The 57,130-nt window shown below is 64.0% G+C and carries 54 protein-coding genes and 1 riboswitch (2 of these 55 only partly in view); of the genes, 35 read left to right on the top strand and 19 right to left on the bottom strand.

Going from position 1 to position 57,130, the window contains the following annotated elements:
* Positions 1–638: the 5' portion of an aldo/keto reductase gene (locus tag QCE73_RS00805; RefSeq protein WP_309879425.1), read on the bottom strand. It extends 313 nt beyond the left edge of the window; only the first 638 of its 951 coding nucleotides appear in the window; the start codon lies at positions 636–638; its stop codon lies off the left edge, out of view.
* A 244-nt stretch (positions 639–882) separates the two neighbouring features.
* Between QCE73_RS00805 and QCE73_RS00800 the strand changes: the two genes are divergently transcribed.
* From QCE73_RS00800 to QCE73_RS00790, 3 genes are all read left to right on the top strand, one after another.
* Positions 883–2,391, top strand: a complete 1,509-nt coding sequence (locus QCE73_RS00800) for a flagellin (protein ID WP_309879424.1) — start codon at positions 883–885, stop codon at positions 2,389–2,391.
* A gap of 188 nt (positions 2,392–2,579) precedes the next feature.
* Entirely contained in the window at positions 2,580–4,106 is a 1,527-nt protein-coding gene (gene fliD, locus QCE73_RS00795; protein ID WP_309879423.1) for a flagellar filament capping protein FliD, read from the top strand.
* A 17-nt stretch (positions 4,107–4,123) separates the two neighbouring features.
* Positions 4,124–4,423: a flagellar protein FliT gene (locus QCE73_RS00790; RefSeq protein ID WP_309879422.1), complete on the top strand. Its 300-nt coding sequence runs from the start codon at positions 4,124–4,126 to the stop codon at positions 4,421–4,423.
* 111 nt (positions 4,424–4,534) lie between these two features.
* Here the strand turns inward: QCE73_RS00790 and QCE73_RS00785 are convergent, their stop codons facing one another.
* On the bottom strand, positions 4,535–5,545 hold the full coding sequence (locus QCE73_RS00785) for a sodium:calcium antiporter (RefSeq protein WP_309879421.1): 1,011 nt from the start codon (positions 5,543–5,545) through the stop codon (positions 4,535–4,537).
* An 88-nt stretch (positions 5,546–5,633) separates the two neighbouring features.
* Positions 5,634–5,809, bottom strand: a riboswitch (yybP-ykoY riboswitch).
* Positions 5,810–5,994: 185 nt separating this feature from the next.
* Between QCE73_RS00785 and QCE73_RS00780 the strand changes: the two genes are divergently transcribed.
* On the top strand, positions 5,995–7,590 hold the full coding sequence (locus QCE73_RS00780; RefSeq protein WP_309879420.1) for an ABC transporter substrate-binding protein: 1,596 nt from the start codon (positions 5,995–5,997) through the stop codon (positions 7,588–7,590).
* Between the two features lie 6 nt (positions 7,591–7,596).
* On the opposite strand, the gene QCE73_RS00775 is transcribed toward QCE73_RS00780, so the two are convergent.
* On the bottom strand, positions 7,597–8,670 hold the full coding sequence (locus tag QCE73_RS00775; protein ID WP_309879419.1) for an MBL fold metallo-hydrolase: 1,074 nt from the start codon (positions 8,668–8,670) through the stop codon (positions 7,597–7,599).
* 105 nt (positions 8,671–8,775) lie between these two features.
* On the opposite strand from QCE73_RS00775, the gene QCE73_RS00770 reads away from it, so the two are divergent.
* From QCE73_RS00770 to QCE73_RS00755, 4 genes are read left to right on the top strand one after another with little or no spacing between them, the layout of a single operon-like run.
* The gene (locus QCE73_RS00770) at positions 8,776–9,198 is read left to right on the top strand and encodes a MerR family DNA-binding transcriptional regulator (RefSeq protein WP_035497437.1); all 423 of its coding nucleotides are present in this window, start codon (positions 8,776–8,778) and stop codon (positions 9,196–9,198) included.
* Between the two features lie 32 nt (positions 9,199–9,230).
* Positions 9,231–11,033, top strand: a complete 1,803-nt coding sequence (gene aceK / locus QCE73_RS00765) for a bifunctional isocitrate dehydrogenase kinase/phosphatase (RefSeq protein WP_309879418.1) — start codon at positions 9,231–9,233, stop codon at positions 11,031–11,033.
* 29 nt (positions 11,034–11,062) lie between these two features.
* A complete protein-coding gene (gene can / locus QCE73_RS00760) occupies positions 11,063–11,845 on the top strand; it encodes a carbonate dehydratase (protein WP_035497434.1) in 783 nt (260 codons plus the stop codon).
* The gene (locus tag QCE73_RS00755; RefSeq protein WP_309879417.1) at positions 11,838–13,031 is read left to right on the top strand and encodes an acetyl-CoA C-acetyltransferase; all 1,194 of its coding nucleotides are present in this window, start codon (positions 11,838–11,840) and stop codon (positions 13,029–13,031) included. Before can ends, QCE73_RS00755 begins: the two co-directional genes overlap by 8 nt.
* A 47-nt stretch (positions 13,032–13,078) precedes the next feature.
* Here QCE73_RS00755 and QCE73_RS00750 read toward each other — a convergent pair whose 3' ends face one another.
* From QCE73_RS00750 to ubiM, 3 genes are all read right to left on the bottom strand, one after another.
* Positions 13,079–13,495 (bottom strand): type II toxin-antitoxin system VapC family toxin, encoded by a 417-nt coding sequence (locus QCE73_RS00750; RefSeq protein ID WP_238209536.1) that lies wholly within the window; start codon positions 13,493–13,495, stop codon positions 13,079–13,081.
* Complete coding sequence (locus QCE73_RS00745; protein ID WP_309879416.1) at positions 13,482–13,724, bottom strand: hypothetical protein; 243 nt, start codon at positions 13,722–13,724, stop codon at positions 13,482–13,484. Before QCE73_RS00745 ends, QCE73_RS00750 begins: the two co-directional genes overlap by 14 nt.
* Before the next feature lie 103 nt (positions 13,725–13,827).
* A complete protein-coding gene (gene ubiM, locus QCE73_RS00740) occupies positions 13,828–15,030 on the bottom strand; it encodes a 5-demethoxyubiquinol-8 5-hydroxylase UbiM (protein WP_309879415.1) in 1,203 nt (400 codons plus the stop codon).
* A 118-nt stretch (positions 15,031–15,148) separates the two neighbouring features.
* Here ubiM and QCE73_RS00735 point away from each other — a divergent pair, with 118 nt between their 5' ends.
* The 13 genes from QCE73_RS00735 (at position 15,149) to QCE73_RS00675 (ending at position 26,895) form a co-directional block, all read left to right on the top strand.
* On the top strand, positions 15,149–15,826 hold the full coding sequence (locus QCE73_RS00735) for an SDR family oxidoreductase (protein ID WP_035497917.1): 678 nt from the start codon (positions 15,149–15,151) through the stop codon (positions 15,824–15,826).
* Positions 15,827–15,839: 13 nt separating this feature from the next.
* Positions 15,840–16,448, top strand: coding sequence for a glutathione S-transferase family protein (locus QCE73_RS00730; protein ID WP_309879414.1), 609 nt, complete (start codon positions 15,840–15,842; stop codon positions 16,446–16,448).
* Positions 16,445–16,864: a YchJ family protein gene (locus QCE73_RS00725; protein ID WP_309879413.1), complete on the top strand. Its 420-nt coding sequence runs from the start codon at positions 16,445–16,447 to the stop codon at positions 16,862–16,864. The genes QCE73_RS00730 and QCE73_RS00725 overlap by 4 nt, the downstream gene beginning before the upstream one ends.
* A 325-nt stretch (positions 16,865–17,189) precedes the next feature.
* Entirely contained in the window at positions 17,190–18,446 is a 1,257-nt protein-coding gene (locus QCE73_RS00720) for a dienelactone hydrolase family protein (protein ID WP_035497424.1), read from the top strand.
* A gap of 297 nt (positions 18,447–18,743) precedes the next feature.
* Entirely contained in the window at positions 18,744–20,051 is a 1,308-nt protein-coding gene (locus QCE73_RS00715) for an adenosylmethionine--8-amino-7-oxononanoate transaminase (RefSeq protein ID WP_309879412.1), read from the top strand.
* A complete protein-coding gene (gene bioF / locus QCE73_RS00710) occupies positions 20,048–21,238 on the top strand; it encodes an 8-amino-7-oxononanoate synthase (protein ID WP_309879411.1) in 1,191 nt (396 codons plus the stop codon). Before QCE73_RS00715 ends, bioF begins: the two co-directional genes overlap by 4 nt.
* Positions 21,235–21,936: a dethiobiotin synthase gene (gene bioD / locus QCE73_RS00705; RefSeq protein ID WP_309879410.1), complete on the top strand. Its 702-nt coding sequence runs from the start codon at positions 21,235–21,237 to the stop codon at positions 21,934–21,936. The genes bioF and bioD overlap by 4 nt, the downstream gene beginning before the upstream one ends.
* Before the next feature lie 4 nt (positions 21,937–21,940).
* On the top strand, positions 21,941–22,990 hold the full coding sequence (bioB, locus tag QCE73_RS00700) for a biotin synthase BioB (RefSeq protein ID WP_035497419.1): 1,050 nt from the start codon (positions 21,941–21,943) through the stop codon (positions 22,988–22,990).
* The gene (locus QCE73_RS00695) at positions 22,987–23,928 is read left to right on the top strand and encodes a glyoxylate/hydroxypyruvate reductase A (RefSeq protein WP_309879409.1); all 942 of its coding nucleotides are present in this window, start codon (positions 22,987–22,989) and stop codon (positions 23,926–23,928) included. The genes bioB and QCE73_RS00695 overlap by 4 nt, the downstream gene beginning before the upstream one ends.
* A 32-nt stretch (positions 23,929–23,960) precedes the next feature.
* A complete protein-coding gene (locus tag QCE73_RS00690; RefSeq protein ID WP_309879408.1) occupies positions 23,961–24,884 on the top strand; it encodes a hydroxymethylglutaryl-CoA lyase in 924 nt (307 codons plus the stop codon).
* A 12-nt stretch (positions 24,885–24,896) separates the two neighbouring features.
* Positions 24,897–25,394: a YbaK/EbsC family protein gene (locus tag QCE73_RS00685; RefSeq protein ID WP_035497415.1), complete on the top strand. Its 498-nt coding sequence runs from the start codon at positions 24,897–24,899 to the stop codon at positions 25,392–25,394.
* A gap of 35 nt (positions 25,395–25,429) precedes the next feature.
* Complete coding sequence (locus QCE73_RS00680) at positions 25,430–25,987, top strand: DUF1289 domain-containing protein (protein ID WP_309881872.1); 558 nt, start codon at positions 25,430–25,432, stop codon at positions 25,985–25,987.
* Positions 25,984–26,895 carry an MBL fold metallo-hydrolase gene (locus QCE73_RS00675; RefSeq protein WP_309879407.1) on the top strand — a complete coding sequence of 304 codons (912 nt, stop codon included), beginning with the start codon at positions 25,984–25,986 and terminating at the stop codon, positions 26,893–26,895. The genes QCE73_RS00680 and QCE73_RS00675 overlap by 4 nt, the downstream gene beginning before the upstream one ends.
* A gap of 178 nt (positions 26,896–27,073) precedes the next feature.
* On the opposite strand, the gene QCE73_RS00670 is transcribed toward QCE73_RS00675, so the two are convergent.
* On the bottom strand, positions 27,074–27,964 hold the full coding sequence (locus QCE73_RS00670; RefSeq protein WP_309879406.1) for an alpha/beta hydrolase: 891 nt from the start codon (positions 27,962–27,964) through the stop codon (positions 27,074–27,076).
* 245 nt (positions 27,965–28,209) lie between these two features.
* Between QCE73_RS00670 and QCE73_RS00665 the strand changes: the two genes are divergently transcribed.
* Positions 28,210–29,172, top strand: coding sequence for a nitronate monooxygenase family protein (locus QCE73_RS00665; RefSeq protein ID WP_309879405.1), 963 nt, complete (start codon positions 28,210–28,212; stop codon positions 29,170–29,172).
* 70 nt (positions 29,173–29,242) lie between these two features.
* On the opposite strand, the gene QCE73_RS00660 is transcribed toward QCE73_RS00665, so the two are convergent.
* The 3 genes from QCE73_RS00660 to QCE73_RS00650 form a co-directional block, all read right to left on the bottom strand.
* Positions 29,243–30,355, bottom strand: a complete 1,113-nt coding sequence (locus QCE73_RS00660) for a porin (RefSeq protein ID WP_035497409.1) — start codon at positions 30,353–30,355, stop codon at positions 29,243–29,245.
* A gap of 496 nt (positions 30,356–30,851) precedes the next feature.
* The gene (locus QCE73_RS00655; protein ID WP_035497408.1) at positions 30,852–31,220 is read right to left on the bottom strand and encodes a hypothetical protein; all 369 of its coding nucleotides are present in this window, start codon (positions 31,218–31,220) and stop codon (positions 30,852–30,854) included.
* Between the two features lie 218 nt (positions 31,221–31,438).
* On the bottom strand, positions 31,439–31,717 hold the full coding sequence (locus tag QCE73_RS00650; protein ID WP_309879404.1) for a hypothetical protein: 279 nt from the start codon (positions 31,715–31,717) through the stop codon (positions 31,439–31,441).
* A 15-nt stretch (positions 31,718–31,732) separates the two neighbouring features.
* On the opposite strand from QCE73_RS00650, the gene QCE73_RS00645 reads away from it, so the two are divergent.
* From QCE73_RS00645 to QCE73_RS00605, 9 genes are all read left to right on the top strand, one after another.
* Positions 31,733–32,752, top strand: coding sequence for a bile acid:sodium symporter family protein (locus QCE73_RS00645; RefSeq protein WP_035497407.1), 1,020 nt, complete (start codon positions 31,733–31,735; stop codon positions 32,750–32,752).
* A gap of 348 nt (positions 32,753–33,100) precedes the next feature.
* Positions 33,101–34,138 (top strand): acyl-CoA dehydrogenase, encoded by a 1,038-nt coding sequence (locus QCE73_RS00640; protein WP_309879403.1) that lies wholly within the window; start codon positions 33,101–33,103, stop codon positions 34,136–34,138.
* Entirely contained in the window at positions 34,126–34,917 is a 792-nt protein-coding gene (locus tag QCE73_RS00635; RefSeq protein ID WP_309879402.1) for a PIG-L family deacetylase, read from the top strand. Before QCE73_RS00640 ends, QCE73_RS00635 begins: the two co-directional genes overlap by 13 nt.
* Positions 34,914–35,528 carry an SAM-dependent methyltransferase gene (locus tag QCE73_RS00630; RefSeq protein WP_309879401.1) on the top strand — a complete coding sequence of 205 codons (615 nt, stop codon included), beginning with the start codon at positions 34,914–34,916 and terminating at the stop codon, positions 35,526–35,528. The genes QCE73_RS00635 and QCE73_RS00630 overlap by 4 nt, the downstream gene beginning before the upstream one ends.
* 205 nt (positions 35,529–35,733) lie before the next feature.
* The gene (locus QCE73_RS00625) at positions 35,734–36,753 is read left to right on the top strand and encodes a LacI family DNA-binding transcriptional regulator (protein ID WP_035497401.1); all 1,020 of its coding nucleotides are present in this window, start codon (positions 35,734–35,736) and stop codon (positions 36,751–36,753) included.
* Positions 36,750–38,003 carry an AGE family epimerase/isomerase gene (locus QCE73_RS00620; RefSeq protein WP_309879400.1) on the top strand — a complete coding sequence of 418 codons (1,254 nt, stop codon included), beginning with the start codon at positions 36,750–36,752 and terminating at the stop codon, positions 38,001–38,003. Before QCE73_RS00625 ends, QCE73_RS00620 begins: the two co-directional genes overlap by 4 nt.
* A 5-nt stretch (positions 38,004–38,008) precedes the next feature.
* Positions 38,009–38,920 (top strand): carbohydrate kinase, encoded by a 912-nt coding sequence (locus QCE73_RS00615; protein WP_187608767.1) that lies wholly within the window; start codon positions 38,009–38,011, stop codon positions 38,918–38,920.
* Positions 38,921–38,994: 74 nt separating this feature from the next.
* Positions 38,995–39,216 (top strand): hypothetical protein, encoded by a 222-nt coding sequence (locus tag QCE73_RS00610; RefSeq protein WP_035497397.1) that lies wholly within the window; start codon positions 38,995–38,997, stop codon positions 39,214–39,216.
* A gap of 66 nt (positions 39,217–39,282) precedes the next feature.
* Positions 39,283–39,528 carry a hypothetical protein gene (locus QCE73_RS00605; protein ID WP_035497396.1) on the top strand — a complete coding sequence of 82 codons (246 nt, stop codon included), beginning with the start codon at positions 39,283–39,285 and terminating at the stop codon, positions 39,526–39,528.
* Here the strand turns inward: QCE73_RS00605 and QCE73_RS00600 are convergent.
* Positions 39,525–40,175 (bottom strand): glutathione S-transferase family protein, encoded by a 651-nt coding sequence (locus tag QCE73_RS00600; protein WP_035497395.1) that lies wholly within the window; start codon positions 40,173–40,175, stop codon positions 39,525–39,527. The two genes, QCE73_RS00605 and QCE73_RS00600, sit on opposite strands and share 4 nt — an antisense overlap.
* A gap of 248 nt (positions 40,176–40,423) precedes the next feature.
* On the opposite strand from QCE73_RS00600, the gene QCE73_RS00595 reads away from it, so the two are divergent.
* Positions 40,424–43,990, top strand: coding sequence for an indolepyruvate ferredoxin oxidoreductase family protein (locus QCE73_RS00595; protein ID WP_309879399.1), 3,567 nt, complete (start codon positions 40,424–40,426; stop codon positions 43,988–43,990).
* Here the strand turns inward: QCE73_RS00595 and QCE73_RS00590 are convergent, their stop codons facing one another.
* On the bottom strand, positions 43,991–45,310 hold the full coding sequence (locus QCE73_RS00590; RefSeq protein WP_035497390.1) for an EAL domain-containing protein: 1,320 nt from the start codon (positions 45,308–45,310) through the stop codon (positions 43,991–43,993).
* A gap of 385 nt (positions 45,311–45,695) precedes the next feature.
* Here QCE73_RS00590 and QCE73_RS00585 point away from each other — a divergent pair, with 385 nt between their 5' ends.
* On the top strand, positions 45,696–47,345 hold the full coding sequence (locus QCE73_RS00585; protein WP_309879398.1) for a Na+/H+ antiporter: 1,650 nt from the start codon (positions 45,696–45,698) through the stop codon (positions 47,343–47,345).
* A 63-nt stretch (positions 47,346–47,408) separates the two neighbouring features.
* Here QCE73_RS00585 and QCE73_RS00580 read toward each other — a convergent pair whose 3' ends face one another.
* From QCE73_RS00580 to QCE73_RS00555, 6 genes are all read right to left on the bottom strand, one after another.
* The gene (locus QCE73_RS00580) at positions 47,409–49,205 is read right to left on the bottom strand and encodes a YadA-like family protein (RefSeq protein WP_309879397.1); all 1,797 of its coding nucleotides are present in this window, start codon (positions 49,203–49,205) and stop codon (positions 47,409–47,411) included.
* A 209-nt stretch (positions 49,206–49,414) separates the two neighbouring features.
* Positions 49,415–50,716, bottom strand: a complete 1,302-nt coding sequence (locus QCE73_RS00575) for a solute carrier family 23 protein (protein ID WP_238209499.1) — start codon at positions 50,714–50,716, stop codon at positions 49,415–49,417.
* A gap of 161 nt (positions 50,717–50,877) precedes the next feature.
* Complete coding sequence (locus tag QCE73_RS00570) at positions 50,878–52,437, bottom strand: methyl-accepting chemotaxis protein (RefSeq protein WP_309879396.1); 1,560 nt, start codon at positions 52,435–52,437, stop codon at positions 50,878–50,880.
* Positions 52,438–52,907: 470 nt separating this feature from the next.
* Positions 52,908–53,450 carry a response regulator transcription factor gene (locus QCE73_RS00565; RefSeq protein WP_035497380.1) on the bottom strand — a complete coding sequence of 181 codons (543 nt, stop codon included), beginning with the start codon at positions 53,448–53,450 and terminating at the stop codon, positions 52,908–52,910.
* A 43-nt stretch (positions 53,451–53,493) separates the two neighbouring features.
* On the bottom strand, positions 53,494–54,786 hold the full coding sequence (locus tag QCE73_RS00560; RefSeq protein WP_035497377.1) for an ATP-binding protein: 1,293 nt from the start codon (positions 54,784–54,786) through the stop codon (positions 53,494–53,496).
* Between the two features lie 110 nt (positions 54,787–54,896).
* Positions 54,897–55,118: a cysteine-rich CWC family protein gene (locus QCE73_RS00555; RefSeq protein WP_309879394.1), complete on the bottom strand. Its 222-nt coding sequence runs from the start codon at positions 55,116–55,118 to the stop codon at positions 54,897–54,899.
* Positions 55,119–55,262: 144 nt separating this feature from the next.
* Between QCE73_RS00555 and argB the strand changes: the two genes are divergently transcribed.
* Both argB and QCE73_RS00545 read left to right on the top strand, forming a co-directional pair.
* Positions 55,263–56,162, top strand: a complete 900-nt coding sequence (argB, locus tag QCE73_RS00550) for an acetylglutamate kinase (RefSeq protein WP_035497373.1) — start codon at positions 55,263–55,265, stop codon at positions 56,160–56,162.
* A gap of 63 nt (positions 56,163–56,225) precedes the next feature.
* On the top strand, positions 56,226–56,978 hold the full coding sequence (locus tag QCE73_RS00545; RefSeq protein WP_035497915.1) for a pyrimidine 5'-nucleotidase: 753 nt from the start codon (positions 56,226–56,228) through the stop codon (positions 56,976–56,978).
* Here the strand turns inward: QCE73_RS00545 and QCE73_RS00540 are convergent.
* Positions 56,964–57,130, bottom strand: partial view of a type II toxin-antitoxin system RelE/ParE family toxin gene (locus QCE73_RS00540; protein WP_309879393.1) — the 3' portion only. Its footprint extends 154 nt past the window's final position; the window shows 167 of its 321 coding nt (coding positions 155–321); its start codon lies off the right edge, out of view; the stop codon is at positions 56,964–56,966. The two genes, QCE73_RS00545 and QCE73_RS00540, sit on opposite strands and share 15 nt — an antisense overlap.

The raw sequence follows: 57,130 nt of genomic DNA, 5'->3' as shown, positions 1-57,130 counted from the left end.
GCGAGCCCGTAGTACGGCACGACCGCGATCTTGCGCTGTTGCGCCACCGGCTCCAGACCGGTTTCGTAGCCTTCGCGATCGTAGAGGTTGTATTCCGGCTGAAGGATCTGATAAGCCGGCAGGCCCGACTCCTTCGCCATCGCAAGCGCCGCGTCGAGCCGCTCGCCCGTGTAGTTCGACGCGCCGATCACCCTCACCTTCCCCGCCTTGATGAGCTTCTGATACGCGTCGAGCGTCTGATCGAGCGGCGTGTTCTCGTCGTCGTAATGGGAGAAGTAGACGTCGATGTAATCGGTCTTGAGACGCCGCAGCGAATCGTCGACGGCCGCCGCGATGTTCGCCGCCGTCAGCCCGGCGCGCGTGCCGAGCTTGCCGACTTTCGTCGCGAGCACGACCCGATGGCGCTTGCCGCTTTCCCTGAACCACTTGCCGATGATCGTCTCCGATTCGCCGCCCTGATGCCCCTCGACCCAGGCGGAATAGACGTCCGCGGTATCGATGAAATTCAGGCCGTGGTCGACGAACGCGTCGAGGATCGAGAACGATGTGCGCTCGTCGGCAGTCCAGCCGAATACGTTGCCGCCGAAGACGAGCGGCGCAATTTTCAGGTCCGATGTGCCGATGCTGCGTGTCTGCATGTGTGCTCCGAATGCGCGAAAAGAACGGATCGAAAAGCATACGCGCGAAACCTGCGCCTTGCTGGGCGAGCGTTCGCAGGCTTACGAGCGCATTCGTTACACAAATCGTTTGCGCAGGGCTTAAGTTTTTTTCGAGGGGCCCGATAACCACAAGTAGGCGGCCGGCTATCACCGAGCGCAGGACCGCCAGGCAACACTCGGTGCCAAAGCCAAAGCCAGACCAAGTCTCCCAGGAGAGCAAAAAATGATCGGTATCAATAGCAATATCAACTCGCTGGTTGCCCAGCAGAACCTGAACAACACGCAAAGCGCGCTGTCGTCGGCCATCACCCGCCTGTCGTCGGGCAAGCGCATCAACAGCGCTGCTGACGATGCCGCCGGTCAAGCGATTGCTTCGCGCATGACCTCGCAGATCAACGGCCTGAACCAAGGCGTTTCGAACGCGAACGACGGCGTGTCGATGACCCAGACGGCATCGAGCGGCCTGAACCAGATCACGGACAACCTTCAGCGTATCCGTCAGTTGGCCGTGCAGGCTTCGAGCGGCTCGCTCTCGTCGACCGACCAGGCAGCACTGCAGAAGGAAGTGACGCAACGTATCGCTGAAGTGAACCGTATCGCTTCGCAAACCACGTACAACGGCACCAACGTGCTCGACGGTTCGGCTGGCCAGGTCAGCTTCCAGGTCGGCGCGAACGTCGGTCAGACGATCAGCATCGACCTGAGCAAGGGCGTCTCGGCTGCTCAGCTCGGCGGCGGCGTGCCGCAAAAGGGCACGACGATCTCGACGATCAGCGGCATCAGCCTCGACAGCGCTGGCGCAGCCGCTTCGGCAGGCACGACCCCGGCGATCACGTCGATCAACGTGCTGGCTGACGGCAACGGCGGCTTCACGTTCACCGACCAGAACAACCAGGCGCTGTCGTCGAGCGTGACGACGTCGCTGTTCGGTTCGAGCACGGCCGGTTCGACGACGAATCCGAAGCCGCTGACGCTGTCGGGCTCGAACGCGTTCGCGAAGACGGTTCAAGCGACGGCTCAGGGCACTGCCGCAACGGCTCTCGGCACGATCAGCTCGACGAACGGCGCGACCGGCACCGGCACGTATGCGACGGCGAACCAGAACCTCGGCACGATCTCCGGCGTCGCGCTGAATGCAGACGGTACGGCAGCAACCGGCGCATCCGCCGCGATCACGTCGATCAACGTTCTCGCTGACGGTAGCGGCGGCTTCAAGTTCACCGACCAGAGCGGCAACGCGCTCTCGAGCGGCGCAGCTTCGCTGTTCACGGTCACGCCGGGCACGGCTGGCGCCGGCTCGACGCTCGCCTTCACCGCGGCCGGCGCTCTCGGCGCCACCGCTCCGACCGGCTTCGGCACGGCCAACGAACTGGCCAGCCGCGCAGCGATCGCAACGGCGAACGCGACCAACAACCCGGTTGCCGTGTCGAGCATCGACCTGACGACGGCGAACGGCGCAAACGTCGCGATCGAATCGATCGACAACGCGCTGAACGCGGTGAACAGCATCCAGGCAGGTCTGGGCGCTGCACAGAACCGCTTCTCGTCGATCGCAGCAACGCAGACGCAACAATCGACCAACCTGTCGTCGGCTCAGTCGCAGATCACCGACGCGAACTTCGCGCAGGAAACCGCGAACCTCTCGAAGGCTCAAGTGCTGCAACAAGCTGGTATCTCGGTGCTGGCTCAAGCGAACTCGATGCCCCAGCAGGTTCTGAAGCTCCTCGGCTAAGCATCATCGCCGACGCTGTAACCGGCGCGCGTCATCAGTACAATGCGCGCCGGATGTAACAAAACATCGCAGCAAAGAAGCACAAGCAGTCAGCGCACCGGGAGCTCGTCTCCCTGTGCGCATTTCCGGGAGATGACGCCTCCCGCCCAATTTCCAACGATCGCGAAGCGAAAACGACCGGAGTACACATGACCACCGTAGCCACGTCAACGGGTTCCACTGTCGATCCGACGAGCGCCGTCCAGCAGGCCGCGCAGTCGATCATCAGCGGTTCCACGAACTCGACGATGGACGTGAACTCGCTCGTCACCGCGATCGTCAACGCGAAGGTCGCGGGACAGACCGACGCGCTCAACAACAAGAAAACGGCCGACAACACGCAGCTCACCGCGATCGGCACGCTCAAGTCCGTGCTCTCGCTGCTACAGAGCTCGATCACGAATCTGGCCAACGGCAAGACGCTCGGCTCGTTCACCGCCACCGCCGACGGCAAGGGCCTCACGGGCAGCGCCGACACCACCGCGGTCGCGGGCAGCTACGCGGTGAAGGTGACGAATGTCGCGTCGGCGCAATCGCTCACGTCCGGCGTGTTCTCGTCGACCGACAAGCTCGGCACCGGCTCGATCACGCTGAAGGTCGGCGACAAGACGAGCACCATCAAGCTCGACGACACCAACAACACGCTCTCGGGCATCGTGTCGGCGATCAATTCGGCGTCCGACAATCCCGGCGTTTCGGCGACCATCGTCAACGGTTCGGACGGCGCGCACCTCGTGCTGCGCTCCACGTCGACGGGACTCGCCAACGCCATCAACGTCACCGTCAACGCGGATGACAGCAGCTCGGCGATCAACAAGCTCGCGGTCAAATCGTCCACCACGACGACCGACCCCGATCCGAACGATTCGACGAAGACCATTACCGTTGCCGAGCACACGACGATCGACGGCGCGAACGGCTGGGCGCAGTCGAGCTCGGGCGTGGACTCGCATCTGACCGTCGCGGGCACGCCGGTCACGAGCGCGAGCAATACGATCAAGGAAGCGGTCACGGGCGTCTCGATGACGATCACGGCGGACTCGGTCGGCACGACGCAGACGCTCACGATCGGCCAGGACGTCAGCGGCCAGAAGACGGCCATCGACTCGTTCGTGACGGCTTACAACAACTTCATCAGCACGGCGGCATCCCTCACCTCGTTTGATTCGACGGCCAGCTCGCAAGGCGCGCTGCTCGGCGACTCGATGATGAACACGATCAAGAACACGCTCGCGAGCACGATCAGCAAGGGCATCGGCGCGGGAACGGGCAAGGTGAACCTCGCGTCGATCGGCATCACGTTGCAGCCTGACGGATCGCTCAGCACGGACGAAGACGCGCTCACCGCCGCGCTGACGAACAATTCGGGCACCGTCGCTTCGCTCTTCAATTCGACCGACGGCGTCGCGGCGCAACTGAACACGAGCCTCACGGCGTTTCTGCAAACGGGCGGCATCATCGACACGCGCACGAGCGCGCTCAACGACGACCTGACGAGCATCGCGGATCAGCAGACGCAGCTCACCTCGTACACGCAGCAGTTGACGACCTCGTATAACGCCCAGTTCACGGCGCTCAACTCGCTGATGTCGTCGATGGCCACGCAATCGAGCTATCTGACCGCGCTCTTCGGCGGCACCAACAGCGCGGGCGCGCTGGCTACGAACTCGAAGTAACGGGAAGGCACCGGACCATGAACCAGAACGAATTGATCCAGAACGCCTGGGCGTTGACCGAAGCGATCGACGAAGCCGTCGGCAAGGACGACTGGGCGCATGCCGCCGAGCTCGCGCAAGCGCGCGCGCCGCTCGTGATGGCGCTGCAGGCCGAGCAGCCTGCGGAGGCGCTCATCGTCATTCGCAAGATTCAGGCAAGCATCGATGCAGTTGCCGCGCGTGCCCACACGGCGCAAACGGCGCTTTCGGAGACTTATCGCCGTTCGATGGACGGAGCGAAGGCCGCGAGCCGGTATCAACAGGCAGCGCGGTTCTAAAGTTTTCTTTTTCCGCGCCGATAACACTTCTAAGAACAACAAGAACAACGCGCCGATGTCCGGCGCGCTGCTTCGCTCTTGATGCCCGCTTCGGCGGGCATTTCTTATTTCTCAGCGCCCGAGCGTCAACGCGAGATACGCCGCGTACAGCACGCCATTTCCGAGCAGCGCCCACAGCACGACGCCGTTATCCTTCGCGTTGAACCGCAGCCACGCCGCCGCCGCGAGCGTGATCAGCACGCCGGTCAGCACCTCGACCCGCGGCTCCCACGGCGTCAGCATGATGCCGATTCCCGGCAGCAACGTCCCTTGAAACACCATCGCCCCGGTGATGTTGCCGAACGCGAGCGTGTCCTTCCCTCTGCGCGCCCACATGATGCTGTTCACCTTCTCGGGCAATTCCGTGGCGATCGGAATGATGATGAGCGACAGCAGCAGCGCCGAAATCCCCAGCGCATGCGACACGCCCTCGACGCCGTGAATGAACCCCTTCGCGCCGCCGACGAGCAACACGATGCCCACGAGAAACTGCAGCATGATCGTGCCGAGCGACGTCTTCAAACCGAGACGCGACGCGAACAGGGCCTCGGGCGCCTCCGTCCCATGCCCGCCCTCGACGAGCTTCGCCGAAGCCCTGAACGTCGAAATCACATAGACGACGTAAACGCCGACCAGGCCAGCCGCAAACAGCGCACGCACCTGCCACGCATGATGCGGCACGAACATCGCGGCGCACGCGATCAGGAACGCGCACAGGAAGAAGTTGAGATCGCGCGTGAAGCCGCTGCGCTCCGGCATGATCCGTCCACGCAAGCCGCGCGACTTGAGAATCGCGACCGTCATCAGGCAAGTGGAAAGCGTCGCGAGCATGAGCGGCGCGCCGAGAATCGCGCCGACGCCGATCTCTTCGTTGACCGCACGGCTCGATGTACCGCCGAGCAATGCGATGATAGGCACCGTCGTCTCCGGCAACGCCGTGCCGACCGCCGCGAACAGCGATCCGGTCACGCCTTCGGAAATGCCGAGCCGTTCGCCGAGATGTTCGAGCGCATTCGTGAAAAGCTCCGAGGCGACCAGAATGATCGCGAGCATCAACGCGAGTTCGAGGAAGAGCATCGTCATGCGGCACCTCGCATCGAAACATGCGACAGGCGCGCAAGCGTGCGCGAGAGACAGGGATGTTGTAGTTGCGGGGACACGATGATTCCACGGCCGGACGTCAAGCGAACCACGATGCGCCACGCGCCGTCCGACCAAGAACGACATAGCGCATCGATGGTCTCGCCAAACCGTTCCGGTCGAACGCGCCACGGCAGCAGGGCCGAGGATGTTGACGCGTTCTCCTTCGCTCACGAAGGAAGGCTACTCCCCAAAGACGGCGCAAGTTTAGCCTGCTGTGCCCGGTTTGGGCAAGCCGCGCATGTGCGGCGGAGAAATGTCATGAATATGCGTATGCCGATCGAATCGTTGTCGGCGCACGATGCATTCGCTAATCTAGCCGCGCCGGGCGCGTCGCTTGCTGCGTGCGCGCCATGCTCATCCACGAACAAAAATGAAGATCGGGAGATCTCATGCGCCTGAAATTTTTTGCCGCAGCCGCCGCAGTGGCATGCTTCGCCACGCCGACGCTTGCGCTGTCCAAGCCGCTTACCGTCTGCACCGAATCGAGCCCGGATGGCTTCGACGTCGTGCAATTCAATTCGCTCGTGACGACCAATGCGTCGGCGGATGTCATCTTCAATACGCTCGTCTCCTACGACGAAGCCGCGAAGAAGGTCGCGCCCTCGCTCGCGGAAAAGTGGGACGTGAGCAGCGACGGCCTGACCTACACCTTCCATCTGCGTCCGAACGTTCAGTTTCAGACGACCGACTACTTCAAGCCCACGCGTCCGCTCACCGCCGACGACGTCGTCTTCACGTTCGAGCGCATGCTGTCGGACAGCAATCCCTGGCACAAGGTCGCGGGCGCGAGCGGCTTTCCGCACGCGCAGTCGATGGGCCTCGTGAAGCTCATCAAGGCCGTATCGAAGGTCGATGACCACACCGTGAAATTCGAGCTCAACGAGCCGAACGCGACCTTCGTGCCGATTCTCACGATGGGATTCGCCTCGATCTACTCGTCCGAGTACGCCGACAAGCTGCTGAAGGCGAACCAGCAAAACGATCTGAACAGCAAGCCCATCGGCACCGGGCCGTTCGTGCTGAAAAGCTATACGAAGGATTCGGTGATCCGCTACGACGTCAATCCGGCGTACTGGGGCCCGAAGCCGAAGATCGACCGTTTGATCTACGCGATCACGCCGGATGCGTCCGTGCGCGCGCAGAAGATCAAGGCGGGCGAATGCCAGATCGCGCTGTCGCCGAAGCCGCAGGATGTGCTCGACGCGAAGAAGGACAAATCGCTGAAAGTGAGCGAGGCGCCCGCGTTCATGACGGCGTTCGTCGCGCTCAATACGCAGAAGAAGCCGCTCGATAATCCGAAGGTGCGTCAGGCGATCAACATGGCTTTCGATCGCACGACGTATATGAAGACCGTGTTCGACAACACGGCCACGCCCGCGGTGAATCCGTATCCGCCGAATACGTGGAGCTACGACAAGAACGTCACGGCGTACAAGTATTCATCCGCCGATGCGAAGAAGCTGCTCGCCGACGCCGGCTTCCCGAACGGTTTCGACACGACGATCTGGGTCCGCCCGAACGGCAGCGTGCTGAATCCGAATCCGAAAGCCGGCGCCGAACTGCTGCAGGCGGACCTCGCGAAGATCGGCGTGAAGGCGCAGGTGAAGGTGATCGAGTGGGGCGAACTGATCAAGGAAGCGAAACAAGGTCAGCACGACATGCTGTTCATGGGCTGGGCCGGCGATAACGGCGACCCGGACAACTACATGTCGCCGCTCTTCAGTTGCAACGCGGTGAAGTCGGGCATCAACTTCGCGCGCTATTGCGACAGCCAGCTCGACAAACTCATCGCCGACGGCAAATCGACAGCCGATGTCGCGCAGCGCACGAAGGCGTATGTCGATGCGCAGAAGATCATCCACGATCAGGCGCTGTGGATTCCGCTCGTGTATCCGACGGCCGCCGCGCTCACGCGTGCGAATGTCAGCGGCTATAACGTGAGTCCGTTCGGGCGCGTGAACTTCGGCGGCGTTTCGGTGCAGTGAATAATGTCAGGCCGGCGTGAAGCGGATCACGCCATCGTCGCCGGTCTGACGCTTCAACGTTCCATCGAGCCAGAGCAGGTTCAGATGCGCGAGCGCTTCGCCGAGCGCGAATGTCATCTGATGAATGTCGAGCTTGCGCCTGAACATGATCGGCACGATATCGGCGGCGCTGCACGGTTTCGCGGCGCACGCCTCGCGCACCTCCGCCAGCCGCGCGCGATGATGCTCGCGCAATTGCCCGATGCGCGTCTGCACACCGCGAAACGGCTTGCCGTGCGACGGCAGCGCGAACGTATCGGCGGGCATCGTTTCATAGCGGCCGAGCGATTCCAGATACAACGCGAGCGGATTGCCTTCCGGCTCGACCGCGAACACGGACACGTTCGTCGAGATGCGCGGCAACACCATGTCGCCGGAAATGAGCAGCTTGTCGGCCGCGCAGATGAGCGCGCTGTGCTCCGGCGAATGGCCGTAGCCCGACACCACTTCCCAATTGCGCGTGCCGATATGAATGACATCGCCGTTGCGGATGCGCCGGTATTCGGCGGGAATCGACGGCACGAGCGTCGGGTAATAGCTGTCGCGCTTGCGCAGGGCATCGAGCGAGGCTTCGTCGGTCAGACCGTGCGCCGCGAAATGCGCCGCCGCGCGCTCGCCGCCTGCGTTGGAACCATCGCCCGCGGCCATCACGCGGCCCATCGCGTATTCGCCCAGCGAGATCCACAGGCGCACGTTCCAGCGTTTTTTGTCGCCGCCGTTGCAGATCCAGTCGGCGAGGCCCAGATGGTCCGGATGGCAATGCGTGACGATCACGCGCAGCACCGGCAGGCCATCGAGCACGGAATCGAACACGCGCTCCCAGTTGGCTCGGATCGTGTCGCTCGAAATGCCGCAATCGACGACGGTCCAGCCCTTCACGCCGTCGATTTCGTCGCGCAGCAGCCAGAGATTGATGTGATCGAGCGCGAACGGCAACGGCATGCGCAACCAGAACACGCCCGGCGCCACTTCCTTGACGCCGCCCGATTCGGGCAGTGTGTCGGCGAAAACATAATCGAGCTGGTGTTCGAGGGCGTTCATTCGGTCCGTGCCTCCGGGTTTGCGCCGCGTTGCAATTTGGCGAAGTTGACGATAACGTAAACATCCATTCTAACGTTGCGCGCGCAATTGCGCTGCCGGCCCGCGATGACTCAGCCGACGCACTACACCATCACCGAACTGGCGCGTGAATTCGACATCACGCCCCGCGCGATCCGCTTCTACGAAGATCAGGGCCTGCTCGCCCCGAAGCGCGAAGGCTCGAACGGCCTGCGCCGCGTGTATTCGCCGCGCGACCGCACGCGCCTCAAGCTCACGCTGCGCGGCAAGCGGCTCGGCTTCACGCTGTCGGAAATCCGCACGCTGCTCGATCTCTACGACTCGCCCACCGGCTCGACCACGCAACTGCAAGCTTTCGTCGATACGATCGCGGCGCATCGCGAAGTGCTCGAACGTCAGCTCGAAGACCTGAACACGACACTCACCGAACTCGCCGCTTATGAGGAGCAAGGCCGCGCGCTGATCGCTGCGGGAACGGAAAAGCGCACACGCAAGCCCAAAGCAGCATGATGTGACTGTCACACGCGAAGCGAAGGGTCGACATGAATCATTTCCCCAAGCTGCTCTCGTCGCAAATCGGCTTCGATGTCGCGCAGACGATACTCGAAGGCTTCGAGCATCATTACCGCGTGTTCCGCGAAGCCGCGATCGACGCGAAGAGTCTCTTCGAGCGCGGCGAATGGCTCGCGTTGCAGCAACTGGCGCGAAACCGCATCGCGTCGTATGACGATCGCGTCGCGGAATGCGTGACGTCGCTCGAAGACGAATACGACGCCGAGAACATCGACGACGACGTGTGGCAGCAGATCAAGCTGCATTACATCGGCTTGCTGACGACGCACCGGCAGCCCGAATGCGCTGAGACGTTCTTCAATTCCGTGTGCTGCAAGATTCTGCATCGTTCGTATTTCAACAACGATTTCATCTTCGTGCGCCCGGCCATCTCGACCGAATACATCGAGAACGACGAACCCGCCGCGAAGCCCACGTATCGCGCGTATTACCCGCAGAACGACGGCCTCGCCGCGACGCTCGAACGCATCGTCACGAACTTTCAGCTAGAGCCGCCGTTCGAGGACTTGCCGCGCGACGTGCAGTGCGTGATGGACGCGATGCGCGATGCCTTCGGCGATCTCACGCCCGCGCCGAATTTTCAGATTCATGTGCTGTCATCGCTGTTCTTCCGGAACAAGGCGGCGTATATCGTCGGGCGCGTCATCAACGGCGATGCGCTGCTGCCCTTCGCCATCGCGATCCGGCACACGTCGCCCGGCCTGCTTGCGCTCGATACCGTGCTGCTGTCGCGCGAGCAGGTGCTCATCATCTTCAGCTTCTCGCACTCGTATTTTTTGGTCGATATGGAGGTGCCGTCGGCGTTCGTGCAGTTCCTGAGCACGATCATGCCGCGCAAGCCGAAGGCCGAAATCTATACGTCGGTCGGCCTGCAGAAGCAGGGCAAGAACGATTTCTATCGCGACTTGCTGCATCACCTGTCGCATTCGAGCGATAAGTTCATCGTCGCGCCCGGCATCAAGGGGCTCGTGATGATCGTCTTCACGCTGCCGTCGTTTCCTTACGTGTTCAAGCTCATCAAGGACGCGTTTCCGCCGCCGAAGGAAACCACGCGACAGAAGATTCAGGACAAGTATCAGCTCGTGAAGCGTCACGATCGCCTGGGCCGCATGGCCGATACGCTCGAATATTCAAGCGTCGCGCTGCCCGTCTCGCGCCTCGACGACGCGCTCATCCGCGAACTGGAGAAGGAAGCGCCGTCGATGATCGAGTACGAAGGCGACAATCTCGTCATCAGACACGTGTATATCGAGCGCCGCATGGTGCCGCTGAATCTCTTCCTGAAAGACGGCAGCGATGACGAAATCGATCACGGCATCAAGGAATACGGCGATGCGATCAAGCAGTTGATCCAGGCCAACATCTTCCCCGGCGACATGCTGTACAAGAATTTCGGCGTGACGCGGCACGGTCGCGTGGTGTTCTACGATTACGACGAAATCGAGTATCTGACCGATTGCAACGTGCGCCGCGTGCCGCCGCCGCGCAACGAGGAAGACGAGCTGTCGGGCGAGCCGTGGTATACCGTCGGGCCGCACGATATCTTTCCCGAAACGTACGGCACATTTCTGCTCGGCGATCCGCGCGTGCGCGAGGCCTTCATGCGCCATCACGCGGATTTTTTCGATCCCGCGCTCTGGCAGCGCTACAAGGAACAACTGCAGCGCGGCGAGCTCGCCGATTTCTTTCCCTATGACCGGGACGTCCGATTCAGCATCCGGTATCCGGAGCGCTTCGAGAAGTCCGGTCGACAGGACGCGCGCGCCGCCTGACGCGCGCCGTCCCGCTTTGACTATCGACTATGAACCACACTCCCGACAACAACGAATCCCCGACTCCGCTGGCCCATCTGTTCGCGAACAATCAGGAATGGGTTGAGCGCAAGCTCGCCGAGGACGCCGATTTCTTCAAGCGTCTCGCGCATCAGCAGACGCCGGAGTATCTGTGGATCGGCTGCGCGGACTCGCGCGTGCCCGCCAACGAAATCATCGGCCTGCCGCCGGGTGAAGTGTTCGTGCACAGAAACATCGCGAACGTGGTCGTGCACTCGGACCTCAACTGTCTGTCGGTCATCCAGTTCGCTGTCGATCTGCTGAAGGTGAAGCACATCATGGTCGTCGGCCATTACGGCTGCTCGGGCGTGGGCGCGGCGCTCGTCGGGCGGCGCGTCGGTCTCGCGGACAACTGGCTGCGCCATGTCGAAGACGTGCGCGAGAAGCACGCCGCGCTGCTCGACGAATGGCCGATGGGCGATGCGCGGCATCGTCGTCTCGTCGAGTTGAACACGATCGAGCAGACCATCAACGTGTGCCGCACGACCGTCGTCAACGATGCGTGGGCGCGCGGGCAGGAACTCACCGTGCATGGCTGGACCTACGGCGTGCACGATGGCCGTTTGCGCAACATGGGCATGATGATCAGCGCATCGGACGAAATCGATCCGGTGTATCGCGCCGGCATTGCAGAAATGAGCCGCGGCGGCGCGCATTCCACGGAGAACGATGTACTCGCGTCCGATGCGGCGCGTCTGGGCGATATTCCCGCCGTTATTCAAGGCGTCATCAAGGAGTTGAAACATGAGTGAGACACAAACCGATCCCGTCGTTATCGTCTCGGCGGCGCGCACGCCGATGGCCGCGTTTCAGGGCGACTTCGCTTCGCTGACCGCGCCGCAACTCGGCGCCGCGGCAGTCAGGGCCGCGGTCGAGCGCGCGGGGGTGAAACCCGAGCAGATCGACGAAGCGATCATGGGTTGCGTGCTGCCCGCCGGACAAGGCCAGGCGCCTGCGCGTCAGGCTGCGCTCGGCGGCGGGCTGCCGCTGTCGACCGGCTGCACGACGATCAACAAGATGTGCGGCTCCGGCATGCGCGCCGCGATGTTTGCGCATGACATGCTGCTGGCCGGATCGGTCGACGTGATCGTCGCGGGCGGCATGGAAAGCATGACGAATGCGCCGTATCTCCTGCCGAAGGCGCGCGGCGGCATGCGCATGGGCCACGGTCAGGTGCTGGATCACATGTTCCTCGACGGCCTCGAAGACGCCTACGAAAAGGGCCGCCTGATGGGCACGTTCGCGGAGCAATGCGCCTCATCGTATGCGTTCTCGCGCGAGTCGCAGGATGCGTTCGCGGTCGAATCGCTGCGGCGCGCGAAACGGGCGAACGAAGACGGCTCGTTCAAGTGGGAGATCGCGGCGGTCACCGTGCAAGGCAGGAAAGGCGATACCGTGATCGACCGCGACGAGCAGCCGTTCAAGGCGAACATCGAGAAAATTCCGTCGCTCAAGCCCGCGTTCGCCAGGGACGGCACGGTGACGGCGGCCAATTCGTCATCCATTTCGGACGGCGCGGCGGCGCTCGTGATGATGCGCGAATCGACCGCCAAGCGGCTTGGCGTGAAGCCGATTGCGCGCGTCGTCGGGCACAGCACGTTCGCGCAGGGACCTGCGTTGTTCACGACTGCGCCCGTCGGTGCGATCAGGAAGCTCTTCGAGAAGAACGGCTGGCGCGCGAGCGATGTCGATCTGTATGAGATCAACGAAGCGTTTGCCGTCGTGACGATGGCCGCGATGCGCGAACACGATCTGCCTCACGACAAGGTCAATGTGAATGGCGGTGCATGTGCGCTCGGGCATCCGATCGGCGCTTCGGGTGCGCGCATTTTGGTGACCTTGCTCGGCGCATTGAAGACGCGCGGGTTGAAGCGTGGCGTCGCGAGTTTGTGTATCGGCGGCGGCGAAGCGACGGCGATGGGGTTGGAACTGGTTTGAGTCGTGCGGGCCGGTCCGGGTGCTGTGCGCCGGGGCCGGCGTGGTTGCTAGTCGAAGGGATTCAGCATTTTCACTCCCACGCGCTCGAAGTCCCTGACATTGCGCGTGACTACCGTCAAACCGTGAGCCAGGGCCGTTGCTGCGATGAGCCTGTCTACTGCAGGCTCCGGGTGCCGGGCTCGGAGACGCCCCCACAAATCTCCGATGTTCCTGTCCACTGGCACGATCTTCCCTTCATATCTGCGCAGAACACGTTTCAGCCACGCCTCCACGTTTGCCGCCTGCCGGGCGTCACCTTTGAGACGAAGTGAATCGACGCCACGTCGAAGTTCGCCGACGGTGACCACGGACAGAAACACCCCTTCGTTTCTTCGTTCAGCGCCGTCGAAGAACGCGCGAACACCTTCGTTCGCGCGCTCTTCTCTCCTGGTTTCGCTGATGACGTTGGTATCAGCCAGAAACATCGGAGTCTCCGTTGCTGGCGTGACGATCAAAAATGGAGTCGTCGCAGTCGATCTTCGGAAAACTCAGGAGGGCTCTGATGAAGCCTGCGTTATCGTCATCGTCCGGCTCGCCCATCTGCCTTCGCACCTCCGCCTCGATCTTCCGCCGTCGGGCGGCATCCGCCTGTATCTCCCGAAGCTCTTCCTCGTCGATATTCGACGGTAAAGTTCCCTGAATGATTTTGAACATGGTCTGCTCCTCGTCTGAGCGTTGCGAGTAGCGTGACTTTACTCCCATTTAATAAGCATCCCTAGTCATCCAAACGATATAGGAATTTACTGCAACGACCCCTTCACCGCCCCGCCAACGACATCGCCACTGCGCGCTTGAACGGCGTCAATCTTTCGCCGATGCGCAACATCGCATCACGCGCGATCCGCGCAGGCAACGAGTCGCGCGTATAGATCTCGGTGATCAATCGCGTGAGCAGATAACGCGGCCGCGTCTCCCGCCGATGCTCTTGCTCGTATCGCGCAAGCAGCGCATCGCCGGCGATATCGCGCCCCGCCGCACGCGCATCGCGAATGCTGCGCGAAAGCAACTCGATGCCAGCCAGCCCGAAATTGAACCCGTGCGCCGTGACCGGATGCATGCCGACCGCCGCATCGCCGACCGTCGCGAAACGCTTCGCCACGAATCGCTTCGGATACACCGACACCAGCGGATAGACATGCCGCGTCGTGCGCAAGGTCATCGACCCGAGCCTGCGCTCGAAGCGGCGTTCGATCTCGCGATTGAACGCATCGGGATCCAGCGCGCTCAATCGCTCGGTGTCGCGCGCGTCGAGCGTCACCACGACCGACGACCGATGCGCGCCCGTCTGCGGATCGGGATTCATCGGCAGCAGTGCGAGCGTCTGCCGATGACCGAACCATTCCCACGCCGCGTGATCGTGCGGCGCGTCGTGCGTCATGCAGCAGACCAGCATCGACTTGCCGAAGTCGTGCATGTCGGCGGCAATGCCAGCCATGCGCCGCGTGGCGGAGAAGCGGCTGTCCGCCGCGACGACGAGCTGCGCCGCGATCGTCTCGCCGCTTTCGAGCCGCACGCGCGCACCGCAGGCATCGGTATCGAGATCGATCACGCGCTCGGACGCGATGATCCGGATATCCGCGCCCGCCGCCCGGCGACGCTCGAACGCGTCGAACGCCGCGCGCCGGATCAGATGATTCGACACGAGCCAGCCCAGCTCGGCATGTCCCGAGAGCGCATGACCGATCTTCATCGAGAACGGCGACGACCCGTTGAAGATGCGCGCATCCACGAGCTGCGATTTCGCGTGCGCATCGATGCGCTCCCACACGCCGAGCGTCTTCAGAAACGCGACGGACTTTTGCGTCAGCGCGATCTCGCGGCCGTCGAACGCGGGCTCGCGCAGCGCGTCGTGAGTCTGCTGCTCGACGAGCACGATCGACACACCCGCCCCGCTCAACGCATTCGCCAGACACAAACCCGCCGGCCCCGCGCCGACGATCACGATATCGGTATGCACCATCTTTCCGGTCTTACTTTTCTGAAAGCGCACAACGATAGCCGAACGGCTGACGAACGAGCAGCGACAGCGGGTCGCGCGCTATAGTCGCAAGGTCGTCCACACAAGGAACATGTCGGTCATGAAAACGGTATTGATCGTCGGCGCGTCGCGCGGCCTCGGCCACGAATTCGCGCGCGAATATTGTCGCGATGGCTGGCGCGTGCTCGCCACGGCCCGCGACAAATCCTCGCTCTCCGCGCTCGACGCGATGGGCGCGCAAACCTTCCCGCTCGACGTCACGCAGCCCGAGCAGATCGCCGCGCTCGCGTGGCAACTCGACGAGGAAAAGCTCGATGTGGCGATCGTCGTGTCGGGCGTGTACGGTCCGCGCACGGAAGGCGTCGAAACCATCGGCGCAGACGATTTCGATCAGGTGATGCACACCAACGTGCGCGGCCCGATGCAACTGATTCCCGTGCTGCTGCCGCTCACCGATGCCGCGAACGGCGTGTTCGCGGTCGTGTCGAGCAAGATGGGCAGCATCGGCGAGACGAGCGGCACGACCGGCTGGCTGTATCGCGCAAGCAAGGCCGCGCTCAATTCCGCGTTGAAGGTGGCGTCGCTGGAATCGCGTCATTCGGCGTGCATCGCGCTGCATCCGGGTTGGGTGCGTACCGAAATGGGCGGACCATCGGCGGCGATCGACGTCGCGCACAGCGTGTCGGGCATGCGCGCGGTGATCGCGGAAGCGGGCGCGATGCGCGACGCGTTCAACGGAACCTTCGTGCAGTACGACGGCACGAAGCTCGAATGGTGAAACCGGAGGGAATGTGACTTATCAGGTACACGGCGTTTCCGCATCGGGCAACTGCTACAAGGTTCGCCTCATCCTCGAACAACTCGGCCTGCCTTACGTGTGGCATGAAGTCGACATGATGCACGGCGCGACCCGCACGGAAGAATTCAAGCGGCTCAATCCGAACGGAAAGGTGCCGGTGCTCGTCATCGACGAAAACACGACGCTCTCCGAATCCGGCGCGATCCTCTGCTATCTCGCCGATGGCACGCCGCTCATGCCGACCGATCGCCTCGAACGCGCGCAGGCGCTGCAATGGATGTTCTTCGAGCAGTACAGCCATGAGCCGTTCGTCGCCGTGGCGCGCTTCATCCTGCAGTTTCAGAAGAATCCCGGCGATGCCCGCCTGCCCGAAAAAATCGCCGGTTCCTATCGCGCGCTCGACGTGATGGAGCAGCATCTCGCCACGCACACGTTTTTCGCGGGCGAGCGTTACAGCGTCGCCGATATCGCGCTCTATGCTTACACGCACGTCGCCGATCAAGCGAACGTCGACCTGTCGCGCTATCCGGCGATCCGCGCGTGGCTCGAACGCGTGCGCAGCCAGCCGCTGCACGTCGAGATGCCGGGCGTCGATCAATGAAGCCGGTGGAATGTCCCTGCGGCGGCGCCGCGCCCGACCAGCGTCCGAATGCGCGCGCGCCGCGCTACAAAACGTGTTGCGGGCGTTTCATCGACGGCGGCGAAAAGCCCGCCAACGCGATGGAACTGATGCGTTCGCGCTACACCGCGTACGTGCTCGGCGACACGGTCTATCTTCGTGCGACGTGGGCCGAATCGACCTGCCCGCCCGATCTCGACGCGTCCGACAACGACACGCGCTGGCTCGGCCTGCAGATCAAACGTCACACGCCGATCGACGCCGATCACGAGGAAGTCGAGTTTGTTGCGCGCTACAAGTTTGGCGGGCGCGCGCATCGGCTGCACGAGGCCAGCCGCTTCACGCGCAACAGCGACGGAAACTGGATTTACGTCGATGGTCAGATAAAAGAAAAGTAAATATGTCTTTAAGAAATATGAGGTGGTGCACGGTATTAATTTCCTAAGAATTTCCTTTCAGATTAAACAGTTACGGGGTAGCACTTATTGTGCAGTGCAATTTTGAACGGTTAATCTCTGTTCACGTCAGGGCGCAGTCATCTTCGTGCCCGGGCGCTCGCAGCGAAGCCCCGTTTTGAAGCCAATTGTCATGCCTTTTCCTGGCATGACTCCCGGAACCCGCAGTCGATACTGCTCATCACGAGCAGCGCGGTAGGTTTGTGACTTCAAAAAGCGTTGGGCACGCCGTATCAACGTTTATCGGAAGCGCAGTCGGAGTTCACGGATGGCGATCAGAACCTGGTTGGTCGGATGCAGCATGGTGTGCGCGCTCGCGACGTCACTCGTCACGTCCGCCGTGCGCGCCGAACCGATCGGCGGCGTCCGTCAATCCGAAGGTCTCCAGGCGCCCGCATTCGGCCAGCCGCTGTCCCGCATTCCCGATTCGCTCGACGCCGGCCTGCCCGCCGTGTCGAATGGTCTGAACGAAGCCGTCATCGAAATTCCCGAAGCCGACATCGCGCTCGAAACCACCGTGTTCAAGCCGGACGGCGCCGGCCCGTTCCCGATGATCGTCTTCAATCACGGCAAGCTGCCCGGCGACTCGCACGCGCAGCCGCGCAATCGTCCGGTCGCGCTCGCGCGTGAATTCGTGCGCCACGGCTATGTCGTCGTCGTGCCGAATCGCCGCGGCTTCGCGGGCTCGGGCGGCGAATACGCCGGCCACGGCTGCGACGTCGAGGCGAACGGCTTCGCACAGGCGCAGGACGTCGCGGCGACGGTCGCGTACATGAGCGAGCAGTCGTATATCGACAAGACGCATATCGTCGTCGCGGGCACCTCGCATGGCGGCCTGACGACCATCGCCTACGGCGCGCGCGAAGCCGTCGCGGCGCCCGGCGTGCGCGGCCTCATCAACTTCTCGGGCGGCCTGCGCCAGGACGAATGCACGGGCTGGCAGAAGAATCTCGTCAGCGCGTTCGGCGATTACGGCCAGAACGTGCGCCTGCCGTCGCTGTGGCTCTACGGCGACAACGATTCGGTCTGGCAAGGCGATCTTTCCGTGCAGATGTTCACCGCCTTCACGTCGCACGGCGCGCGCGCGAACATGGTCGATTTCGGCACCTACAAGAACGACGCGCATCGTCTCGTCGGCGATCGCGACGGCGTGCAGATCTGGTGGCCGCGCGTGAAGGCCTTCCTCGCGCAGATCGGCATGCCGACCGCCGTGCAGTATCAGGTTTCCGAGCCGGACATGCCGAAAGCGACCAACTTCGCGGATCTCGATTCGGTTCAGGCCGTGCCGTACGTCGATGAAACCGGCCGCGCCGGATATCGCAACTTTCTCTCGCAGTATTCGAGCCGCGCGTTCGCCGTGTCGGATTCCGGCGCGTGGTCGTGGGCCGAAGGCGGCGACGATCCGATGGCCGTCGCCATCGCGAGCTGCCAGAAGCAGAGCGCCGATCCGTGCAGGCTCTATGCGGTGAACAATCGCGTCGTCTGGAACGATCAGGCGGCTGAAACGCAGACCGCGTCGCGCTGAACCCGCCCTTACCGCTTTATTCGAACGCCGGCCTTCGCGCCGGCGTTCGCTTTTGTCGAATCTGCATCTTCCGCGCCAAACCGTCGACAACGCTTCGAAATGAACGAAGTTGCGCGCGATAGCGCGTTTTCGCATTTCCGTTGGGCGCGCGCGCATGGGCAAAAAACCTTCCGATTACGGAAGGTTGGCCATCTTTTAGCGATAATTGAATCGCGCAGTTTTCCCAGCAACGCAAGCGTCCAGACGCTTGCCCGACGTATCCGGTCCGCACCGCGCGCGCGGGCCTGGGAGCCGTTTTTGAACACAGAAGCCAATCAGGACTGGGTTGCACGCTCGCTTTCCGCCGTGTGGCATCCGTGCACCCAGATGAAACATCACGAGCGCGTGCCGCTCGTGCCGATCGCGCGCGGCAAGGGCGCGTGGCTCTACGATCCGCAGGGCAACCGCTATCTCGATGCGATCAGCTCGTGGTGGGTGAACCTCTTCGGCCACGCTAACGACGACATCAACCAGGCGCTGAAGGATCAGCTCGACACGCTCGAACACGCGATGCTCGCCGGCTGCACGCACGCGCCCGCCGTGGAACTGGCCGAGCGTCTTTCCGCGCTCACCGGCCGCACGCTCGGACATGCGTTCTTCGCCTCCGATGGCGCGTCGGCGGTCGAGATCGCGCTGAAGATGAGTTTTCACTTCTGGCGCAATCGCGGGCAGAGCGAGAAGCGCGAGTTCGCGTGCCTCGCGAACAGCTATCACGGCGAAACAATCGGCGCGCTCGGCGTCACCGACGTCGCCATTTTCAAGGACGCTTACGATCCGCTGATTCGTCATGCGCACGTGGTCGCGTCGCCGGCTGCGGTCGGCGTCGATGAAGCCATCGCTGCGATGCGCGCGCTTTTTGCGCAACGTGCGTCGACACTCGCGGCCGTCATCGTCGAGCCGCTCGTGCAGTGCGCGGCCGGCATGGCGATGTACGACGCGTCGTATCTCACGCAATTGCGCGCGTTGTGCGACGAATTCGGCGTGCATCTGATCGCCGATGAAATCGCCGTCGGCTGCGGCCGCACCGGCACTTTTTTCGCGTGCGAGCAGGCGGGCATCTGGCCGGATTTCATCTGCCTGTCGAAGGGCATCAGCGGCGGCTATCTGCCGCTTTCGATCGTCCTCACGCGCGACGACATCTACGCCGCCTTCTACGACGACGACATCACCCGCGCCTTTCTGCATTCGCATTCGTACACGGGCAACCCGCTCGCGTGCCGCGCCGCGCTGGCGACGCTCGACCTGTTCGAGCGCGCGAACGTGCTGGCGGAAAACCGGCGCAAGTCCGCGTTGCTGCACGAAGCGTTGCAGCCGCTGCTCGAACATGAGCGCGTGCGCAATCTGCGCCAGCGCGGCACGATCTTCGCGTTCGATGTCGATATCGACGACAAGACGTTCTCGCGCCGCTTCTTCACGAACGCCTTGCAGCGCGAACTGCTGATGCGCCCCATCGGCACGACGGTCTACATGATGCCGCCGTACATCCTCTCCGACGACGAACTTCTGCTCCTCGCGCAACGCACGCGCGACACGCTCGACGCGACGCTTGCCGGAGACGCCGCATGACGAACACATCGAAGGCGCTGTTTGAAACGCTGAAGCAAGGTCTCGCCGATATCGACGCGCGCGGCCTGCGACGCCGCCGCAAGACGATCGACAGCGCGTGCTCCGCGCACATGACCGTCGATGGCCGCGAGATCATCGGCTTCGCGAGCAACGATTATCTCGGCCTCGCCGCGCACGAAGCGATCCGCGCGGCGCTCGCGGAAGGCGCGTCGCTATACGGCGCGGGCAGCGGCGGATCGCATCTGCTCGGCGGCCATTCGCGCGCGCACGCGCAACTCGAAGACGATCTCGCCGCGTTCTCGGGCGGTTTCGTCGACAACCCGCGCGCGCTCTATTTCAGCACCGGCTACATGGCGAACCTCGCGGTGGTGACCGCGCTGGCCGGGCGCGGCACGATCGTGTTCTCCGATGCGCTGAACCACGCATCGCTGATCGACGGCGTGCGTCTGTCGCGCGCGCAGACGCAGATTTATCCGCACGCCGACATGGAAGCGCTCGACGCGATGCTCGACGCCTCGCGCGACGAAGCGGCGACGAAGCTCATCGTCACCGACACCGTGTTCAGCATGGACGGCGATATCGCGCCGCTCACGCGTCTCGTCGAGCTCGCGGAAAAGTACGGCGCGTGGCTCGTCGTGGACGATGCGCACGGCTTCGGCGTGCTCGGTCCGCAAGGGCGCGGCGCACTCGCCGCTTACGCGCTGCGCTCGCCGCATCTCGTCTATGTCGGCACGCTCGGCAAGGCGGCGGGCGTCGCGGGCGCGTTCGTCGCGGCGGATGAAACCGTCGTCGAATGGCTCGTGCAGCGCGCGCGTCCGTATATCTTCACGACGGCGTCGCCGCCGGCTGTCGCGCATGCGGTGTCGGCGAGCTTGAAGATCATCGGCGGCGACGAGGGCGATCGAAGACGCGCGCATCTCGCATCGCTCATCGAAACTACGCGCGCGATGCTCAAACGCACGCGCTGGATGCCGGTCGATTCACACACCGCCGTGCAGCCGCTCGTGATCGGCGGCAACGACGAAACGCTTGAAATCGCCGCCGCGCTCGACAAGCACGGCCTCTGGGTGCCCGCGATTCGTCCGCCGACCGTTCCGCAAGGCACGTCGCGCCTGCGCATTTCGCTTTCCGCCGCGCACAGCGAGGACGATCTCGCGCGCCTCGATCACGCTTTGAACACGCTATGACTGCTTTATCGCTATTCGTCGCCGGAACCGATACGGAAATCGGCAAAACCTTCGTCTCCGCCGCGCTGCTGCACGGCTTCGCGCGCGCGGGCCTGCGCGCCGCCGCGATGAAACCGATCGCGTCGGGCGCCATCGAGCGCGACGGCGTGCTGCACAACGAAGACGCCGATCAGCTCGACGCCGCCGCGAACGTCGCGCTGCCGAACGACATCCGCACGCCGTTCATGATGCGCGAGCCGATCGCGCCGCACATCGCCGCCGCGCGGGAAGGCATCGCGCTGGATATCGGGCGCATCGTCGACGCGCATCGCCATGCGATGACGAAAGCGGATATCGTCGTGGTGGAAGGCGTCGGCGGCTTTCGCGTGCCGCTTACCGACACGCACGACACCGCCGATCTCGCGATCGCGCTGAATCTGCCGGTGGTGCTCGTCGTCGGCATGCGGCTCGGCTGCATCAGTCACGCGCTTTTGACCGTGGAAGCCGTCGCGTCGCGCGGATTGAAGCTTGCGGGCTGGGTCGCGAATCGCGTCGACCCGAACATGCTGTATCCGGACGAAAATATCGCAACGCTCAGGCAACGGATCGACGCGCCGCTCGTCGGCGTGATTCCGCATCTCGCGCCGAACGACGCACGGCGCGCCGCCGATTCGCTCGACATCGGCCTTCTGACAGACCAGCTTCATCGAAAGGATTGACCTCATGACACAGCAAACCGCCGCAGAGACCACTTCCACGACCACCACGACCACGCCGCAACCGATGCAGCGCTGGCGCGTCGCCGATGTCGTCGCGCTGTACGACCTGCCGTTCAACGATCTGCTCTATCGCGCGCAGACCGTGCATCGCGAAAATTTCGATCCGAACGCGGTGCAGCTTTCCACGCTGCTCTCGATCAAGACGGGCGGCTGCGAGGAAGATTGCGCGTACTGTCCGCAGTCGGTGCATCACGACACCGGCCTCAAGGCCGAAAAGCTGATGGACGTCGACGAAGTCCTGAAGGCCGCCGAAACCGCGAAGTCCAACGGCGCGACGCGCTTCTGCATGGGCGCGGCGTGGCGCAATCCGAAGGATCGTCATCTTGAGCCGATCAAGGACATGATCCGTGGCGTCAAGGCGATGGGCCTCGAAACCTGCGTAACGCTCGGCATGCTGGAAGCGCATCAGGCGCAAGGACTGCGCGACGCCGGTCTCGATTACTACAACCACAATCTCGACACGTCGCCTGAGTTCTACGGCCAGATCATCTCGACGCGCACGTATCAGGATCGTCTCGACACGCTCGAACACGTGCGCGATGCGGGCATCAACGTGTGCTGCGGCGGGATCGTCGGCATGGGCGAATCGCGGCGCGAGCGCGCCGGGCTGATCTCGCAGCTCGCGAATATGGAGCCGTATCCGGAATCGGTGCCGATCAACAATCTCGTGCAGGTCGCAGGCACGCCGCTCACCGGCGTCGAAGCGCTCGATCCGTTCGAGTTCGTCCGCACGATCGCGGTCGCGCGCATCACGATGCCCAAAGCGATGGTGCGTCTGTCCGCCGGACGCGAGCAGATGGACGAAGCGTTGCAGGCGCTGTGCTTCGCCGCCGGCGCGAATTCGATCTTCTACGGCGACCAGCTTCTGACGACGAGCAACCCGCAAGCAGAAGCGGACCGCAAGCTGATCGAGCGTCTCGGGATGCGCGCGGAGTCGGCGCAGAACGTCGGCGTCGAAAGCGCGGAGCGCTCGTGCGGACACGGCCACGCATGAAAATCATCTTCTACGAAAAAGGCGCGGATCTCGACGCCTGGCTCGGCGGCCTTCGACGCGAGTTGCCCGATGCCGACCTGCGCGTGTGGGAACCGGGCGACACCGCGCCCGCCGATTACGCAATCGTCTGGCGCGCGCCGCGCGAACTCTTCGCGAACCGTCCCGACCTGCAGGCCGTGTTCAATCTCGGCGCGGGCGTCGACGCGATTCTCGATGTCGAACGCAACGAGCCCGGCACGCTGCCGCCGAACGCAAAGCTCGTGCGTCTGGAAGATACCGGCATGGCGCAGCAGATGGTCGAATATGCGACCTACTGCGTGCTGCGCTATCTGCGCCGTTTCGACGAATACGACGCCCTGCAACGCGAAGGCCGCTGGGAAAAACTGCCGCAACATGCGCGCGAGTCGTTCACGGTCGGCGTGCTCGGGCTCGGCGTGCTGGGCGCTGAAGTCGCGAAGGGACTGCTGAAACTCGGCGTGCCGGTGCGCGGCTACAGCCGGTCGCCGAAGACGATCGAAGGCGTGCAGGTCCACGCGGGCCCGGAACAATTCGACACGTTTCTCGACGGCGTGAAGGTGCTCATCAACCTGTTGCCGCATACGCCGGACACCGAAGGCATTCTGAACGCGCGCACGTTCGGCAGGCTCGCGCGCGGCGCGTATCTCGTGAACGTCGCGCGTGGGCCGCATCTCGTCGATGCCGATCTGCTCGCCGCGCTCGACCGCGGCCAGCTCGCCGCCGCGACGCTCGATGTCTTCCACACGGAACCGCTGCCGCAGAATCATCCGTTCTGGACGCATCCGCGCGTGTCGGTCACGCCGCACATTTCGGCGGAAACGCTGCGCGACGAAAGCATCGTGCAGATCGCCGGCAAGATCAAAGCGCTCGCGCGCGGCGAGCCGATCAGCGGCATCGTCGATTTCAAGCGCGGATACTGAACGCATCGCATCGCAAATAAAGGGAGACAGCCATGATTCCGTCCAAAGTGAAAATCGTCGAAGTCGGGCCGCGCGACGGCCTGCAGAACGAGAAGGAGTTCGTGCCGACCGAAACCAAGATCGAACTCGTGAACCGGCTCGCGCGGGCGGGCATCGTGAATGTGGAATCGACGTCGTTCGTGTCGCCGAAATGGGTGCCGCAGATGGCCGACGCCGCCGCCGTGATGGCCGGCATCGAGCGCCGTCCGGGCACGATCTACTCGGTGCTGACGCCGAACATGCGCGGCTTCGAAGGCGCGCTCGAATCGAAGGCCGACGAGATCGTGATCTTCGGCGCGGCGAGCGAGGCGTTCTCGCAGAAGAACATCAACTGCAGCATCGCGGAGAGCATCGCGCGTTTCGAGCCGGTCGCGAAAGCCGCGAAGGACGCCGGCGTGCGCCTGCGCGGCAGCATCTCGTGCACGCTCGGCTGCCCGTATCAGGGCGAAGTGAGCATCGAGTCGGTCGTGGATGTCGTGGAGCGCATGAAGGCGCTCGGCTGCGATGAGATCGACATCGCGGATACCATCGGCGTCGGCACGCCCAAACGCACCCGCGAAGTGCTCGCGGCCGCGCAGAAGGTGTTTCCGCGCGAGCGCCTTTCCGGGCACTTTCACGACACGTACGGCCAGGCCATCGGCAATATCTATGCGGCGCTGCTCGAAGGCATCGAGATCTTCCACGCATCGGTCGCGGGGCTCGGCGGCTGTCCGTATGCGAAGGGCGCGACGGGCAATGTCGCGACGGAAGACGTCGTCTATCTGATGAACGGGCTCGGCATCGAGACGGGCGTCGATCTCGATCAGCTCGTCGATATCGGCGATTTCATTTCGCGCGCAATCGGCAAGCCGAGTTCGTCGCGCGCGGGCAAGGCAATCTTCACGAAGAAACGCGACGGCGCGGCTGCCTGCGTCTGAAAAGGGAACACGATGACAGACCACTTACCCGACTCCGCGCGCCGCGTCGCGCTTTTGCTGAAAGAACGCGGCCATCCGCACGATGTCGTGATGCTGCCCGAAACCGGAAAGACCTCGGCCGAAGCCGCCGCGGGTCTCGGCTGCTCGGTCGCGCAGATCGCCAAGTCGATCCTCTTTCGGCGCCGCGAGGACGATGCGCCCGTGCTCGTGATCGCGAGCGGCGCGAATCGCGTCGACGAGGCGAAGGTCGCGGCGCGCGTCGGCGCACTGGCGCGCGCGGATGCGAAGTTCGTGCGCGAAAAGACCGGCTATGCGATCGGCGGCGTGTGCCCGATCGGCCATGCGGTCGAGCCGGTTACGCTGATCGACGAAGACCTGCTCGCGCTCGACAGTCTCTGGGCCGCGGCCGGGCATCCGCACGCGGTGTTCAATTTGTCGCCGCAGGAGCTGATCGAACTGACGGGCGCGCCGGTCGTCGATGTCGCCTTGCGTGAGACGGCCGAGTCATGACCGGCATGGCGTCGCCGTGCGTCGATGTCTGCCGCATGAACCCGGAGACCGGCTTTTGCGACGGCTGCCTGCGCACCATCGAAGAGATAGCCGCGTGGGCCTCCTGCGACGATGACGAAAAACGCGCGGTGCTGGCGCGCGTCGAAAGCCGCCGCCAGGGCGCGCGCGTCGTGACGATCGGCGAATCGTTCGAAGCGACACTCGCATTGCCGCCCGATTCGATCAAACACTTCGCGACGCTCGTCAACGATCTCAATCCGCTGCATCACGACGACGCCTACGCGCGCGCGAGCCGCTTCGGTTCGCTGATCGCATCCGGCACGCAGCCGAGCGCGCATTTGATGGCGATGCTCGCCGCGCATTTCTCGCGCGACGCGCAGCCGCTCGGCCTCGAGTTCGGCATCAAGCTGACGCGCGCGGTGAAGGCGAACGACGTGCTCACGATGTTCTGGCGCGTCACCGAAGCGAAGTGGAAAGCGAGCCTCGGCGGCGATCTCGTGAAGCTCGAAGGCGGCGCGTGCAATCAGCATGGCGAGACGGTGATGAAGGCGACGGCGACCATCGTCGTGATGCCGAAGGAGCCGCGCGCGTGAGGGCGCTTCCGGAATCCATGACGGTGTTCGAGCGCGGCTGGCTCTCGTCGAACAATGTGCTGTTCACGAGCGGCGAAGCCACGGCGATCGTCGATACGGGCTATGCCTCGCACGCGCCGCAAACGCTCGCGCTCGTGAAGCAGAAGCTCGGCGCGCGCACGCTCGATCTGATCGTCAATACGCATCTGCATTCGGATCATTGCGGCGGCAACGCGCTGCTTCAGGAAAACTATGCGTGCGACACGCTGATTCCCGCGAGCGAGGCGCACGCCGTGCGCGCGTGGGACGAAGACGCGCTGACGTTCCGCGCAACCGGCCAGCGCTGCGAGCGCTTCGGCTTCACGGGCACGATCGAAAACAGCGCGACGCTCGCGCTCGGCGGCTTCGACTGGCACGTGCTCGGCGCGCCGGGACACGATCCGCATTCGCTGATGCTACATTGCCCGGAGAAGCGCGTGCTCATCAGCGCCGACGCGTTGTGGGAAAACGGCTTCGGCGTGATCTTTCCCGAGCTCGAAGGCGACAGCGGTTTCGCGGAAGAGCGCGCGGTGCTCGAACTGATCTCGACGCTCGACGTCGATATCGTGATTCCCGGCCACGGCGCGCCTTTCACCGATGTCGCGCGCGCGCTCGATACTGCGTCGTCGCGGCTCGATTACCTGCAAGCCGATCCCGCGCGCAACGCGAAGAACGCGCTCAAGGTGCTGATCGTCTTCAAGCTGATGGAAGTGCGCGCGATGTCCTTCGATGCCGTGCTCACGATGACGGAGCAAGCCCGCGCGATGCGTGCCGCCGCAGACGCGCTCGCGCCGGCGAACGAGCGTCGGAGGCTCATCGAGACGATCATCGGGGAACTGGCGCGCGGCGGTTCGGTGAATGTGAACGGCGCGATGGTGTCGGCGGCCTGAATCAAAGCGGACGCGCAAAAGAAAGCCGCTTGTCAGCTACGGCAAGCGGCAGAATCATATGGACGTGATCAACGTCCAACGTATCGTAACGCGACGCTATTGCACGTGCATCGGTGCTTTCCCTACAAAACTTTAACGATCACCTGAATCGGCGTAAGACCCAATGCCGGCGCGGGTTTCAGGGTGCATCGGCCTGGAAGAAGGCAAGCATTTCCGCGAGCAGCATGTCGGGCTGTTCCTCGGGAATGTAGTGCCCGCACGGCAGCGCGCGGCCGCTCACGTCGCGTGCGACGCGCCGCCATTCGACGAGCGCATCGAAGCATCGTTCGATCACGCCTTCTTGTCCCCACAACACGCGCAGCGGACACGCGACCTTCAATCCGCGTTCGAGATCGGCGCGATCGTGATCCAGATCGATGCTCGCCGATGCGCGATAGTCCTCGCACATCGCGAAGATCGCGCCGGGCGATGCGAGCGCATCGCGATACGCCTGCAAGGCATGCGGCGCGAACGGCGCAAGTCCCGCATGGCGATTTCCCATCACGCGATCGATATACGCGTTCGGATTGCCGCCGATCAGCAACTCGGGCAGCGGCGACGGCTGAATCAGGAAGAACCAGTGGAAGTACGCGGTCGCGAAAGCGCGGTCGGTGGCTTCGTACATCGCGAGCGTCGGCGCGATATCGAGCAGCATCAGACGATCGACGGCATCGGGAAAGTCCATCGCCATGCGATGCGCGACACGCGCGCCGCGATCGTGCGCGCAGACGAGAAAGCGCTCGAAGCCGAAGTGACGCATCACCGCGACCTGATCGGCGGCCATCGCGCGCTTCGAGTAGGGCGTGTGACGCGCGTCGCTCTTCGGTTTCCCCGACGCACCGTAGCCGCGCAAATCCGTCGCGATCACGGTGAAGTGCTTGGCGAGATCGTCGGCGCACTTGTGCCAGATCTCGTGCGTTTGCGGATGACCGTGCATGAGGAGCAGCGGCGGCCCGTCACCGCCTTTCATTCCAACGATTTCGACGCCCCCCGCATCGACGCGAAACGGTTCGTAGTCTCCGAAAGACATGATGTTTTCTTGTTCGTGGCGTTGCGGATCATTGTAGGCGCGGGGGCGCGGTTGCTGAGGTGCCGGAGGGCCCGCAAACACGGAAACCGAAGAGTTCCTCGGGAAATGACGAATATGTCGCGAACGTTGTCACGCTTATAATCGAACGATCGTTCGCTGATCCGGTGCGCACGCTTCCCCGAAAACGAGCGCCAGTTCGTAGAATGCTTTCAATGCTGCCCGGATTCACTCAGGAGATTCGCGCCATGGCCCTGCCCGCCGTCTTGCAGCACCTCACGTTGCCCGTTGTCGGTTCACCGATGTTCATCGTCAGTTATCCGGAACTCGTGCTTGCGCAATGCAAGGCGGGGATCGTCGGCTCGTTTCCGGCGCTGAACGCCCGCCCCGCCGAATTGCTCGACGAGTGGCTCACGCAGATTCAGGCCTCGCTCGCGGAGCACAAGGCGGCGAATCCCGATGCGGTCATCGGACCGATCGCGGTCAATCAGATCGTTCATCAGTCGAATGCGCGGCTGGAGCAGGACGTGCGCGTGTGCGTCGAGCACAAGGTGCCGATTTTCATCACGAGCCTGCGCGCGCCGGTCAGGGAAATGATCGATGCGGTGCACTCGTATGGCGGCATCGTGCTGCACGACGTGATCAATCTGCGACACGCGCAGAAAGCGCTCGAAGCGGGCGTGGACGGCCTCATTCTCGTCGCGGCCGGCGCGGGCGGCCACGCGGGCACGACCTCGCCGTTCGCGCTCGTCGGCGAAGTGCGTCGCATGTTCGACGGTCCGATCGTGCTCTCGGGCGCGATCGCGAACGGCGGCTCGATTCTCGCTGCGCAGGCGATGGGCGCGGACCTCGCCTACATGGGCACGCGCTTCATCGCGACGAAGGAGGCGCACGCGCTGGAAGAGTACAAGCGCGCGATCGTCGATGCGAAAGCCGCCGACATCATCTATACGAATCTCTTCACGGGCGTGCACGGCAATTACATCCGCGAGAGCATCGTCAATGCGGGGCTCGACCCGGACGCGCTGCCCGAGTCCAACAAGGACGCGATGAATTTCGCCGAAGGCACGAGCAAGGCGAAGGCATGGAAGGAAATCTGGGGCGCGGGGCAAGGTGTCGGCCTGATGGAGGACGTGCCGAGCGTCGCGGAGCTGGTCCAGCGCCTGAAACGCGAGTACGACGACGCGAAGACGCGCCTCGCGATCGGCTGATTGTTTTCCGCCAGCCGCAAAAAAACACCGCGCATGAAGCGCGGTGTTTTCGTTTTGGCGTACGCGCTGCTTAGAACTTCGCGCGGATGCCGACGCCGAACGTATCGCCCGACGACAGGCTCGTGTACTTGTCGTTCAGGTACGCCGCGTAGACGTCGGTGCGCTTCGACAGCGGGTAGTCGTAGCCGAGCGCCCAGCTCTTGTGCGTCTGGTCGAGGCCGCCGTTGCTGCGCGAGTACGCGTACGACGCCATCACCGTGCCCGGGCCGAGAGGAACGGTCACGCCGCCCTGACCGGTGTTGACGTGGAACGTGCCGGGGCCTTCGAAGTCGTTCTTCGTGTACATGTACTGCGCGAAGAACTTGACCCACTTCATGTCGAACGATGCACCCAACTGGCCGACGCTCTGGCTCTTGTAGCCGGGCGTCGCGAAGCCGTCGATCGAAGTCAGGTCGCCGGGCGTGTTGTTGAAGTTCACGTACTGATAGACGCCGGTGGCCGCGAACGGGCCGTGGAAGTACAGGAACTGCGCGCTGTACTTCTTCGAGCGGCCGTCGCCGGCGGTGTTGCCGAAGCTGTACATCACGCTGCCCGACAGACCGTTGAAGTCAGGCGACGTGTACTGCACCGAGTTGTTCCAGCCCGAATCGCCGACCACGCCCTGATCCGTCCGATACGTCGGGAACGTGCCTGCGCCGAGGAACACGTGATAGACCATCGGCGAGAAGACGTACGAATCGACGAACGGGTTGAAAAGAATCGTCGAGACGAAGAGTTGCGTCGTCAGGCGGCCAGCGGTGAACGTGCCGATCGGACCTTGAATGCCGACGTACGAGTTGCGCGCAAAGAAGGTGTCGCCCTGGAAGCGCCCGTACTGGCCGTTCTGCGCGCGGAAGAAGCTTTCCAACGTGAAGATGGCCTTGTAGCCGCCGCCGAGATCTTCAGCGCCCTTCAAGCCCCAGTACGACGTCGACATGCCGCCGCCGCTCACGTTCCACGCGCGATCGCCGCCCGGAAACTTTTGAGCGCCGACCCATTCGTCGACCTGCCCGTACAGCGAAACGCTCGATTGCGCGTGCGCCGCCCCCGCGGCGAATAGACCGAGCATCGCTGCGGCGACTGCGGTGGCCTTGACCGTTGCTTTCACCGTAGTCTTCGGCGCACGGTTGACGGTTGACTTCATGAACTCTCCTGTCTTTTGTCGAAAATTGAAAGCTTGGCGGGCGAGGAGCGTTGCACTCGCCTCGTCTGACCGGCTTGACGGTTTTTTGGGCGAGAGTGGCATCGCGTGTGGAGCGGCACCATCTTTACGGACCATTTTTCCGGTCAAAAATATTTCTGGTTATTGCGGGTATAGCGGTTCGGATAATGCCGACCGCCTGGGCATGCGGCGGAGCGCGTCGTATCGCACGCGCGCGCTGATTGTTCTTGAAACCCGACGCTTTGCAGAGCGAGCACCGGCGCGCCTGTCGGAGCGTCGAAAGCCATTCGAAATATCGGGAATACGACATTTCCCCGCGCACGGCGCATTGTCCGTGCACGGAAAAAAGAGCGGAATGTCTGGAAGAAAATCGCTGCCTGAGTGTGGCGTGATTACGTCATCTTGGTCGCGAAACTAGACGCGCCAATAGTTTTGCGTTCATTGCCGAACGACAACTATTGGCGACGGGACCGAAGATTCAATTGCGATAGTTCGCGTTGGCCGGCGTGCGGCCGTCATCCGCCGGACGCCCGGGTGGGCGTGGCAGGCTGCGCTCTTCGTTGTAGCGCGTGATGTCGGCGCGAATGGAACCAGTGCCGCGCATGGGCACTGCCTGATCGGCGCGCGGGCCGGGCCGCACTTCGGCGCTCACGGGCGTGAGACCGTCCTTGGCGGAAACCGGCGTGTAGTGCAATGACTGACGGCTCGCGGTGGAATCGCTGAATACCGCCGACGACAGCCACTCGACACGCGGCCCCGCGAGCGCGAGCGAACCCGCCACCGCCAGCGCGCCGAGCGCAGCGGATGCGAAAAGCCGGGTAGTCTTGCGAAAGCCAGTGAGCGTCATGTCGAAACTGCCTGCTCCGACCGATATTCCCGTCCGTGCGTCGAAAGCGGTGCTTCCGATTCAGGCGGACAACCGGCCGTAGTCGGAACATCCGGGTTGCTGCATCGAGGCAATGCAAAAACCCGCCAACCGGTGTACCCAACAATTTATTTCGCACCGTCGCGGCAGTCGAGCCAAAAAGTGTTAGGCCTGCTCGATGGTTGTAACACCATGTTACGTCAGAGTTTTTTCGTGTTGGCCGACTGTTTCGGATCGCCAATCATGTGACGAAATTTTTGCTGGACAGACGGTTGCGGAAGCCGTGAAATCGACGCGTGCACGGCCCGGATGTTGCTGGCTTCCAACTCCGGCCCGCGCGAAAGTATGTTGTTTTCATGCGCATTGGGAATCAATCGATCTGGTAAATGAATTTGCCAATTTAATCGGGCACGAGCGAAAATCATGGTTTCTACTGACTTGACGACGAATACACCGTGCAGCGCGTCCGGCGTGTTCACGTACGAGAACCTTTGATGGCACGGCCCAAACTCCTTCCCGACAACTTCACGCTGGCGCTCATCGGCACGGTCATCATCGCCAGCGTCCTGCCCTGCCGCGGCAGCGCGGCGGTAGCGTTCAACTGGATCACCGATATCGCCATCGGTTTGCTGTTCTTCCTGCACGGCGCTAAGCTCTCCCGCGAGGCGATCATTGCCGGCGCGACGCACTGGCGGCTGCATCTCGTCGTGCTGCTCAGCACGTTCGCACTCTTCCCGCTGCTTGGCCTCGTGCTCAAGCCGGTGCTCATGCCGCTTGTCACGCCCGCGCTCTACACGGGCATCCTTTTTCTCTGCACGCTGCCGTCCACGGTGCAATCGTCGATCGCCTTCACGTCGATGGCGAAAGGCAACGTGCCGGCTGCCGTGTGCAGCGCGTCGGCGTCGAGCCTGCTCGGCATTTTCATCACGCCGGCGCTGGTCGGACTCGTCGTGAGTAATCACGGCGCGACGACCGGCTCGCCGTGGCATACCGTCGGCAACATCACGCTGCAACTGCTCGTGCCGTTCATCGCCGGGCAATTGTTGCGGCCAGCGATCGGCAAATGGATCGACAAGCACCGAGCGATGCTCAAGTTCGTCGACCAGGGCTCTATCCTGCTCGTCGTGTACGTGGCGTTCAGCGAGGCCGTGAACGAAGGCATCTGGCATTCGATCTCGCTTTCGACGCTCGCGGGCCTGCTTGCCGTCAATATCCTGCTGCTGGCGGCCGCGCTTTTCATCACGGCCTTCACCGCGAAGCGTCTCGGCTTTTCCCGCGCTGACCAGATCACGATCATCTTCTGCGGCTCGAAGAAGAGCCTCGCCTCCGGCATTCCGATGGCGAAGGTGATCTTCGCGTCGCACGCGGTGGGCGCGGTGGTGCTGCCGCTCATGCTCTTCCATCAGATCCAGCTCATGGTGTGCGCAGTGCTCGCGCAGCGCTGGGGTGCGCGCAAGACGGCGCCCGAACCGGTGCGCAAGGACAAGAACGTCGCTGCGCCCGCGCGCCGCTGATTCGAGCCTGAGCGCAGGCTGCGTCGTCTGCCTCGCCATCGTTACCCTCCTTTCCGAAGGCCGCCCTGCGCGGCCTTTGCGTCATTTGAGCCCGTCCGCATGTTGATGTCGACTCGGCCGGATGGCATAGGCTCAAACGCCTGACCTCTCGCATCGATTTTTGAAGCTACGTTGCTTCGCGTCCGACGCTTTGGCCTACACCTTTCGGCCGAATGGCGCCCGGGCATGTGCCTTGCCACACTCTTGCCGGGCATGTGCCTTGCCACACTCTTGTTCAACACCGTGCAGAAACGGGCATAGGACAAGCATGCGCACATCACGCGTCACTCATCAAAGGCGGAAGGAACGATGAATCACGTCGAACAACACACGACGGCATCCGCCTTGCGCGCCTTCCTCGACGAAATGCCGTTCCAGCGTGGCAGCGCGAAAGACGCAGGTCACGCGCTGCATGCGCTGATCAGCGAGGGTCTGGATCGCCTGCCCTTGCCGGGTCACGGAAACACGTCCGAACGCTGGCGCTCGCTCGGTGCGGTCGCCGCGTTCGACCTGTCGCTGGTCAAGCTCTACGAAGGTCACACCGACGCGCTCGCGATCCTCGCCGAGCTCGGTGCCGAACAACCGGACTACGGCAGCGCGTGGGCCGTGTGGGCGGCCGAGCCACCGAACGCGCGGCTAGCGGCGCTCGGCGACATCGATTCGCAGAACGTGCTCTTGCAGGGCACGAAATCATGGTGCTCCGGCGCGGCGTCGGTCACACATGCGCTCGTGACCGCGTGGAACGAGCGCGACGAACCGGTACTTGCCGCCGTCGATCTGAGACACGACCGCGTGCGGATCACCGACTCTGGCTGGCAAGCGGTCGGCATGCAGGCGAGCGCGAGCGTCGATGTGTCCTTCGAGCGCGTGCCCGCCCTTCGGATCGGTTCGCCGCGAGCGTACGTCGAGCGTCCCGGCTTCTGGCACGGCGGCGCGGGTATCGCCGCGTGCTGGTTCGGCGCGGCGGCAGGCATCGCCGCATTCGTCGCGCGCGACGCGAGGCAGCGCGCCGGTCCGCACAAGCTCGCGCACCTTGGTGTCATCGATACGACCATGTGCGCCACGGCCGCGTTGCTGCGCGAGACGGCCGAGTACATCGACCGGTCGCCGCACGCCGACGCGATGGCAGCCGCAATGCGCGCACGCCTCGCGGCGGAACATGCGGCGGCGCTCGTCGTGGCGCGCGCCGGCCGCGCGCTGGGCGCAGCGCCGCTATGCCGCGACGCGCACTTCGCGCAACTCATGGCCGATCTGCCGGTTTTCATTCGACAAAGCCACGCCGAGCGCGACGAAGCATCGCTCGCCGAGCGCGTCTTAGAGGAGGGACTAACTTCATGGCAAGTGTGACCACGCAAGCGCCGACAGACAAACAGGCCGCCAACCGCACGATATCCGGCGAAGGCACGCCCGAGGCCGCGTGGCAAGGATGGGCGCGTCTCAACGCGCTGCCCGAGGTCGATCCCGCCGAACTGGTGCCGCTCGGCGGACGGGCTGTCGTAGTTGCGCCACACCCCGACGACGAAGTGCTCGGCACCGGCGGGCTGCTCGCCCGTCTCTCGGAAATCAGCCGTCGCATACTCATCGTTGCTGCCACCGACGGCACCGCGAGTCACCCGGATTCGACCGAATGGCCGCCGGAACGCCTTGCGCGCGTGCGTCCGCAGGAAACCAGAACAGCGCTTCAACGGCTGCATCTGCGGCAGGTGGAGGTGGTCAGGCTCGGACTTCCGGACGGCGCGCCGGGTCGCATCGAAGAAATTTTGTCAGGATCACTATCCGAATTTCTTCAACCCGGCGATATCGTTTTCACGACTTGGCGCTATGATGGTCACCCCGACCACGAAGCGGCCGGGCGCGCCGTTCATTCCGCGGCACAAGCGCTCGATCTGCCCTGCGTGGAGGTGCCGCTCTGGACCTGGCACTGGGCGTCGCCGGACGATACGCGCGTGCCATGGAGCCGTGCTCGCCGCATCGTCCTCGACACCGCAACGCATGCCCGGAAGCTTCGGGCCGTGCAGGCTTTTCGGAGCCAACTCGATCCCGATACCACGACCGGTCAGGCGCCAGTGCTACCCGAGCATGTGCTGGCCCGGCTGACTCGGCCTTTCGAAGTCGTACTCATATGAACAACAACACCAGCGACAATACTAAGCAGTACTTCGATAACCTGTATCGACACGACGACGATCCCTGGAAGATCAGAAATCGATGGTATGAACGGCGCAAGCGCGCGCTCATGCTCGCGTCGCTTCCCCATGAGCGGTACGCACGTGCATTCGAGCCCGGCTGCGGCAACGGCGAACTGACCGCCCTGCTGGCGCAGCGCTGCGACGAACTGGTCGCCACGGATATCGCCGAGGACGCCGTCGCGCTCACCCGGCAACGCGTCGCGGAGTGTTCCAACGTAACCGTCCAGCAGATGCTCTTGCCCGATGTCTGGCCAAGCGGCAAGTTCGATCTCGTCGTGATCAGCGAGATCGGCTATTACCTTGACGAACCGCAGCTTTGGCATATCGTCGAGCACATACATCAAACGCTGTCGCGGGATGGCGCTGTCGTCGCGTGTCATTGGCGTCGGCCGATCGAAGGCTGGGAGCAGCACGGCGACGAAGTGCACGCGAAGCTGCGCGGCCGCATGAGTCTGCCGCTGCTCAGCCACTATTGGGACGACGACCTGGTTCTCGACGTGTGGACGCCCGATAAGCGCTCGATCCACGACCGGGAAGCATCGGTATAGCGTTTTCTGACTTTTACTAAACAAACAGACTGCAAGGAATCTCATATACAACAAGGCTCTACTGGTTTTCTCCAATCTAATCTACGCGTAAATTCCGGCTTTTTTACTATACAATCGCCCCAACAATGCGAACCGGTCACGCGCGATAAACATTCGCGCGGACCAAAAGAACAGCCGAAAACAGGCGGAGACAGAGAACACCACGATGGCCACCACCATTCGCGATGTCGCGCGTGCGGCAAGCGTCTCGATCGGGACGGTGTCACGCGCGCTCAAGAATCAACCGGGCTTGTCCGAGGCGACGCGCGTGCGCGTCGTCGAAGTCGCGCAGCAACTCGGCTACGACTCGGGACAGTTGCGCACGCGCATTCGTCGCGTGACCTTTCTGCTGCATCGGCAGCACAACAATTTCGCCGTCAGCCCTTTTTTCTCGCACGTGCTGAACGGTTTCGAGGAAGCGTGTCGCGAGCGGCGGCTCGTCCCGTCCGTGCTCACGGCTGGCCCGACGCAGGATCTCGCGCAGCAGATGCGCCTGCACGCGCCCGACGCCATCGCGGTCGCGGGCTTCGTCGAGCCGGAACTGCTCGCGCATCTGCATTCGCTCGCGCGGCCTACCGTGCTCATCGATTTGCGCGCGCCGGGCTTTCGCTCGGTCAATATCGACAACGTGAAAGGCGCGTCGCTCGCCATGCAGCATCTTTTCGCGCAAGGACGGCGGCGCATCGCGTTCATCGGCGGATCGCTCGCGCATTACAGCATCGCGCAGCGCGCGCTCGGCTATCGCAAGGCGTATTTCGATGCCGGGCAGCTTTTCGATCCGACACTCGAAATCGTCACGCAGCCGGGCTTGCCCGCCGATCTCGCCGCCGCCGACGCGATGGAGCGCCTGATCGCCGACGCCCGCGCGCAATCCAGTCCCCTGCCCGACGCGGTTTTCGCCTATAACGATGCAGCGGCCCTCGCCGCGATGCGTGTCTGTCTCGCGCACGGGCTGCGCGTGCCGGATGACGTCGCGTTCGTCGGTTTCGACGACATTCCGGCCGCCGCGCAAAGCACACCGCCGCTCTCGACCGTGACCGTCGACAAGGAAGCGCTCGGGCGCCGCGGCGTCGAGTTGCTGTTGGAAGATCAATCGAGCCCGCCGAGCCAGGCCGACACGCTCGTCGCCGTCAATTTCGTTCCTCGCGCGAGCTCGGGCACGAAACAGGACATCAGCACGCCATGAACATGACCGCCTCACCTGCCGTCGCGCAAGCAGTGCCAGCAGAACGCGCGATCGACTTCCGCAGCCGCGACTTCCTGCTCTCGCACGTGCGCGACACGCTCGCGTTCTACGCGCCCAACGCACGCGACCCGTCCGGCGGCTTCTTTCATTTCTTCAAGGACGACGGCAGCGTCTACGACCGCACAACGCGCCACCTCGTCAGCAGCACGCGCTTCGTCTTCAATTACGCGATGGCATACCGCCATTTCGGCGACGCGAGCTATCAAGACGACGCGCGCCACGCTTTCAAATTCCTGCGCGACGCGCACTGGGACGCCGCCAACGAAGGCTACGACTGGGAAGTCGAGTGGCGCGACGGGCAGAAGCGCACGCTCGACGGCACGCGCCATTGCTACGGCACGGCGTTCGTGCTGCTCGCATGCGCGCACGCGGCGATGGCGGGCATCGACGAAGCAAAGCCGATGATCGACGAAACGTTCGCGCTCATGGAGCGGCGTTTCTGGGACGCCGACGCCGGCCTCTACGCCGACGAAGCCACGCCCGACTGGCAGCTTTCGGACTATCGCGGCCAGAACGCGAACATGCACGCGACCGAGGCGCTCCTCGCCGCGTACGAGGCGACGGGCCACGTCATCTATCTGGATCGCGCGGAAAAGATCGCGGGCAATATCACGCTGCGTCAGGCGAGGCTGTCGAATGGGCTCGTCTGGGAGCACTTTCACCGCGACTGGTCCGTGGACTGGCACTACAACGAATCGGACAGCTCGAACATCTTCCGTCCGTGGGGCTTCCAGCCTGGGCATCAAATCGAATGGGCGAAGCTTCTGCTGATCCTCGAGCGGCATCGCGCGCTGCCGTGGCTCGCGCCGCGCGCCGTCGAACTGTTCGATGCCGGCTTCAATCGCGCGTGGGACAGCCGACACGGCGGCCTCTATTACGGCTTCGGCCCGGACGACACCATCTGCGACCACGACAAATATTTCTGGGTGCAGGCGGAAAGCTTCGCGGCGGCGGCGCTGCTCGGCGCGCGCACGGGCCGCGAGCGTTTCTGGGACTGCTACGACGAACTGTGGCGCTATAGCTGGGCGCATTTCGTCGATCACGAATACGGCGCGTGGTATCGCATTCTCACGTGCGACAACCGCAAGTACGGCGACGAGAAAAGTCCCGCCGGCAAGACCGACTATCACACCATGGGCGCGTGCTACGAAGTGCTGAACGCGCTCGGCCCGACTTTGACTCAACGGTGACCCGAATGGCTAGCGAGCAAACCACCTTCCCGCAATTCGTCTCGGCAGGCGACATCCTCACCGACATGATCCGCACCGACGTGTCGAGCTGGCTTTCGCGTCCGGGTGGCGCGGGCTGGAACGTCGCGCGCGCGGTCGCACGGCTCGGGCTGCCGACGGCCTGCGCCGGCTCGCTCGGCACGGACAATTTCTCCGACGACCTGTGGGAAGCGAGCGCCTCGGCGGGGCTCGACATGCGCTTCATGCAGCGCGTCGAACGCCCGCCGCTGCTCGCGATCGTCCACAAGACGCAACCGCCGACGTATTACTTCATGGGCGAGAACGGCGCGGATCTGGCGTTCGACCCGTCGCGGCTGCCGCAAGGATGGATGGAGCGCGTGAAGTGGGCGCACTTCGGCTGCATCAGCCTCGTGCGCCAGCCGCTCGGCGCGACGCTCGCCGCGCTCGCCCGCCAACTGCGCGAGCACGGCGTGAAGATCAGCTTCGATCCGAACTATCGCAATCTGATGGAGCACGGCTACGAGCCGATCCTGCGCAACATGGCGAGCCTCGCCGATCTCATCAAGGTATCGGACGAGGATCTGCACATGCTCTTCAAGGGCATGCCCGAAGCGGACGCGCTCTCGAAAATCCGCTCGATGAATCCGCAAGCCACGGTGCTCGTCACGCGCGGGTCGGGCCAGGCGACGCTCTACGCCGGCGACCAGCAATACAGCGCGCGCCCGCCGAGCGTCGAAGTGGCGGACACGGTCGGCGCGGGCGATGCGTCCATCGGCGGATTGCTCTATAGCCTGATGGCGCGCCACGGCGACTGGCCCGATCACCTGAAGTTCGCGCTCGCGGCGGGCGCGGCTGCGTGCCGTCATTCGGGCGCGCATTCGCCTTCGCTGGAAGAGGTCGAAGATCTGTTGACGTGATCTGGAAAGCGCGTCGCACGCGTTACATATCAGCGTGCTAGCATGGGTTCGTCCTTGCCTGGAGGCGAATCCACATGGAAGACACCACCTACACGAAAGGCATCTATACCGCGACGATCGGTGTACGCACCGTCGACGGCGGCAAGTTCCAGGGCCTCGTCTCGCTCGCCCGCGACGACGGCGAGGATACCGATGCGACGCTCTACGAAGTGGAAGCCGAATCGGGCAACGAAGAAGAAGCGCTCAACGAAGCGCGCGCGCTCGCGCACCGCATCCTCGGGGAAATCGAACTGTAGCCAGGCCGCCAAGGCGGCGCGTGGCGCTGGAGCTTCGCGGCGCCTCCCGGCTGCATCGGAGGACATATGCCGGAACAGATCTTCCTATACGGCGTCTACGCCATCCACGTGAGGGCGGTCGAGCTGCAAGGCTCGCGCTGGGACGCGGAATACGAGATCCGTCATCACGACAAGGCCGTTCAGCCGTGGACGACCGTCGGCGGCGATGATGGTCTCGCCGACAAGGCCGAAGCCGTCGAACTCGCGCATCAGCGCGCCGTCTCAGATATCGAAGCCGGCGCGGGCATTCCGAAACCACGAGCGTTTCCCTAATTTTCGTTCGACGGCTGCGCGAGGCCCACGTGCGTATTCAACGCGAGCCGCTCGGCCTCGCGATGATCGATCGCTGACGCGCGTTCGTAACCTTCTCGCGCGAGCGAGCGCTCGACGTAATCGAAGAGCACGCCCTCCGGTTCGAGCAGCTTCGCGATGAACGCGATCCGCAGCGTGCTCGCCGCGAGAATATCGGCGGCGGTGAATTGTTCGCCGAGCAGCCACGGCCCTTCTTCCAGCGCGTTCTCGATCGCTTGCTCGACGCGCGTCAGATCGCCCCAGCCGAAACTCACCGTGTTGCCCGGCGCGCCGGTCATGCGCTCGGCCATCGCGGGTTCGAGACACGAGCCGGTGAAAAACATCCATTGAAGAAAGCGGCCGCGCGAAGGGTCGTGCATCGGCACGCCGAGCGCGGTTTCCGGATAGCGATCCGCGAGATAAAGCAGCACCGCGCCCGATTCGGCCACGCGCACGCTGCCGTCTTCCAGCGCGGGCAGCTTCGACATCGGATTGACGCGGCAGAAGTTCGGATCGTTCTGCGCCCCTGCCCGAATATTCACGAACTCGAGCTGATACGGCACGCGCATTTCTTCGAGCATCCACAGTGCGCGAAAGGCGCGCGTCTTCGGCCAGTAGAAGAGCTTCATCGGCGTCGTTTTCGTTGTCTTTCGATGCGTTCAGGTTAGCCCCAAAACCCCGCAAATCGCGCGGCGCACGGCATCGGGTTTACGCGTAAGCAAAAGGGATCGAGAAAAATTCCTCCCGCTAATCTCAAAAATGAGGCCATTGCTTCTCGATGTGCGCGGAATCGCGACGAGTGCGCAAAAACATTCTGCATTTGTCGGCAAAGAATGTCGCATTGCCCCGCATCTCAAAAAAAGACTCTGGAGATTTCATGAACGCGCGCGTCCCCGCCGATGCATTTTTTCCTCCCGCGCTGTCGGACTACCAGCTCAGCGACAACCTGAGCGCCACCAAAGGCCGAATCTTCCTCACCGGCACGCAGGCGCTCGTGCGCCTCGTCCTGATGCAGCGCGAACGCGATCGCGCCGCCAATCTGAACACCGCCGGTTTCGTCAGCGGTTATCGCGGCTCGCCGCTCGGCATGGTCGATCAGCAATTGTGGAAGGCGAAGAAACTGCTCGCGTCGCACGATGTGCGCTTTCTGCCCGCGATCAACGAGGAACTCGGCGGCACCGCCGTGCTCGGCACGCAGCGCGTGGAATCGGATGAAGAACGCACCGTCGATGGCGTGTTCGCGATGTGGTACGGCAAGGGCCCGGGCGTCGATCGCGCGGGCGATGCGCTCAAGCACGGCAACGCGTACGGCTCGTCGCCGCACGGTGGCGTGCTGGTGGTAGCGGGCGACGATCACGGCTGCGTGTCGTCGTCGATGCCGCATCAGAGCGACCAGACGATGATCTCGTGGCACATGCCGGTGGTGAATCCGTCGAACGTCGCGGACATGCTGGAGTTCGGCCTCTACGGCTGGGCGCTGTCGCGTTTCTCGGGCGCGTGGATCGGCTTCAAGGCGATTTCGGAGACGGTCGAATCCGGCTCGACCGTCGATCTCGACGCGATCCGCACCGACTGGCAAGCGCCCGCCGATTTCACGCCGCCGCCGGGCGGCCTGCACAACCGCTGGCCCGACCTGCCGAGCCTGACGATCGAAGCGCGCCTCGCCGCGAAGATCGAAGCCGTGCGTCACTTCGCCCGCGCGAACAGCATCGACAAGTGGATTGCGCCGAGCCCGCGTGCGAACGTCGGCATCGTGACATGCGGCAAGGCGCATCTTGATCTGATGGAAGCGCTGCGCCGTCTCGAACTCACCATCGACGATCTCGACGCCGCCGGCGTGCGCATCTACAAGGTCGGGCTGTCGTATCCGCTCGAAACGACGCGGCTTGAGACGTTCGTCGAAGGTTTGAGCGAAGTGCTCGTGATCGAGGAGAAAGGACCGGTCATCGAGCAGCAGATCAAGGATCACCTGTACAACCGCGTCGAAGGCGCGCGGCCGATCGTGATCGGCAAGAACGCGCGCGACGGCGCGCAGCTTCTGTCCGCGCTCGGCGAATTGCGTCCGTCGCGCGTGCTGCCGGTTTTCGCCGACTGGCTCGCGCGTCACAAACCTGCGCTCGATCGCCGCGACAAGGTCGTCGATCTGGTCGCGCCGAACATCCTCTCGAATGTCGCCGATACAGTTAAGCGCACGCCCTACTTCTGCTCGGGCTGCCCGCACAACACATCGACGAAAGTGCCGGAAGGCTCGGTCGCGCAGGCGGGCATCGGCTGTCACTTCATGGCGTCGTGGATGGAGCGCGATACGACCGGCCTGATACAGATGGGCGGCGAAGGCGTCGACTGGGCGTCGCATTCGATGTTCACGAAAACGCCGCACGTCTTCCAGAATCTCGGCGACGGCACCTACTTCCATTCGGGCATTCTCGCGATTCGTCAGGCCGTGGCCGCGAAGGCGAACATCACGTACAAGATTCTCTACAACGACGCCGTCGCGATGACGGGCGGCCAGCCGGTCGACGGCAGCATTTCGGTGCCGCAGATCGCGCGGCAGGTGGAAGCGGAAGGCATCGCGCTCCTGGTCGTCGTGAGCGACGAGCCGGAGAAATATCAAGGCCACGAAGATCAGTTTCCGCGCGGCACGACGTTTCATCATCGCAGCGAGCTGGACGACGTGCAGCGCCGCCTGCGCGACACGCCGGGCGTCACCGTGCTGATCTACGATCAGACCTGCGCCGCCGAAAAGCGCCGTCGCCGCAAGAAAGGCGAGTTTCCCGATCCGGACAAGCGCCTCTTCATCAACGAAGCCGTGTGCGAAGGCTGCGGCGATTGCGGCGTGCAGTCGAATTGCCTCTCGGTCGAGCCGGTCGAAACGGAGCTGGGCCGCAAGCGGCGCATCGATCAGTCGTCGTGCAACAAGGACTATTCGTGCGTGAACGGCTTCTGCCCGAGCTTCGTCACGGTCGAAGGCGCGAAGCTGAAAAAGGCCGAAGGTCACGCGTTCGACCCGGCCGAACTCGCGCGCCGCGTCGATGCGCTGCCGCAACCGGCAGGCCTTCTCGATCAGGCGCCGTACGACATTCTCGTGACGGGCGTCGGCGGCACGGGCGTCGTGACGGTCGGCGCGCTCATCAGCATGGCGGCGCATCTGGAAGGCAAGAGCGCCTCGGTGCTCGATTTCATGGGCTTCGCGCAAAAGGGCGGCTCGGTGCTGTCGTTCGTGCGCTTCGCCGCGACGGACGCGCTGCTCAATCAGGTGCGCATCGACACGCAACAGGCGGACTTGCTGCTCGCGTGCGACATGGTCGTCGGCGCGAGTCCGGAAGCGTTGCAGACGGTGCGGCACGATCGCACGAAGATCGTCGTGAACACGCACGCGATCCCGAACGCGAGCTTCGTGCAGAACCCGGAAGCGAATCTGCACGCGGATGCGCTGCTCGACAAGATGCGTCACGCCGCCGGCCCCGGCGCGCACGACGCGATGCGCAGTTGCGACGCGCAAGCGCTCGCGCAGCGTTTTCTCGGCGATACGATCGGCGCGAACATCCTGATGCTCGGCTTCGCGTGGCAGCTCGGCCTCGTGCCGCTGTCGCTCGCGGCGCTGATGCGCGCGATCGAGCTGAACAATGTCGCGGTCGCGGCGAACAAGCTGGCGTTCTCGATCGGCCGTCTCGCGGCGGCGGACATGGGCGCGCTCGAAGCGCTGACCGCGCAGGTGCTGGCGAAGCGCGTGGTAATGGACCGGATGTCGTTGCCCGAGCTGATCCGCGATCGCGAGGAACGTCTGCTGGCTTATGGCGGTTCGAAGTATGTCGCGCGTTATCGCAAGCTGGTGAACAAGGCGGCGGGCAACGAGGCCGTCGCGCGCGCCATCGCGATTTCGTTCTACAAGCTGCTCGCGGTGAAGGACGAATACGAAGTCGCGCGCCTCTATGCGGACCCGGCGTTCCGCGCCGCGCTCGGCGCGCAGTTCGACGGCACGGCGGGCGAGAGCTATACCGTGAAGTTCAACCTCGCGCCGCCTGCCCTATCGCATGGCGCGCCGAAGAAGAAGGTGTTCGGCCAGTGGATGTGGCCGGTGCTCGGCGGACTCGCGAAGATTCGCGCGCTGCGCGGCACGGCGCTCGATGTCTTCGGCAAGACGCTCGAACGCCGCATGGAACGCCAGCTCGCCGACGACTTCGAGATCACGATGACGCGCGCCCTCGGCAAGCTCGACGCCGCCAGCGCGGGCGATATCAAAGCGCTCGCCGCCCTCTTCGAGCGCGTGCGCGGCTACGGTCACGTGAAGCTCGCGAACGTCGCGATGGTCAAGCGCAGCGAACGCGACATCGCGGCGCGCATCGGTATCGAAGCGGCGACGGGCGATGCCGTGCGCGCCGCCATCGACACGATGAAGGGCGCGGCCTCGCTCAAGGGCATTCCGGTCGTCGTGGCGAAGTGATTATTCGATGTCGTCGTCGGGCAACCAGTCGACGTCGCCGCACAACACGCAGCGCTTGCCTTGCGAGCGCGTCTCCACCGACAGCGTGACGCACGGCATCGCTTCGTTGATCGACAGATACGGCTTCGTCACATGCACGCGCTCGGGGTCGCCGAGCGCCGCCCGGAAGTACGGGCGGCGCAGCCAGTTCGCGCCCTGGGCGTCGATGAGCGGCAGAAAGCGCGCCTCGTGCGCGGCGCGATCCGCGCGGAGCACGACGTTGCGGCCCGCCTGTTTGCCGTTCTGATCGAGCAGGAAGCAGCGCGCGGCGTTGTCGAGCGCGAGGAAGTTCCAGCACACTTCTTCGAGCGGCTCGCCCGCCGCGAGCCGCTCGGCGGCGCGCTCGAACGCGCGGATATACGGCTGGAGGCGCGTCGCGACACGCCGCTCGCGCGCTTCGGTCTGCAAGCGGTAGCGCTCGGTCAGCTCGCCGATCACGGTCTGCGCGTGCGCGCTGTCCGCGAGCCCCGGATGCGGCCGCGCGAAGAAAAATCCCTGCACGAAGTCCGCGCCGCTCGCGAGCGCGAGTTGCGCTTCGTGCTCGGTCTCGACGCCCTCGATCAACACGAGCTTGCCCGCCTCGTGCAGCAGCGACACGATGCCCGACAACACCGCCTCCATGTTCCGCCGCTGTTTGAGCGAGCGCGCAGATAGCGGCGCATGCACGTTGTGGCCGGCGTGCGAGAGCATCACGCGATCGAGTTTGACGATGTCCGGATCGAGTTGCCAGATACGCTCTATGTTCGTGTGCCCGGCGCCGAAATCGTCAAGCGCGATGAGAAAGCCGTGATCGCGGAACTGCTGCACCGCGAGCGCGAGCCGCTCGACATCTTCCGCGCTTTGTTCGAGCACTTCGAGCACGACGCGGCGCGGCTCGATATTGAGGCGCTTGAGATTCGCGAGCAGCGCTGCCGCGTGGTACGGCTCGATCAGCGCGCCGGGATGCACGTTGAGAAAGAGCCATTCGGTCTGCGCGCCGAGCATCTTGAAGTTCTCGAGATGCAGCGCCTGCGCGAGCCGGTCGATCAGCAATGCTTCGCCGACGCGCGATGCCTGCCCGAACACATCGAGCGGCGACACCGGCCGGTCGAGCGCATCGTGCGCGCGCAACAGGCCCTCGTAGCCGACCGCGCGCATGTGCGACAGACTGAACACCGGCTGGAAGACGCTCGATAGCGTCAACTCGCCATGCTCGACCGAATAGCGGTCGAAGCCCGATGTCACGCCGAGCTCGAAGCTGCGCGCGGAAACCGTCGCTTTCTCGGGGTTTGCGATCACCATGCCGATCCTCTCGCCTCCATGTCCCGGCGATGCGCGGTCGACCTGCGCCTGCCTTGCGTCATCCGTGCCACCGGACCCGCGCCGGGCCCGTCCCATACCGTTGTCATAAGAACAGCCCTCGATGATCTCGTCGGGAGTCTCAGTGTCCCGTGGCCTTCGTTAAAGCAAGCTCCATGCGCAGCGCGCGGGTCGATTCGTCGATGGTTTGCCCGCCACATGCACCGCCAACAGGCGATTTCCTGTGCACGCGCACCGTCTCGGTGCGAAAACCGGAAGCCACCGCTGCTGCCCATATCGCTTGCAGAGGCTAAACTTTCGGCTCATCGAATCAATGCTAGACGCCGCGTGCGCCGGCCGCTCGCGCGCGTCGTGCAGTAGCGCACACATGGAAATCGTCTTTACCGTCCTCATTCTTCTGCTGGTCGTGGCGCTGTCGGGATTCGGCCTGAGCCTGCTCCCGGTCAAGCTGCCGCTGCCGCTCATCCAGATCGCGCTCGGCGCGTGCCTCGCGTGGCCGGGCTTCGCGCTGCACGTCACGTTCGATCCCGAGCTTTTCATGCTGCTCTTCATTCCGCCGCTGCTGTTCGCGGACGGCTGGCGCATTCCGAAGCGCGAGCTCTACATGCAGCGGCGCGCGATCCTGATGCTCGCGCTCGGCCTCGTGTTCATCACCGTCGGACTGCTCGGCTACTTCCTGCACGCGATGATTCCGACGATGCCGCTGCCCATCGCGTTCGCGCTCGCCGCCGTGCTCTCGCCGACCGACGCCGTCGCGCTGACCGGCATCGCCGGACGCAACCGGATTCCGGCGAACCTGATGCATATCCTCGAAGGCGAAGCGCTGATGAACGACGCGTCGGGCCTCGTCGCGCTGAAGTTCGCGATCGCGGCCGCGCTGACGGGCGTGTTCTCGCTGCGCGACGCGACGATCAGCTTTTTCATCATCGCGGCGGGCGGGATCGCGATCGGCGCGGCGATCAGTTGGGCGCTGACCGAGATTCCGTCGCGTCTCCTGAAGTTTTCCGAGGACGACGACCCGGCCGCGGGCGTGATCCTCACGCTCCTGATTCCGTTCGCGGCGTATGTCATGGCCGAGCATGTGGGCTGCTCGGGCATTCTGGCGGCGGTGTCGGCCGGCATGATGATGAACATCCAGAGCCTGCGCGAAGGCATTCCGAGCGCGGTGCGCGTGCGCATGACGAGCACCTGGACAATGATCGAATTCGTCTTCAACGGCATGGTCTTCATCCTGCTCGGGTTGCAGTTTCCGCACATCCTCGGGCAGGCGCTGATCGAAGCGCATCACGACAGCGACGCGCAAGTGGGCCTCCTGATCGGCTATGTGGTCGCGACGCTGGTCGCGCTCTATTCGCTGCGATTTGTCTGGGTGTATTCGCTGCGCTGGGTCGCGGCGCGCAAGACGGCGAAACGCGGCATCGACAGCGCCGCGCCCGGTTTTCGCACGCTCGCGCTGACGACGATCGGCGGCGTGCGCGGCGCCGTGACGCTCGCGGGCGTGCTGTCGCTGCCCGTGACGCTCGAAGGGCGCGACCTGGCCATTTTCATCGCGTCGGCGGTGATTCTGGTGTCGCTGCTCATCGCTGTCGTGGGCTTGCCGCTGATGCTGCGCGGCATCGAACGCGAGAAGAATCCGCACGCGGCGGAGGAACGCATGGCGCGCCGCCGCGCCGCGCAGGCGGCGATCCGCGCGATCGACGATACGCACGACGAGCTCATCGAGCAGATGGATGAAGCCGGGTCCGCGCGCTGCGCCGATTCGACCGCGCGCGTGATGGGCATGTATCGCCGACGGCTGGAATCGCTCGGCGACGAAGAAGCACCGCGCGTGGCGGCGAAGAAGAGCGAACTGGTGGAGACGCGGCTCAAGATGGCGGCGCTGAGGGCCGAGCGCGCGGAATTGTTGCGGCTGCGGTCCCTGCAGGAGATCAACGACGAGACGCTGAACAAGCTGATGCGGGAAGTCGATTTGTCGGAGACGGCGATCGTCAACCGCAAGAGAGGGACGGGCGCGTGACGCGCGTGCAACTGCCGGACGCATCGGACGAAGATGCGTCCGGCTCTCAGGCGCTGGCTACGTTCAGTTGAACGTATGCGTCATGCCGACGACCGCGCCGAAATCCGGCGACGACAACGTAGGCGCCAGCGTCAGGCCGCCATTCACGCGCCAACGGCCATCCTCCGAGGTGCCGCCCACGCCCATCGCGAGGCCCATCTGGTTGTGGTAATAGCCCGTCGCCACCGCGGCGGAGATTTTTCCGGGCCGATCGTCGTAGTGCAGTCCCGAAATCGCGATGGCGGCAGCGGTGCCGCCGTATGACTTCTTCAGGTTATCCCTCACCTGATTCTGCAGATTGCCGAGGCCCGCGTTCATCTGATTCAGGTTGACGGCATCGGTCCCGTTCACGGCTGGCGCAACGTTGGTCACGCGGCGTTCGCTGCCCGCCGCGCCGACGGAAACCGTGTTGGCCTCGTTCGCGACCGAGTTCGCGCCCAGTGCGACCGAGCTATCCGCGTTTGCCGCTGCGCCGTTGCCGATCGCCGTGCTGGACTGGCCGGACGCAACCGCGCCGCTGCCGATCGCCGTGGCGTTGGCGCCGGTGGCGACCGGAACGGCATACGTGTCCGGATTGCCTGTCGCCCAAACCGCGCCGCTGGGACTCACGTTGAAGACCGCCGCGCTGATCGCGCCGTTCAGTTGCCCGACGTTGACCGCGTCGGTCAGATCGACGCCGGCCGCTACGTTGTGCAGCGTGACGGCGCCGGCCATCGGTCCAACCAGCGTGACGTCGTTCGACATCGGCTGGCCATTGGCGCCGAGGCCGACTGTGGGTGCAGCGGCAGTGGAGAATTGCAGGGGCGCGAGATTCTGCAACGCGACGAACGCGTCGCCGACGTTCGACTGGGGCTGCCCGTAGACGTTGTAGGCCGGCGCGCTGAACGTGCCGTCCGCCGGATTGAATTGCGCGCCGCCGCCCAACGCCTGCGCCGCGCCGCTGCCAAACGTGTTCACTTTGGCGCCTCCGGCCTCCAATGCCAGATTGGTCGCATTCAGTTGCGAGCCGTTCACGGCGTCGGTACTGTTCGCATCGATGCGGCCAGCGGCGACGTTGGTCAAGGTGCGCTCCGCGCCGTCGCTACCGATGCTGACGGTGCTGGCCGGAGCCGTGCCTTTGAAGTCGTAGCTCACTCCGTTGATGTTCACCGACGAGGTGCCCACGGCGGCAGCCGTCACGCTTCCGGAACCGAGCGCGACGTCGTTGGCGTTGAGCGCCTGCGCATTCGTTCCGAATGCCATCGAAGAGGTGCCGGATGCGTTGGACTTTGCACCGAACGCCAGCGCGTAATCACCCGAGGCGTTGGCGCCCGAACTGTTGTCCTGATCTCCGCCGAACGCCAACGAGCCTCGCCCCGTCGCCTGCGACGATGCGCCGATCGCCACCGAATAGTCGCCGGTCGCCGTTGTGACGTCGGAATAAGGATGACCGCCGATCGCGATCGCGTTTTCGCCGCTGGCTGTCGCACCATCGCCGATTGCCACTTGCGAGGCCGCGCCGGTCGCGTTGGCGCCGGCCCCGATCGCGACCGGCGACGCACCGGGGGAAGCCGTCGTGTCGGCGTGCGCGTCCACTCCCAATGCAACGCCGTTGTCGGCGCCCCCCGTCAGGTTTGTGGCGGTCGCACCGATTCCGTTGATCACCGCTTGCGCTTGCGCCTGCGCGAAACCGTCGCCGGCGAAGACCAGACCCGTCACGGAGAGAAGCATCGCCAGGATGCGCGGAACGCCCGGCGTGCGCCGCCGTCTCGACGAAGCCTTGCCGCGCCCTGGTGCAGCCTTCGGCAAATCAGCCGAATCAGACTTCTGGATACGTTTCAATCTGTTTATCATTATTCGCATTCCGAACTAATCACCACGGCGCTCTAAAGGAAAAATGCATTCTTCGCCGTGGATGACAGCCGATGTTAGCGAGCGACTTATTGGCGCAACAGCCGATAATTCTGAAGGTGTCTGATAAATACAGAACGAAGCAAATATGCCTGCCTAAAAGCATCACGCGCGCCGAGAGGCGCGCGTGAGTTCAAGCATCAGATGACGCCGCCGCCGCGCCGTCGCAACAGCGCATAAAAGATGATCGCGCCGAACGTAGCCGTCCCGATGCCGCCGAGCGCGAACCCGCCGAGCTTCAGCGTGAAATCGCCGGTGCCGAGGACGAGCGTGACGGCCGCGACAATCAGATTGCGGTTATCCGAGAAGTTCACCTTGTTCACGACCCAGATGCGCGCGCCGGTCACCGCGATCAGGCCGAACACGACGATCGAAACGCCGCCCAGAACCGGCCCCGGAATCGTCTGGATCACCGCGCCGAACTTCGGCGAAAACCCGAGCACGATCGCGAACAGCGCCGCGATCACGAACACGAGCGTCGAATAGATCTTCGTGACGGCCATCACGCCGATGTTCTCGGCATACGTCGTCACGCCGGTGCCGCCGGCGAAACCGGAGACGATCGTCGCCAGCCCGTCGCCGACGAACGCGCGGCCGATGTACTTGTCGAGGCTCTTGCCCGTCATCGCCCCGACGGCCTTGATGTGCCCGAGATTCTCCGCGACGAGAATGATCGCGACCGGCGCGATCAGCGTCATCGCCGGAGCTTCGAACACGGGCGCGGTGAAGTGAGGCATGCCGAACCACGCGGCGTTCGCGACGATCGAAAAATCGATTGGCTTGCCCATGCCCATGCCGTTGGTCAGCACGGCATAGATGACGTACGCGATCGCAAGGCCGATCAGAATCAGCAGGCGCTGCGCCATGCCGCGCGCGAACACCGCGACGCCGCCCACGCACAGCACGGTGACGAGCGCCATCCACGATTCGAAGCTGCTGCCCATCACGGCTTTCACGGCGATCGGCGCGAGATTCAGCCCGATCACGCAGACGATCGCGCCCGTGACCACCGGCGGCATCAGCGCTTCGATCCATTTCGTGCCGACCGCCGCGACGATCAGGCCGATGACCGTGTAAGCCACGCCGCACGCGATGATTCCGCCCAGCGCAACCGGAATGTTCATGTTCGGGCCATGACCGCCGTAGCCCGTCACGGCGATCACGAGGCCGATGAACGCGAAGCTCGACCCGAGATAGCTCGGCACGCGCCCGCCGACCAGCACGAAGAACAACAGCGTGCCGATGCCCGACATGAAGATGCACAGATTGGGATCGAAGCCCATCAGGAGCGGCGCGAGCACGGTCGAGCCGAACATCGCGACGACGTGCTGAATGCCCATCGCGATCATCTGCGGCCAGGCGAGGCGCTCGTCGGGCGCGACGATGCGCCCCTCCTGAGCATCCGTCTGGACTGGCCAGCGCGGGAAATAGGAATCGGACATCGGCGGGGCTCCTTCTCGGCGGTGAGGCGCCGTCCGTGCGGCGCGCTTGATCTGAAAAATCAGGCGCGAGTGTACGGAGCGGGCTCTCGGGTGGCAAGCGAGCCGATATTACGACCGTTTGGCCGTCGCATGCCCGCGACGTGTCACGCCTGCCCGCCGCGTCAGACGCCGCGCTCCAGTTCGAAAACCGCGACCGCGCTCTTCAGTTGCTCCGCCTGATCGGCCATCGCGCCCGCGGCGGCGGCCGCCTGCTCGACGAGCGCCGCGTTCTGCTGCGTCACCTCGTCCATCTGCGCGACGGCCCGGTTCACCTGCTCGATGCCCGCGCTCTGCTCGTGCGACGCCGATGAAATCTGCGCCATGATGTCCGTCACGCGCTGCACGGCCTGCGTGACTTCGGCCATCGTCGCACCGGCGCGCTCGGCCAGCGCCGCGCCGCTGTCCACGCGCGCCGTCGATGCCTCGATCAGTTCCTTGATTTCCTTCGCCGACATCGCGCTGCGCTGCGCGAGCGAGCGCACTTCGCCCGCGACCACCGCGAAGCCGCGCCCTTCCTCGCCGGCGCGCGCCGCTTCCACTGCGGCGTTCAGCGCGAGGATATTGGTCTGGAAGGCGATGCCCTCGATCACGGCGATGATGTCCGTCATGCGCTTGGAGCCGGACGCCAGTTCGCGCATGTTGTCCACGACTTCGCCCACGAGTTCGCTGCCGCGCGCCGACACGTCCGACGCGCCGCGCGCGAGGCCGCTCGCCTCGTCCGCGTTGCTCGCGTTCTGTTTCACGGTCTGCGTGAGCTGCTCCATGCTCGACGCGGTTTCCTCCAGCGACGCGGCCTGTTCTTCAGTGCGCTGCGACAGGTCGGTGTTGCCCTGCGCGATTTCGCGCGATGCGAACAGAATCGAATCGCTCGAATGACGAATCCCGCCGACGATATCCGCGAGCTTCGTGCTCATGTTGCCGAGGCTCGCGAGCATGCTGCGGTCGTCGCCGGGGCGCGTGTCGACGCGCGTCGACAGGTCGCCGCGCGCGATGCGGTCGGCGATGTCCGCCGCGTAAGCCGGCTCGCCGCCGAGCTGCGCGGAAAGACGCCGGCCGATCAGAACCGCGAGCAGCGCGCCCGCGACCATCGCGCCGAACACGAGCGCGAGCATGACGATGCGCATCGTTTCGTATTCCGATGCCGCGTCGCGGCGCGCGTCGGTTGCACGCTTACGCTTGAAGTCGGCGAGGCGTTCCAGCGAATCGCGCGCCTTTTCGCTCGCGGCGATCGCGCGCGCGATGAGGCCCATCTGATCGACGTCGATCGGCATCGGCTTCCTGCCCATCTGCATCAGCACGATGTCTTCCCACGCGGCGACGGACTTGCTCGCCGTATCGTAGAGCGCGATGCCTTCGGCGGAACGCATCGTCGGACGCATGAGCTCGAACGCGCGGTGCATGCTGTCGAGCGACGACGACATGCCTTCCTTCAGCTTTGCCTTGCCGGTGTCGTCGGCGAATGTGAGGTTGGCGGCGGCGAGATCCGTGTTGAGCTTGTGCTTGTTGACTTCCTCGACCCAATAGAGGCCGTCCATATGACGTTGGCCGATTTCCTCGATCAGGCCGTTCATCTTCGCGAGCGAAACCACGCCGGTGACGCCCACGCACGCGCAGAACAGGATCACGACCGCGAAAGACAGCAACAGCTTGCTGAGCACGGACAGGCGGTCAAACCATTTCATCGATGTCTCCTCTTTCACGCCCCGCGGACGACGCCCGCGGACGGCGCGGCGCAAACTCCGGTTTGCGCACAGAGTGGCTTTACGGCGCTCGTTTCATTTTTCTTGAGCGCGTATGAAGGAGATAACGGCGCGAGGATGAGCGTCGAAATATCGACGAAAGGCCCGCGAAAGGACAGTCGAAAGAAATCCGCCGATTGCTGCCCATCAGCAGACAAACTAAGCTTTTTCTTAATTGGGAGTTTTCTGATTTGGGCGTACAGCCGTGCGACGTATGCTTTCTACATGCGTGTTCCATGTACACGCATGTTGTTGCAACTCTCCGATTACCGCCCTTGGCACCCGGCTTGGGCGGTTCTTTTTTGGGCGCTCGCTTTTTTATCGTCGGTGCGTTCCGAGCGCGTCGGCCAAAGCCGTTCCCCGTCAATATCGAACTGCCGCCCGACCGAGTGTCGCCCGGGCGTCGTTTCGCCTTACTGCCGCACCGGCTTTTTCGCCAGCTTGCGCTGCAACGTGCGCCGATGCATGTTGAGCGCGCGCGCCGTCGCCGAAATATTGCCGTTGTTCTCGGCGAGCGCCCGCTGAATGTGCTCCCATTCGAGCCGCGCGACCGACAGCAGCGTCGGGTTCTCGATCGCTTCCTCCGCCGTCTGCTCGCTCGCCTGCTCGTGGAGCGCGGAGAGAATCGACTCGACGTTCGCCGGCTTGGCGAGATAGTTGTCCGCGCCATCCTTCACCGCCTGAACGGCCGTCGCGATGCTCGCGTAGCCGGTCAGCACCAGAATGCGCGCATCCGGTTGCAGGTCGCGCAATGGCGCGACGAGCCGCAGCCCGGAATCGTTGCCCAGATGAAGATCGACCGTGATCTGCCCGAACTTGTGCTGGTTGGCGAGTTTCAGCGCTTCGTCGGCGTCGTGGGCCTGATGTGGCGTGAAGCCGCGCCGCGTGAGGCCGCGGGCGAGAATGCCGGAAAAGACTTCGTCGTCGTCGATGATCAGGAAGTTGGTATCGCTCATGGTTTTTCTCCGTAATGCCGATCGGGCGCGCCTGGGTTCGAGTTCAGGCCGTGCCGCTTCGTTCAGTTCTCGCCGCCGGCGCCGCGACCGCGCCGCGGTTCGGCAGACGCAACACCGCGCACGTGCCGCGCGGCTTGCCGTCGATCAGTTCGATCGATCCGGACAACCGCGCCGCCGCCGCGAACGCCAGATATAGCCCGACGCCGTGCCCGCCCTGGGTGCTGTCGACCGGGCCCGCGCCCAGCGATGCGCGCAGCGCGGGCGGAATGCCCGGGCCGCGATCGCACACGTCGAAGCGCACGTAGTCCATTTCGTCGATGGTCTCGGCCGACGCCTGCAGCGTCACCGATTCGCTGCTCGCGCGCGCGGCGTTGTCGAGCAGGATCGTGAGGATCTGGCCGACGGCCACCGCGTCGTCGATCGACGCATCTTCGGGTGTCCCGTCGATCTGCGCGAATTTCACCTGCGGATGCCGCAAACGCCACTGCTCGATGAAGCTCGACAGCCATTCGTCGAGTCCCTGTCGGCTCGACGGACCCGTCGCGCGGCTGCGCAGGCGTGCGAGCGCGGACGTGCAGAGCGCCATCTGCTGTTCCAGCAGTTCGAAGTCCGCGGCGTAGGGCGCGAGGTTCTTGTCGTGCGCGGCGGAATCGCGCAATTCCTCGGAAAGCATCGCGATGGTCGAAAGCGGCGTGCCCATTTCGTGCGCGACGGTCGCGGCCTGCACGCCGAGCGCGACCGCGCGCTCATCGCGAAGATGTCGTTGCTGGGCTTCCGCGAGCGCGGCGTCACGCGCGCGCAGCGCCCGCGACATGCGCGCGACGAACCAGCCGATCAGCCCGACGCTCACCATGAAGTTGACCCACAGGCCCGTGCGGAAATAATCGAAAAGATTGGCCGGATTCTCGATATTGAGCGGCACGTAGTTGTAGCTGAGGAGCGCGTAGCAGGCGACGGCGAAGAGCGCGAGGCAGGCCATCATCGTCCACGGCAGCACGGCGGCGGCGATCGCGAGCGACGGCAGATAGAGCGTGACGAACGGATTGGTCGCGCCGCCGGAGAGGAACAGGAGCGCCGAGAGCGCGCCGAGATCGACCCACATCTGGCCGAACAGTTCGAGATTCGTCTCGGGCCGCGCCCGCGCGACGCGCAGCCACGTGAGGCCGTTGAACATCATCTCCAGCGCGATGACGAGCAGCATCGCGGGCAGCGGGAGCTTCGCGCCGAAGAAAATCTGCACGACGGCGATGGTCGTCAACTGGCCGATGATCGCGAGCGAGCGAAGCCAGAAGAGGTGACCGAGATTGACCCGACCGGTATTGGTTATGCGATGCATCTCGTTGAGTGCTTGACGGCGTGGTTACGCTTCCCGCGACATTATCCCGCTTGCATCGGGCTTCGAGCCGCATCTGGCACGATTTGTCGCACCCCGGGTCGCGCGGTCGGCTAATCGAGCGCGGCGGCGTGTCCGACTTCCCCCGCAAGACACGCCGGACACATGCAACTCATGTCGGGCCGCAGACGGTCGAGCGGCAACGCGGGAAGCGCCGCGCACCAGCAGGCCGCATCGCCCGCGAGCATGCCGCAGCGAAACGATGCGCCGCAGCGCACGCAAATCAGCGAGCCCGGCGCTTCCCGTTCGTTCGTTTCAGGCGATACGTTCATCATCTTGTCATCAATCCGTCCGAACGATGATCGCATGTCGGCCCGCGCGCCGGAAAACGTCGCGCCGGCGCGGCAATTCGTCCTGCCGCGATGCGTCGGTCCTGTACAATTCGGCGTGTTTAAACGCTCCTCGCCCCATTTGCCGCCATGTCCGAGCAACCCGACCTCACGCAAATCGCGCCTACCCTGAAGGCTGAAATTCTGGCCGAGGCGCTGCCTTATATCCGTCAATATCACGGCAAGACGGTCGTGATCAAATACGGCGGCAATGCCATGACCGAAGAGCGCCTGAAGCAAGGCTTCGCGCGCGACGTCATCTTGCTGAAGCTCGTCGGCATCAATCCGGTGATCGTGCACGGCGGCGGCCCGCAGATCGATCAGGCGCTGAAGAAGATCGGCAAGCAGGGCACCTTCATCCAGGGCATGCGCGTCACCGACGAAGAAACCATGGAAGTCGTCGAATGGGTGCTCGGCGGCGAGGTGCAGCAGGACATCGTCACGCTGATCAATCACTTCGGCGGTCAGGCGGTCGGTCTGACGGGCAAGGACGGCGGGCTGATTCACGCGCGCAAGCTGCTGATGCCTGACCGCGACAATCCGGGCCAGTTCATCGACATCGGACAGGTCGGCGAAGTCGAGTCGATCAATCCGGCCGTCGTGAAGGCGCTGCAGGACGACGCGTTCATTCCGGTCATTTCGCCCATCGGTTTCGGCGAGGACGGTCTCTCGTACAACATCAACGCGGATCTCGTCGCGGGCAAGCTCGCCGTCGTGCTGAATGCGGAAAAGCTCGTCATGATGACGAACATCCCCGGCGTGATGGACAAGGAAGGCAACCTCCTGACCGACCTTTCCGCGCGCGAGATCGACGCCCTCTTCGCGGACGGCACCATCTCCGGCGGCATGCTGCCGAAGATTTCCTCCGCGCTCGATGCGGCGAAGAGCGGCGTGCGCTCGGTGCACATCATCGATGGCCGCATCGAGCATTCGGTGCTGCTCGAAATTCTGACCGAGCAGCCGTTCGGCACGATGATCCGCTCGCATTGAACGACATTTTTTCGCTTCTCACGCCCGCCGATGCGCGGGCGTTTCTTTTGGTGCAACGCTGATATGAGTCCGCATCGCCCGTCCCGCCGACGCCGCGTGAAAACGCGCGGCCCCGTCTGGCTCTTCGATCTCGACAACACGCTGCATCACGCGTCGCACGCGGTTTTCCCGGCGATCAATCGCGGGATGACCCAATACATCATGGATCGCCTGAACGTCGATATCGACGAAGCGAACCGGCTGCGCGTCGGGTACACGGTGCGTTACGGCGCGACGCTGCTCGGGCTCGTCCGGCATCACGGCGTCGATCCGGCCGACTTCCTGCGCGAGGTTCACACCTTCGCCGATCTGCCGTCGATGCTGCGCGCAGAGCGCGGCCTCACGCGGATATTGCGCGCGCTGCCGGGCCGCAAGATCGTCCTCACCAACGCGCCGACGCTCTACGCGCGCACGGTGCTCGCGGAACTCGGCATCGCGAAGCTGTTCGAGCGCGTGATCGCGATCGAGGACATGCGCGAGGGCGCTCACTGGCGCGCGAAGCCCGACGCGCCGATGCTTCGCCGTGCAATGCGCCGCGCGCACGTGCGTCTCGAAGACGCGATTCTCGTCGAGGACACGCGCGGGCATCTGAAAAGCTATCGGCGGCTGGGGATTCGCACGGTGTGGATCGTCGGGCATCTGCCGGTTGCGAAGACGTCGAGCGGCGGAATGTCGGTGCGCATGCCGGGCATCGGCAGGCCGCATTACGTGGATCGCACGGTGCGCTCGCTGCGCGCGCTGACGTCATCGCATGGGCGGCGCCTACATTCGAAATAGCCGCCGCGCGAGAATGTCTTCGAGGTCCGAGCGCGCATCGACGACGAGATGCACGTAGATGGTGTCGCCATCGACCTTGTAGATGATGCGGTTCGTGCCGCTCGCGACTTCGTAGTAGCCCGACATGCGGAAGTCGATGAGTTCCGGCGGCG

Source organism: Caballeronia sp. LZ029 (genome assembly GCF_031451275.1).
GTDB lineage: Bacteria > Pseudomonadota > Gammaproteobacteria > Burkholderiales > Burkholderiaceae > Caballeronia > Caballeronia jiangsuensis.
Note: the sequence above shows the minus strand (reverse complement) of the source record. Positions and strands in the feature narration are given on the sequence as shown.

Bases quoted from the DNA above. Each gene is read 5' to 3' on its own strand.
- QCE73_RS00800 (WP_309879424.1), top strand. From the start codon at position 883: ATGATCGGTATCAATAGCAATATCAACTCGCTGGTTGCCCAGCAGAAC.
- fliD (WP_309879423.1), top strand. From the start codon at position 2,580: ATGACCACCGTAGCCACGTCAACGGGTTCCACTGTCGATCCGACGAGC.
- QCE73_RS00790 (WP_309879422.1), top strand. From the start codon at position 4,124: ATGAACCAGAACGAATTGATCCAGAACGCCTGGGCGTTGACCGAAGCG.
- QCE73_RS00785 (WP_309879421.1), bottom strand. From the start codon at position 5,545: ATGACGATGCTCTTCCTCGAACTCGCGTTGATGCTCGCGATCATTCTG.
- QCE73_RS00780 (WP_309879420.1), top strand. From the start codon at position 5,995: ATGCGCCTGAAATTTTTTGCCGCAGCCGCCGCAGTGGCATGCTTCGCC.
- QCE73_RS00775 (WP_309879419.1), bottom strand. From the start codon at position 8,670: ATGAACGCCCTCGAACACCAGCTCGATTATGTTTTCGCCGACACACTG.
- QCE73_RS00770 (WP_035497437.1), top strand. From the start codon at position 8,776: ATGACTCAGCCGACGCACTACACCATCACCGAACTGGCGCGTGAATTC.
- aceK (WP_309879418.1), top strand. From the start codon at position 9,231: ATGAATCATTTCCCCAAGCTGCTCTCGTCGCAAATCGGCTTCGATGTC.
- can (WP_035497434.1), top strand. From the start codon at position 11,063: ATGAACCACACTCCCGACAACAACGAATCCCCGACTCCGCTGGCCCAT.
- QCE73_RS00755 (WP_309879417.1), top strand. From the start codon at position 11,838: ATGAGTGAGACACAAACCGATCCCGTCGTTATCGTCTCGGCGGCGCGC.
- QCE73_RS00750 (WP_238209536.1), bottom strand. From the start codon at position 13,495: ATGTTTCTGGCTGATACCAACGTCATCAGCGAAACCAGGAGAGAAGAG.
- QCE73_RS00745 (WP_309879416.1), bottom strand. From the start codon at position 13,724: ATGTTCAAAATCATTCAGGGAACTTTACCGTCGAATATCGACGAGGAA.
- ubiM (WP_309879415.1), bottom strand. From the start codon at position 15,030: ATGGTGCATACCGATATCGTGATCGTCGGCGCGGGGCCGGCGGGTTTG.
- QCE73_RS00735 (WP_035497917.1), top strand. From the start codon at position 15,149: ATGAAAACGGTATTGATCGTCGGCGCGTCGCGCGGCCTCGGCCACGAA.
- QCE73_RS00725 (WP_309879413.1), top strand. From the start codon at position 16,445: ATGAAGCCGGTGGAATGTCCCTGCGGCGGCGCCGCGCCCGACCAGCGT.
- QCE73_RS00720 (WP_035497424.1), top strand. From the start codon at position 17,190: ATGGCGATCAGAACCTGGTTGGTCGGATGCAGCATGGTGTGCGCGCTC.
- bioF (WP_309879411.1), top strand. From the start codon at position 20,048: ATGACGAACACATCGAAGGCGCTGTTTGAAACGCTGAAGCAAGGTCTC.
- bioD (WP_309879410.1), top strand. From the start codon at position 21,235: ATGACTGCTTTATCGCTATTCGTCGCCGGAACCGATACGGAAATCGGC.
- bioB (WP_035497419.1), top strand. From the start codon at position 21,941: ATGACACAGCAAACCGCCGCAGAGACCACTTCCACGACCACCACGACC.
- QCE73_RS00695 (WP_309879409.1), top strand. From the start codon at position 22,987: ATGAAAATCATCTTCTACGAAAAAGGCGCGGATCTCGACGCCTGGCTC.
- QCE73_RS00690 (WP_309879408.1), top strand. From the start codon at position 23,961: ATGATTCCGTCCAAAGTGAAAATCGTCGAAGTCGGGCCGCGCGACGGC.
- QCE73_RS00685 (WP_035497415.1), top strand. From the start codon at position 24,897: ATGACAGACCACTTACCCGACTCCGCGCGCCGCGTCGCGCTTTTGCTG.
- QCE73_RS00680 (WP_309881872.1), top strand. From the start codon at position 25,430: ATGAACCCGGAGACCGGCTTTTGCGACGGCTGCCTGCGCACCATCGAA.
- QCE73_RS00670 (WP_309879406.1), bottom strand. From the start codon at position 27,964: ATGTCTTTCGGAGACTACGAACCGTTTCGCGTCGATGCGGGGGGCGTC.
- QCE73_RS00665 (WP_309879405.1), top strand. From the start codon at position 28,210: ATGGCCCTGCCCGCCGTCTTGCAGCACCTCACGTTGCCCGTTGTCGGT.
- QCE73_RS00660 (WP_035497409.1), bottom strand. From the start codon at position 30,355: ATGAAGTCAACCGTCAACCGTGCGCCGAAGACTACGGTGAAAGCAACG.
- QCE73_RS00655 (WP_035497408.1), bottom strand. From the start codon at position 31,220: ATGACGCTCACTGGCTTTCGCAAGACTACCCGGCTTTTCGCATCCGCT.
- QCE73_RS00645 (WP_035497407.1), top strand. From the start codon at position 31,733: ATGGCACGGCCCAAACTCCTTCCCGACAACTTCACGCTGGCGCTCATC.
- QCE73_RS00640 (WP_309879403.1), top strand. From the start codon at position 33,101: ATGAATCACGTCGAACAACACACGACGGCATCCGCCTTGCGCGCCTTC.
- QCE73_RS00635 (WP_309879402.1), top strand. From the start codon at position 34,126: ATGGCAAGTGTGACCACGCAAGCGCCGACAGACAAACAGGCCGCCAAC.
- QCE73_RS00630 (WP_309879401.1), top strand. From the start codon at position 34,914: ATGAACAACAACACCAGCGACAATACTAAGCAGTACTTCGATAACCTG.
- QCE73_RS00625 (WP_035497401.1), top strand. From the start codon at position 35,734: ATGGCCACCACCATTCGCGATGTCGCGCGTGCGGCAAGCGTCTCGATC.
- QCE73_RS00620 (WP_309879400.1), top strand. From the start codon at position 36,750: ATGAACATGACCGCCTCACCTGCCGTCGCGCAAGCAGTGCCAGCAGAA.
- QCE73_RS00615 (WP_187608767.1), top strand. From the start codon at position 38,009: ATGGCTAGCGAGCAAACCACCTTCCCGCAATTCGTCTCGGCAGGCGAC.
- QCE73_RS00610 (WP_035497397.1), top strand. From the start codon at position 38,995: ATGGAAGACACCACCTACACGAAAGGCATCTATACCGCGACGATCGGT.
- QCE73_RS00605 (WP_035497396.1), top strand. From the start codon at position 39,283: ATGCCGGAACAGATCTTCCTATACGGCGTCTACGCCATCCACGTGAGG.
- QCE73_RS00600 (WP_035497395.1), bottom strand. From the start codon at position 40,175: ATGAAGCTCTTCTACTGGCCGAAGACGCGCGCCTTTCGCGCACTGTGG.
- QCE73_RS00595 (WP_309879399.1), top strand. From the start codon at position 40,424: ATGAACGCGCGCGTCCCCGCCGATGCATTTTTTCCTCCCGCGCTGTCG.
- QCE73_RS00590 (WP_035497390.1), bottom strand. From the start codon at position 45,310: ATGGTGATCGCAAACCCCGAGAAAGCGACGGTTTCCGCGCGCAGCTTC.
- QCE73_RS00585 (WP_309879398.1), top strand. From the start codon at position 45,696: ATGGAAATCGTCTTTACCGTCCTCATTCTTCTGCTGGTCGTGGCGCTG.
- QCE73_RS00575 (WP_238209499.1), bottom strand. From the start codon at position 50,716: ATGTCCGATTCCTATTTCCCGCGCTGGCCAGTCCAGACGGATGCTCAG.
- QCE73_RS00570 (WP_309879396.1), bottom strand. From the start codon at position 52,437: ATGAAATGGTTTGACCGCCTGTCCGTGCTCAGCAAGCTGTTGCTGTCT.
- QCE73_RS00565 (WP_035497380.1), bottom strand. From the start codon at position 53,450: ATGAGCGATACCAACTTCCTGATCATCGACGACGACGAAGTCTTTTCC.
- QCE73_RS00560 (WP_035497377.1), bottom strand. From the start codon at position 54,786: ATGCATCGCATAACCAATACCGGTCGGGTCAATCTCGGTCACCTCTTC.
- QCE73_RS00555 (WP_309879394.1), bottom strand. From the start codon at position 55,118: ATGATGAACGTATCGCCTGAAACGAACGAACGGGAAGCGCCGGGCTCG.
- argB (WP_035497373.1), top strand. From the start codon at position 55,263: ATGTCCGAGCAACCCGACCTCACGCAAATCGCGCCTACCCTGAAGGCT.
- QCE73_RS00545 (WP_035497915.1), top strand. From the start codon at position 56,226: ATGAGTCCGCATCGCCCGTCCCGCCGACGCCGCGTGAAAACGCGCGGC.